At 65.5% G+C, this 55,493-nt stretch carries 58 protein-coding genes, 4 tRNA genes and 1 pseudogene (2 of these 63 only partly in view); 12 read left to right on the forward strand and 51 right to left on the reverse strand.

Annotated elements, in window-relative coordinates:
* Both PDM28_RS12910 and PDM28_RS12915 read right to left on the reverse strand, forming a co-directional pair.
* Positions 1-136: the beginning of a sensor histidine kinase gene (locus PDM28_RS12910; RefSeq protein WP_311182339.1), read on the reverse strand. 1,202 nt of this gene lie to the left of the window's left edge; 136 of the gene's 1,338 nt are visible here — the first part of the coding sequence; its start codon is at positions 134-136; its stop codon lies beyond the left edge, outside the window.
* Positions 133-807 carry a response regulator transcription factor gene (locus tag PDM28_RS12915; protein ID WP_311182340.1) on the reverse strand — a complete coding sequence of 225 codons (675 nt, stop codon included), beginning with the start codon at positions 805-807 and terminating at the stop codon, positions 133-135. The genes PDM28_RS12910 and PDM28_RS12915 overlap by 4 nt, the downstream gene beginning before the upstream one ends.
* Before the next feature lie 114 nt (positions 808-921).
* Here PDM28_RS12915 and PDM28_RS12920 point away from each other — a divergent pair, with 114 nt between their 5' ends.
* The 6 genes from PDM28_RS12920 (at position 922) to PDM28_RS12940 (ending at position 3,925) form a co-directional block, all read left to right on the forward strand.
* Positions 922-1,698, forward strand: coding sequence for a MipA/OmpV family protein (locus PDM28_RS12920; RefSeq protein ID WP_311182342.1), 777 nt, complete (start codon positions 922-924; stop codon positions 1,696-1,698).
* Positions 1,699-1,700: 2 nt separating this feature from the next.
* Complete coding sequence (locus PDM28_RS12925; RefSeq protein WP_311182343.1) at positions 1,701-1,934, forward strand: hypothetical protein; 234 nt, start codon at positions 1,701-1,703, stop codon at positions 1,932-1,934.
* Positions 1,935-1,967: 33 nt separating this feature from the next.
* Positions 1,968-2,390 carry a hypothetical protein gene (locus PDM28_RS12930; RefSeq protein WP_311182344.1) on the forward strand — a complete coding sequence of 141 codons (423 nt, stop codon included), beginning with the start codon at positions 1,968-1,970 and terminating at the stop codon, positions 2,388-2,390.
* An 88-nt stretch (positions 2,391-2,478) separates the two neighbouring features.
* Positions 2,479-3,237, forward strand: a complete 759-nt coding sequence (locus tag PDM28_RS12935) for a transporter (protein ID WP_311182345.1) — start codon at positions 2,479-2,481, stop codon at positions 3,235-3,237.
* A 140-nt stretch (positions 3,238-3,377) separates the two neighbouring features.
* Positions 3,378-3,539 carry a type II toxin-antitoxin system HicA family toxin gene (locus PDM28_RS19310; protein WP_253256665.1) on the forward strand — a complete coding sequence of 54 codons (162 nt, stop codon included), beginning with the start codon at positions 3,378-3,380 and terminating at the stop codon, positions 3,537-3,539.
* Positions 3,539-3,925 carry a type II toxin-antitoxin system HicB family antitoxin gene (locus PDM28_RS12940; protein ID WP_102945002.1) on the forward strand — a complete coding sequence of 129 codons (387 nt, stop codon included), beginning with the start codon at positions 3,539-3,541 and terminating at the stop codon, positions 3,923-3,925. The genes PDM28_RS19310 and PDM28_RS12940 overlap by 1 nt, the downstream gene beginning before the upstream one ends.
* 78 nt (positions 3,926-4,003) lie before the next feature.
* Here the strand turns inward: PDM28_RS12940 and PDM28_RS12945 are convergent, their stop codons facing one another.
* The 4 genes and pseudogenes from PDM28_RS12945 to PDM28_RS12960 form a co-directional block, all read right to left on the reverse strand.
* Complete coding sequence (locus PDM28_RS12945; protein ID WP_070207834.1) at positions 4,004-4,177, reverse strand: DUF1328 domain-containing protein; 174 nt, start codon at positions 4,175-4,177, stop codon at positions 4,004-4,006.
* Between the two features lie 434 nt (positions 4,178-4,611).
* Positions 4,612-5,004 carry a response regulator gene (locus PDM28_RS12950; RefSeq protein WP_311182346.1) on the reverse strand — a complete coding sequence of 131 codons (393 nt, stop codon included), beginning with the start codon at positions 5,002-5,004 and terminating at the stop codon, positions 4,612-4,614.
* Positions 5,001-6,008, reverse strand: coding sequence for an HWE histidine kinase domain-containing protein (locus PDM28_RS12955; protein WP_102945001.1), 1,008 nt, complete (start codon positions 6,006-6,008; stop codon positions 5,001-5,003). Before PDM28_RS12955 ends, PDM28_RS12950 begins: the two co-directional genes overlap by 4 nt.
* Before the next feature lie 87 nt (positions 6,009-6,095).
* Positions 6,096-6,518: pseudogene (locus PDM28_RS12960) on the reverse strand (GNAT family N-acetyltransferase); the annotation flags it as partial.
* 248 nt (positions 6,519-6,766) lie between these two features.
* Here PDM28_RS12960 and PDM28_RS12965 point away from each other — a divergent pair.
* Entirely contained in the window at positions 6,767-7,249 is a 483-nt protein-coding gene (locus PDM28_RS12965; protein WP_311182347.1) for a hypothetical protein, read from the forward strand.
* Between the two features lie 75 nt (positions 7,250-7,324).
* Here the strand turns inward: PDM28_RS12965 and PDM28_RS12970 are convergent, their stop codons facing one another.
* The 12 genes from PDM28_RS12970 to thrS all read right to left on the reverse strand — a co-directional run bounded on the left by PDM28_RS12970 (position 7,325) and on the right by thrS (position 16,969).
* The gene (locus PDM28_RS12970; protein WP_311182348.1) at positions 7,325-7,771 is read right to left on the reverse strand and encodes a hypothetical protein; all 447 of its coding nucleotides are present in this window, start codon (positions 7,769-7,771) and stop codon (positions 7,325-7,327) included.
* The gene (locus PDM28_RS12975; protein WP_311182349.1) at positions 7,755-8,645 is read right to left on the reverse strand and encodes a tetratricopeptide repeat protein; all 891 of its coding nucleotides are present in this window, start codon (positions 8,643-8,645) and stop codon (positions 7,755-7,757) included. The genes PDM28_RS12970 and PDM28_RS12975 overlap by 17 nt, the downstream gene beginning before the upstream one ends.
* A 119-nt stretch (positions 8,646-8,764) precedes the next feature.
* Positions 8,765-9,202 carry an acetyltransferase gene (locus PDM28_RS12980; protein ID WP_311182350.1) on the reverse strand — a complete coding sequence of 146 codons (438 nt, stop codon included), beginning with the start codon at positions 9,200-9,202 and terminating at the stop codon, positions 8,765-8,767.
* A gap of 83 nt (positions 9,203-9,285) precedes the next feature.
* Positions 9,286-9,362: transfer RNA gene (locus tag PDM28_RS12985), tRNA-Pro, on the reverse strand.
* A 67-nt stretch (positions 9,363-9,429) separates the two neighbouring features.
* The gene (locus PDM28_RS12990) at positions 9,430-9,786 is read right to left on the reverse strand and encodes a MerR family transcriptional regulator (RefSeq protein WP_068853353.1); all 357 of its coding nucleotides are present in this window, start codon (positions 9,784-9,786) and stop codon (positions 9,430-9,432) included.
* Entirely contained in the window at positions 9,767-10,066 is a 300-nt protein-coding gene (locus tag PDM28_RS12995) for an integration host factor subunit alpha (RefSeq protein ID WP_005410432.1), read from the reverse strand. Before PDM28_RS12995 ends, PDM28_RS12990 begins: the two co-directional genes overlap by 20 nt.
* A 26-nt stretch (positions 10,067-10,092) precedes the next feature.
* Positions 10,093-12,471, reverse strand: coding sequence for a phenylalanine--tRNA ligase subunit beta (pheT, locus tag PDM28_RS13000; protein ID WP_311182351.1), 2,379 nt, complete (start codon positions 12,469-12,471; stop codon positions 10,093-10,095).
* Between the two features lie 40 nt (positions 12,472-12,511).
* Positions 12,512-13,507 (reverse strand): phenylalanine--tRNA ligase subunit alpha, encoded by a 996-nt coding sequence (gene pheS, locus PDM28_RS13005; protein WP_102944553.1) that lies wholly within the window; start codon positions 13,505-13,507, stop codon positions 12,512-12,514.
* 153 nt (positions 13,508-13,660) lie between these two features.
* A complete protein-coding gene (gene rplT / locus PDM28_RS13010; protein ID WP_003484828.1) occupies positions 13,661-14,020 on the reverse strand; it encodes a 50S ribosomal protein L20 in 360 nt (119 codons plus the stop codon).
* 10 nt (positions 14,021-14,030) lie between these two features.
* Positions 14,031-14,228: a 50S ribosomal protein L35 gene (rpmI, locus tag PDM28_RS13015; protein ID WP_102944552.1), complete on the reverse strand. Its 198-nt coding sequence runs from the start codon at positions 14,226-14,228 to the stop codon at positions 14,031-14,033.
* Between the two features lie 248 nt (positions 14,229-14,476).
* Positions 14,477-15,016 (reverse strand): translation initiation factor IF-3, encoded by a 540-nt coding sequence (gene infC / locus PDM28_RS13020; protein ID WP_172448083.1) that lies wholly within the window; start codon positions 15,014-15,016, stop codon positions 14,477-14,479.
* Positions 15,017-15,064: 48 nt separating this feature from the next.
* On the reverse strand, positions 15,065-16,969 hold the full coding sequence (gene thrS, locus PDM28_RS13025) for a threonine--tRNA ligase (RefSeq protein ID WP_311182352.1): 1,905 nt from the start codon (positions 16,967-16,969) through the stop codon (positions 15,065-15,067).
* Positions 16,970-17,347: 378 nt separating this feature from the next.
* Between thrS and PDM28_RS13030 the strand changes: the two genes are divergently transcribed.
* Genes PDM28_RS13030 through PDM28_RS13040 form a run of 3 tightly spaced genes read left to right on the forward strand, consistent with a single transcriptional unit; the run spans position 17,348 to position 19,480 of the window.
* Positions 17,348-17,641, forward strand: a complete 294-nt coding sequence (locus PDM28_RS13030; protein ID WP_311182353.1) for a hypothetical protein — start codon at positions 17,348-17,350, stop codon at positions 17,639-17,641.
* Positions 17,641-17,904, forward strand: coding sequence for a hypothetical protein (locus tag PDM28_RS13035; RefSeq protein WP_102944549.1), 264 nt, complete (start codon positions 17,641-17,643; stop codon positions 17,902-17,904). The genes PDM28_RS13030 and PDM28_RS13035 overlap by 1 nt, the downstream gene beginning before the upstream one ends.
* A gap of 10 nt (positions 17,905-17,914) precedes the next feature.
* Positions 17,915-19,480 carry a PepSY-associated TM helix domain-containing protein gene (locus PDM28_RS13040; protein WP_311182354.1) on the forward strand — a complete coding sequence of 522 codons (1,566 nt, stop codon included), beginning with the start codon at positions 17,915-17,917 and terminating at the stop codon, positions 19,478-19,480.
* Between the two features lie 57 nt (positions 19,481-19,537).
* Here the strand turns inward: PDM28_RS13040 and PDM28_RS13045 are convergent, their stop codons facing one another.
* From PDM28_RS13045 to PDM28_RS13180, 28 genes are all read right to left on the reverse strand, one after another.
* Positions 19,538-20,710: a glycoside hydrolase family 18 protein gene (locus PDM28_RS13045; RefSeq protein WP_311182356.1), complete on the reverse strand. Its 1,173-nt coding sequence runs from the start codon at positions 20,708-20,710 to the stop codon at positions 19,538-19,540.
* A 166-nt stretch (positions 20,711-20,876) separates the two neighbouring features.
* Positions 20,877-22,985: a polyribonucleotide nucleotidyltransferase gene (pnp, locus tag PDM28_RS13050; RefSeq protein WP_311182357.1), complete on the reverse strand. Its 2,109-nt coding sequence runs from the start codon at positions 22,983-22,985 to the stop codon at positions 20,877-20,879.
* Positions 22,986-23,135: 150 nt separating this feature from the next.
* Positions 23,136-23,396, reverse strand: coding sequence for a 30S ribosomal protein S15 (rpsO, locus tag PDM28_RS13055; protein ID WP_102944545.1), 261 nt, complete (start codon positions 23,394-23,396; stop codon positions 23,136-23,138).
* Between the two features lie 164 nt (positions 23,397-23,560).
* The gene (gene truB / locus PDM28_RS13060) at positions 23,561-24,469 is read right to left on the reverse strand and encodes a tRNA pseudouridine(55) synthase TruB (RefSeq protein ID WP_311182358.1); all 909 of its coding nucleotides are present in this window, start codon (positions 24,467-24,469) and stop codon (positions 23,561-23,563) included.
* 46 nt (positions 24,470-24,515) lie between these two features.
* Positions 24,516-24,926 (reverse strand): 30S ribosome-binding factor RbfA, encoded by a 411-nt coding sequence (rbfA, locus tag PDM28_RS13065; protein WP_172448063.1) that lies wholly within the window; start codon positions 24,924-24,926, stop codon positions 24,516-24,518.
* A gap of 89 nt (positions 24,927-25,015) precedes the next feature.
* A complete protein-coding gene (gene infB / locus PDM28_RS13070; protein ID WP_311182359.1) occupies positions 25,016-27,649 on the reverse strand; it encodes a translation initiation factor IF-2 in 2,634 nt (877 codons plus the stop codon).
* A gap of 95 nt (positions 27,650-27,744) precedes the next feature.
* Complete coding sequence (gene nusA, locus PDM28_RS13075) at positions 27,745-29,256, reverse strand: transcription termination factor NusA (RefSeq protein ID WP_311182360.1); 1,512 nt, start codon at positions 29,254-29,256, stop codon at positions 27,745-27,747.
* A gap of 4 nt (positions 29,257-29,260) precedes the next feature.
* A complete protein-coding gene (gene rimP / locus PDM28_RS13080) occupies positions 29,261-29,851 on the reverse strand; it encodes a ribosome maturation factor RimP (RefSeq protein ID WP_311182361.1) in 591 nt (196 codons plus the stop codon).
* 403 nt (positions 29,852-30,254) lie between these two features.
* A tRNA-Met gene (locus tag PDM28_RS13085) sits at positions 30,255-30,331 on the reverse strand.
* A gap of 193 nt (positions 30,332-30,524) precedes the next feature.
* Positions 30,525-30,601, reverse strand: a tRNA-Met gene (locus tag PDM28_RS13090).
* Positions 30,602-30,710: 109 nt separating this feature from the next.
* Positions 30,711-32,171, reverse strand: coding sequence for an NADH-quinone oxidoreductase subunit NuoN (gene nuoN, locus PDM28_RS13095; RefSeq protein WP_311182362.1), 1,461 nt, complete (start codon positions 32,169-32,171; stop codon positions 30,711-30,713).
* 15 nt (positions 32,172-32,186) lie between these two features.
* Positions 32,187-33,695 carry an NADH-quinone oxidoreductase subunit M gene (locus PDM28_RS13100; RefSeq protein WP_102944533.1) on the reverse strand — a complete coding sequence of 503 codons (1,509 nt, stop codon included), beginning with the start codon at positions 33,693-33,695 and terminating at the stop codon, positions 32,187-32,189.
* 23 nt (positions 33,696-33,718) lie between these two features.
* The gene (gene nuoL / locus PDM28_RS13105) at positions 33,719-35,911 is read right to left on the reverse strand and encodes an NADH-quinone oxidoreductase subunit L (RefSeq protein WP_311182363.1); all 2,193 of its coding nucleotides are present in this window, start codon (positions 35,909-35,911) and stop codon (positions 33,719-33,721) included.
* A gap of 7 nt (positions 35,912-35,918) precedes the next feature.
* Entirely contained in the window at positions 35,919-36,224 is a 306-nt protein-coding gene (gene nuoK, locus PDM28_RS13110) for an NADH-quinone oxidoreductase subunit NuoK (protein ID WP_068853402.1), read from the reverse strand.
* The gene (locus PDM28_RS13115; RefSeq protein WP_171966744.1) at positions 36,221-36,880 is read right to left on the reverse strand and encodes an NADH-quinone oxidoreductase subunit J; all 660 of its coding nucleotides are present in this window, start codon (positions 36,878-36,880) and stop codon (positions 36,221-36,223) included. The genes nuoK and PDM28_RS13115 overlap by 4 nt, the downstream gene beginning before the upstream one ends.
* 5 nt (positions 36,881-36,885) lie before the next feature.
* Positions 36,886-37,374, reverse strand: a complete 489-nt coding sequence (gene nuoI, locus PDM28_RS13120; RefSeq protein ID WP_070207230.1) for an NADH-quinone oxidoreductase subunit NuoI — start codon at positions 37,372-37,374, stop codon at positions 36,886-36,888.
* Between the two features lie 3 nt (positions 37,375-37,377).
* Positions 37,378-38,469: an NADH-quinone oxidoreductase subunit NuoH gene (nuoH, locus tag PDM28_RS13125; protein ID WP_102944531.1), complete on the reverse strand. Its 1,092-nt coding sequence runs from the start codon at positions 38,467-38,469 to the stop codon at positions 37,378-37,380.
* The gene (gene nuoG / locus PDM28_RS13130; protein ID WP_311182364.1) at positions 38,466-40,709 is read right to left on the reverse strand and encodes an NADH-quinone oxidoreductase subunit NuoG; all 2,244 of its coding nucleotides are present in this window, start codon (positions 40,707-40,709) and stop codon (positions 38,466-38,468) included. Before nuoG ends, nuoH begins: the two co-directional genes overlap by 4 nt.
* On the reverse strand, positions 40,706-42,046 hold the full coding sequence (gene nuoF, locus PDM28_RS13135; protein WP_311182365.1) for an NADH-quinone oxidoreductase subunit NuoF: 1,341 nt from the start codon (positions 42,044-42,046) through the stop codon (positions 40,706-40,708). Before nuoF ends, nuoG begins: the two co-directional genes overlap by 4 nt.
* Positions 42,047-42,049: 3 nt before the next feature.
* Positions 42,050-42,577 (reverse strand): NADH-quinone oxidoreductase subunit NuoE, encoded by a 528-nt coding sequence (gene nuoE / locus PDM28_RS13140; protein ID WP_070207226.1) that lies wholly within the window; start codon positions 42,575-42,577, stop codon positions 42,050-42,052.
* Between the two features lie 94 nt (positions 42,578-42,671).
* Entirely contained in the window at positions 42,672-43,979 is a 1,308-nt protein-coding gene (locus PDM28_RS13145) for an NADH-quinone oxidoreductase subunit D (RefSeq protein WP_070207225.1), read from the reverse strand.
* Positions 43,976-44,725 carry an NADH-quinone oxidoreductase subunit C gene (locus PDM28_RS13150; protein ID WP_102944529.1) on the reverse strand — a complete coding sequence of 250 codons (750 nt, stop codon included), beginning with the start codon at positions 44,723-44,725 and terminating at the stop codon, positions 43,976-43,978. Before PDM28_RS13150 ends, PDM28_RS13145 begins: the two co-directional genes overlap by 4 nt.
* 32 nt (positions 44,726-44,757) lie before the next feature.
* A complete protein-coding gene (locus PDM28_RS13155) occupies positions 44,758-45,312 on the reverse strand; it encodes a NuoB/complex I 20 kDa subunit family protein (protein WP_017354657.1) in 555 nt (184 codons plus the stop codon).
* Positions 45,303-45,659 carry an NADH-quinone oxidoreductase subunit A gene (locus PDM28_RS13160; protein ID WP_026069699.1) on the reverse strand — a complete coding sequence of 119 codons (357 nt, stop codon included), beginning with the start codon at positions 45,657-45,659 and terminating at the stop codon, positions 45,303-45,305. The genes PDM28_RS13155 and PDM28_RS13160 overlap by 10 nt, the downstream gene beginning before the upstream one ends.
* Before the next feature lie 112 nt (positions 45,660-45,771).
* Positions 45,772-45,856, reverse strand: a tRNA-Leu gene (locus tag PDM28_RS13165).
* 71 nt (positions 45,857-45,927) lie between these two features.
* Positions 45,928-46,371, reverse strand: a complete 444-nt coding sequence (gene secG / locus PDM28_RS13170; protein WP_070207238.1) for a preprotein translocase subunit SecG — start codon at positions 46,369-46,371, stop codon at positions 45,928-45,930.
* A 27-nt stretch (positions 46,372-46,398) separates the two neighbouring features.
* Positions 46,399-47,154: a triose-phosphate isomerase gene (gene tpiA, locus PDM28_RS13175; protein WP_311182366.1), complete on the reverse strand. Its 756-nt coding sequence runs from the start codon at positions 47,152-47,154 to the stop codon at positions 46,399-46,401.
* 148 nt (positions 47,155-47,302) lie between these two features.
* Complete coding sequence (locus PDM28_RS13180; protein ID WP_102944526.1) at positions 47,303-48,238, reverse strand: isopenicillin N synthase family dioxygenase; 936 nt, start codon at positions 48,236-48,238, stop codon at positions 47,303-47,305.
* 278 nt (positions 48,239-48,516) lie between these two features.
* Between PDM28_RS13180 and PDM28_RS13185 the strand changes: the two genes are divergently transcribed.
* Together PDM28_RS13185 and PDM28_RS13190 are read left to right on the forward strand one after the other, a co-directional pair.
* On the forward strand, positions 48,517-49,668 hold the full coding sequence (locus PDM28_RS13185) for a glycosyltransferase family 4 protein (RefSeq protein WP_311182367.1): 1,152 nt from the start codon (positions 48,517-48,519) through the stop codon (positions 49,666-49,668).
* Positions 49,655-50,509, forward strand: coding sequence for a polysaccharide deacetylase family protein (locus tag PDM28_RS13190; protein ID WP_311182368.1), 855 nt, complete (start codon positions 49,655-49,657; stop codon positions 50,507-50,509). The genes PDM28_RS13185 and PDM28_RS13190 overlap by 14 nt, the downstream gene beginning before the upstream one ends.
* Positions 50,510-50,564: 55 nt before the next feature.
* On the opposite strand, the gene glmM is transcribed toward PDM28_RS13190, so the two are convergent.
* The 5 genes from glmM to trpB form a co-directional block, all read right to left on the reverse strand.
* Complete coding sequence (gene glmM, locus PDM28_RS13195; protein ID WP_311182370.1) at positions 50,565-51,932, reverse strand: phosphoglucosamine mutase; 1,368 nt, start codon at positions 51,930-51,932, stop codon at positions 50,565-50,567.
* On the reverse strand, positions 51,932-52,810 hold the full coding sequence (gene accD / locus PDM28_RS13200; RefSeq protein WP_070207217.1) for an acetyl-CoA carboxylase, carboxyltransferase subunit beta: 879 nt from the start codon (positions 52,808-52,810) through the stop codon (positions 51,932-51,934). Before accD ends, glmM begins: the two co-directional genes overlap by 1 nt.
* A 220-nt stretch (positions 52,811-53,030) precedes the next feature.
* Entirely contained in the window at positions 53,031-53,843 is an 813-nt protein-coding gene (gene trpA, locus PDM28_RS13205; RefSeq protein WP_311182372.1) for a tryptophan synthase subunit alpha, read from the reverse strand.
* A gap of 1 nt (position 53,844) precedes the next feature.
* Positions 53,845-54,519, reverse strand: a complete 675-nt coding sequence (locus tag PDM28_RS13210; protein WP_311182373.1) for a hypothetical protein — start codon at positions 54,517-54,519, stop codon at positions 53,845-53,847.
* Positions 54,516-55,493, reverse strand: the 3' portion of a protein-coding gene (trpB, locus tag PDM28_RS13215; protein ID WP_102944520.1) for a tryptophan synthase subunit beta. Its footprint extends 249 nt past the window's final position; 978 of the gene's 1,227 nt are visible here — the last part of the coding sequence; the start codon falls outside the window, past its right edge; the stop codon is at positions 54,516-54,518. Before trpB ends, PDM28_RS13210 begins: the two co-directional genes overlap by 4 nt.

Genomic DNA, 55,493 nt, shown 5'->3' on the forward strand with positions numbered 1-55,493 from the left:
AGTCCACGTAGGCGGTGCTGCGGTCGCCATAGACCAGTGCAATGCCGGTCAGTGCGATCAGCACCATCGCCACCTGGATCAGGCAGATCTTCCACGCAAGGCTGAAAGACAGCGAGCCGGGTTTGAGGAACTTCATGCGGTTTCCTTCAGCAGGTAGCCGATGCCGCGCATCACATGGATCTCCACCTGCGCATCGGCATCGGCCAGCGCGCGGCGCAGCTTCGAGACGTGCGCGTCCAACGCGTTGGACTGGATGTCGTCGTCGAAGCCGTACACCGCTTCCTGCAGCGCCGCGCGCGCCACCGTGCGCCCCTGGCGAAGGGCCAGCGCTTCGAGCACCAGCAACTGCCTGCGCGGCAATGCCAGCAACGCACCGCCCACGCGCGCTTCGCGCGCCACGAAATCGAACTGCAACCGGCCCAGCGTGAGCATCGGCAGGGTGATCTGCGCTGGCCGCCGCGAGATCGCGCGGATCCGCGCCAGCAGCTCTTCCACTGCGAACGGCTTGGTCAGGTAATCGTCGGCGCCTACATCCAGACCGACCACGCGGTCGGCCACCGAATCGCGCGCGGTCAGCATGATCACCGGCAGGTTGGGCACGTGGCTGCGCGCCACCCGCACGAAATTGGCCCCGTCACCGTCGGGCAGCTGGCGGTCCAGCAGCAGCACCTGGTGCACCCCGGCCTTGAGCGCCTCGGACGCCTGCGCCATCGACACCACCAGGTCCACCACCATGCCGTGGCGGCCCAGGCTGGCCTGGATGGCACCGGCCAGTTCGGGGTCGTCTTCGAGCAACAGGATGCGCATGGGCGGTGCAGGCGGGGGCAGAGGCCGCCGATGGTACCGCGCCCGGCGGCGCAACGTTCCCACAATGTCCGGGGGACATCATGGCGGTTTGATCGTCGCCTAGGAGCGTTACCCATGCACAGCGGATCACGGAAGACAGCAGCGGCAGGCCTTGTCCTGGTCGGGTTGCTGGCCAGCGGCAGCGTACTCGCCCAGGCCGCTCCCGGGGCCAAGCCACGCAGCAGCGTGGGCCTTGCGGTGGTCGCGCAGAAGTCGCCCTACGCCGGCTACGACACCGACGTGCTGCCGGTGCCGGTGATCAACTGGGAAGGCGAGCGGTTCCACTTCCGTGGCGGCAGCTTGGGCTACAAACTGATCAGCACCGAACAGACCGAAGTCTCGCTGCTGGCCTCGCCCTACTTCATGCGCTTCAAGCGCAACGATACCAACGATCCGCAGATGCGCCAGCTCTCCAACCGAAGCATGTCGGCCATGGCCGGCGTCGCCGTGCGCCACACCGCACCGTGGGGCGTGCTGCAGGGCAATGTGCAGGCCGAGGTCAGCGGCCACGGCGGCGGATTTGCCGCCGACGCCAAGTACACCTACCCCATCCCCACCGGCCGCCTCGTGCTGGTGCCCGGCGTGGGCGCGCAGTACGCCAGCAGCGACCTCAATGACTACTACTTCGGCGTGAGCGCAGTGGAAGCACAGCGCAGTGGGCTGGCGGCCTACAGCGCCGGCAGCGGCGTTTCGCCGTACATGGACCTGAGCGCGGTAATGCCGCTGGGCCCGCATTGGACCGCAACGGCATCGCTGCGCCGCACCCTGCTGTCCGATGCGGTGAAGGACAGCCCGATGACCGTGGGCGACCACATGGACAGTGCGCTGCTGGCGCTGAGCTACGGGTTCTGAGCATGCGCACCGGCATCGTCCGTCGCGTCGCCACGCTCGCGCTGCAGATCGAACCCGACCGCAGCCGCGTGCTGCACTGGATCGTGCACACCCCGCTGGCAGCACTCGGCGGGCACACCACCTTCGAGCTCGCCTGCAATGGCCAGGGCGAGCGCGTGGTGGACCTGCTGCGCAGCCTGCTGGAACAGTCCGGGCCGCCGCCATCGCACCTTCCGCACGCAACGGTGGCGCGCTGATCGCCGCTAACCTGCCCCTCCCCCGGAGCCCGCATGAGCCGTCCCTTCCCCCTGATCAGCACCACCGAACCGGCCGATGTACCGGCGCTGGCCAGCTCACTGATCGAGTTCGACCGCGCGGTGCAGGCCCTGATTGCGCAGGATCCCGATGCCTACGGGCGTTTTTCCCGCGCGTACGTCACCGCGATGTTCCGCGCCTGCCTGTTGCCGCCGGACCCGGGCGCGGGCACGCCGCGCGGACGACCCGACCCTGAAGTGGCGCAGGCGCTGAAGCAATGGATCCACGCGCAGTTGCAGCTGCACCCGGGCGAAGGCGACGACCATCGCCTCACCGCTGCACGACGCGCAGCGCACGGGTTCTGGCTGCAGTCGATGGCATGTCCGATCGACGACGACGGGCAGCCGCGCGCGGCGCGCCTGCTGGAAGGCCTGCTGGCCCTGACCCGGCCGCTCTGACGCCTGCGATGCACCCTCACGGCGCGTTGCCACCGCATCGCTAGGCTGCTCCTGTTTCCTCAGCGTGGGTGTGGCAATGCGAGCATGGATGGGTCTGATGCTGGTGGCGTTTGCGGCGCCTGCATGGGCGCAGCAGGAAGACGACCAAACGCCGGCCTTCGACCGGCCGGGGCTGGGCTTTGCGGCGTCGGTGCTGCCCGCCGGTGGCGTCGCCCTTGAGCTGGGCCTGCCCGCTTACGAGCGCGACCGCGACGATGCCGGAACGCGCACCACGGAGTACGGCACTGATCTGCGGTTGCGCGTGGGATTGGGCGCGAACTTCGAACTGCAGGCCTTCGGCAGCCCCTGGAATCGCCTGCGCGAAGCGCCGCGCAACGCACCTTCGACCACCACGCGCGGCGCGGGCGACGCGGGCCTGGCGCTCAAGTTCGCCCTGCCGCTCGATTCCGAGCGCCATGCCGTCGCGCTGCTGGCCAGCAGCAGTTTCGATACTGGTTCGCGTGATTTCAGCGAAGGCGGCACCCAGTACCAGCTCGGCGCCAGCTACGAGTACACCTTCAACGACCGCTGGACCGGCGCGCTCTACGGCAACGCCACCCGTGGCGCCGGCGAAGACGCCTTCGAGTGGTCGCCCAGCCTCAGCCTGGCCGTAAGCGACAACGTCAGCGCCTACATCGAAGCCGGATTCACCCACACCGACGGCGAACCCTCCACCTCGGTGGCCGGCGCCGGCCTAACCTGGATGCCCGCCCGCCGCGTCCAGCTGGACGCCTCCTTCGACCTCGGCCTGGACCGCAACAGCGCGGATCTACAGGCCGGGCTGGGGGTGTCGTTCTATTTTGAGTGAGTGACGCGGCTCCCCCCATCCGCAGGGCCAAATACGACCCGATAGACAAAACTAATGGATTTGTCGAAATTGTTGTGTAAGATTGTGTAGACACATCGCCGTCCGCGTGCGTTCCTGTGCGGATGGACAGCAACGAACTCATGAAGCGATTGCGGGCGGATGGCTTCGAAGTCGTTTCGGTGCGCGGAAGCCACCACAAGCTGCGAAAGGGGGCGAGAACAGTGATTCTTCCGCATCCAAAGAAGGACCTGCCCCCAGGAACCGTCAACAGCATTCTGCGGCAAGCCGGATGGAGAACCTGATGCTTTACCCCGTCTATGTTCATCAGCAGGAGGACAGTGCCTACGGCGCAATTGTCCCGGACCTGCCCGGCGTCCACTCTGCTGCCGATGAGCTGGAGCAGCTGCCCCGCATGGTTCAAGAGGCGGTGGAACTGATGTACGACGGCGAGACGAAGGCGCCGCCGATGCCCTCGCCTCTCAGCGTTCATCTCAACCAACCGCAGTATCAGGATGGATTCTGGATGCTCGTCGATGTAGACCTGTCCAAGGTCAACACTCGGGCCGTACGCCTCAACATCAGCCTTCCTGAGTATCTGGTTGGAAAGATCGACCAGGCCGCAGCGGCGAGGCGCATGTCGCGCTCTGCCTTCCTTGCACTGGCCGCCGAACACGAATTGAGCCATTAGCGCGCAGGCGTCACCACAACAAAAAGCCTGCGCATCGCTGCGCAGGCTTTTGCGGTTCTACACGCTGCGACCTTGCGGTCAGGTCACCTTCTTGGCGACCGTCATGCCCAGCAGGAACAGCACGACGGCGATGATGATGCCTGCCCAGAACAGGAACTTGGCCACGCCGATGGCGGCGCCGCCGATGCCGGCAAAGCCGAGCGCGCCGGCAATGAGGCCGATGATGGCGAAGATGATGGCCCACTTGATCATGATGTTCCTTTGCCCGGAGTGCGGGATGACTGACAGGCCTCCACGCTATCGATCCGCCTGTGCCGCATGGGTGAATGAGACGCGGGCAGCGTGTGAAGGCCCTACCGAGTCTGAACGGCCCTCGCTACGTATTCAGGAGCGCTTGTAGGAATTTTCCGACGAACGGTATCAGCCGGCTCCACGACTTAACACGCAAGTGGTTGATTTAAAAGCTCGCTCACGCAACCTCTCATCACAGCACTGAATGTGTGATCGTTGCCTCAATTTCACCGCATGGTCACAATGATGACGTCCCACAACGGCCAACACCGTCATGCGCGCATTCGTCACCAAGCAGCACCCGGCATTGCTCAAGGTCTACTTCGCGGCCTGTTACGTCGTGCTGATTGAAGAAGTGATCCGCGCGGTCAGCTGATCGCGCAACCGCCGCTGCCTCAGCGCAGCGACGTACCGTCGGCGCCGGGCGCTGTCCCGCCGGGTGGATTTGTCACCCTCTCGATTTCCCTGCGCAGCTCGCGCATCTTGAACGGCTTCTGCAGGCCGTAGCGTCCTTTAAGGCGCTCCGGAAGACTGTCCGGCCCATAGCCGGTTAGGAACATGTAGGGAATGCCACGTGCTTCGAGCAGGTCGGCAACCGGGAATGACGGCGTACCTGCCAGGTTCACGTCCAGCAAGGCCACATCGAAGCTGCACTGCTCAGCCGCGCTCAACGCATCGTCCAGCGTGCCAGCCAAGGCCACCACCTCGTAGCCCTCGTCGACCAGATAGTCCTGGACCATCATCGCGACCATCGACTCGTCTTCGACCACCAGCACGCGCCCGTTCAAGGGTGTACCCGCATGTCGTCGTCCAACGGTGGGAACAGCACCCGGTAGCGCAGGCCATCCGGATCGAAGTCCAGTTCCACCTTGCCGCCCAGGTCGTGCTTGAGGCCCTGTTCAAGCAGCCGCGAACCGAAGCCCCGCTGGCTCGGCGATTGCACCGGCGGTCCTCCGCTCTCCTGCCAGACCAGCTCGATCATGTCGCGGCCGGCAACCTTGTGCTTGTCCCATTGCAGCGACACCCGTCCTTCCGCCCCGGACAGCGCTCCGTACTTCACCGCGTTGGTGCCAAGCTCATGCAGCGCCATCGCCAAAGCCAGCGCGCGACGCGGTTCCAGCCTGCAGGGTTCGCCCTTGATATCAAAGCGCTGGTCGCGGTCGTCGGCGTGCACCGTCGCGGTAGCCTGTATCAGCTCCACGATGTCGGCGCTGTGCCAGTTTTCGCGGGTCAGCACATCATGCGCCGCGGCCAGCGCCATCAGACGCTGCTCAACCTTCTCGCTGGCCTCGGCCACGTCCTGCGCGTTGCGGAAGGTCTGCCGTGCGATGGACTGCACCATCGCCAGCGAATTCTTTACCCGGTGATTGAGCTCGTTGATGAGCAGCTGCAGGTGCTGCTCGTGACGCTTGCGCTCGGTTACGTCACGGGTACTGCCTGCAATCGCCTCCACCTCCCCGTCCGGCCCGATCACCGGAGTGAAAATGTAGTCGTAGATCCGCACGCCCTCGGTAGCGTGCGGAAACGGCACATCACCGCGGATGGGCTGCTTCGTCGCGATCACCCGGTCGATTTCGGCATCATGCATGGCCGCATGCCAGGGCTCGTATCCGATCTCCAGGCAGGTCTTGCCCATCGCCTCATCCCAGGTCATGCCCCACATGCTGAGCAGCGCCTTGTTGGCGTAGATGAAGCGGTGATCCAGATCGAATACGTATGAAAGATCGGGCGTAGCCTGCAGCAGGGCCTCATAGATGCGCCACTTGGGGGTGTCTTCTTCCTGCTCCTGCAACACGGCTTGAACCCTGTGAATTTCGGCCGAGCATAGGGCCGCCGCCGTGAAGCCCGGATCACGCCCAGATAATGGTTTCTGCATGGGCTGGTAAACCAGACCGGCGTACTCGCCGACCGGTCCGGACACGACAAAACCGTAACGCTGATAGGCGGCCACGGCGGTCAGCGACGCCCGCACCGTAACCACTTCCGCCCGCGCGCAATCCAGCAGCGCGTCCATAAGCGCCCGGCCAATCCCCTGCCCCTGCCAGCCCGGGGCCACGAACAAGGTGGCCACGTGCTGTCCGCCCATCAGCTCGGCCACGCCGACCACTTGGCCGTCGGCCTCGTACACGAACATGTCGTTCTCATCGGACAGCCGCCCGGCAAACCCGTCGACCGAGACGATCCCGGCAAAGGTGGCGATACCCTCCGGGCCCAGCGACGGCGCAACTGCCTCCATGAAGGAGGCCATGCACACCGCACTGGCCTGCTCCAGATCGACAGCCCGCACTCTCCTTGTCGCCATCCGCCTGCGCCTGATCCTTGGGTTCCGGTCTGGAACCGACAGGGAAATGGTAACGGGGTGGCGGGCGGTAGGCGCCGGTTACCAGCGGTGCATGGCCTTCGGTACCTGAAACAGTGCCTTTCAAGACAGGCTTGATTGACAGCCAGTTAATCGGCGACCGGGATTGGCGTCCCGAATCAAAGGAGCAGCAGCGCCTATCCAAGTACATGGGGAGGCGCCCGAACTTACTTCTATTGAGGACGTCTTTCATGCACATCGATCCCTTCGCCGCGCCGTCGCGCGTCACCGTTGACCTCACCTACTACTTCAATGCCATTGCCGAGACCTTGGACTGGGGCAGCCCCGCCTGGGTCACGCTCGAGTCCAAGCTCCGAACCGATATCCGTACATCAGATCAGCTGACGATGGGCGAGATACTGAAGGCGATCTCATCGACGCGCTGCGATGCCACGGCGAAGCCGGGAACGCAGGTGCACCGCCTGATCGGTGCCAACGACCCTTCAAGGCACGAGGTGTTCCGCGCAATCCGCAAACTGCTGCGCATCTACGACCTGCGCATTGTCGAGCTGCTTGCACTCATCGATGTAATCGAGCGATGCCCTGGCAACGTCGAAGACATGAGCATCAAGAACCTGCTTGCGCTGATCTCGCTCGTGGATCTGGAAGAGGTGCCGATAGCACCGCTTGCACCGCCGCCGTCAGGATCGGGCGCACCCGCTCCCGCCCATTAGCAACTCCCCCGTGAGTACGCACCTATGAAGAAGGCCCCTAATGGGGCCTTCAGTCGATGACCGGGCCAACCTGCGTCAGCGCGGCCCCACGCGCCTCAGGCGGCCGGCCTCGTTGTTGATCTTGATAGCCGCATCAATGATCTTCCGGACACGATCGATCTGGTGCGAGACTTCCTGCAGTCCGACCTCGGCGCCCATGTTGTAGTCCGCGCGCACCCTATCGGTCCTGGCAGTAGCCAATGCGGTCAACATCTTCTTCTTCAACGGAACAAGAGCGCTTAGATCCACCCCATTGCTTTCGGTGCGCCACTCGCTCAGACGTTCGAAAAGTTCGGTGTGCGATACGTGCGTTACCCCGGCTGGGCATTTGCGTGACCTTGGAAGCTGGGCGGCGAATGAATGCAGGACATGAAATGCCGCATAGTACGACCGACTGGACGCTGCCCGGAGCGTGACCTCGTCGGAATGCTCGCTGGCATGCCTCTTCGCAAAATCACGAAGATGCTCAGGCGATATCGCCATTTCTCACCTCCGCCAGCGTCGGAACGAAGGCGACACTGACGGCCCAGGAGCTCGCAGCCGGGTAGTCGGCAGCTACCAGATCATCCAGAAAATCCCACTCCGCGGCGCTGCTGACACTGGGGGGAGCATGGATCAACACCTGGAAGTGCAGCGTAGCCGGACCGGACTCGTTGGGAACGAAGGAAGACTTTACTGCAATGACCTTCAGACGCCGCTGCCGCAGGTATCTGATCGCACACCCTATGGGCTCGGACCAGGCGTCGTCTGCCAACCCGTAAGCCGTCTGCAGCACCTTCGCGTCCTCCGCAGTAGCCGTGTAGGAACTGCAGGGCAACGGGTCATCCGCTCCATCGCCTTCAACGTTTGCCCCCGCCTGTCGCACTTCGACGGAGGCCATAGCAACGTCGGCTTCCGGAGCGTCGCTTCGGAGCAAACCACCGGAGGACGCCAACTTCTCACGAACCTGGTAGGCGTCGAGTAGAAGTCCGACGTAACCCAACAAACTTGCAGTTGCGCGCAGTGCAGAAGCGTGACCCTCCAGCTGGCCGCGAAGCGCCAGGAATGTCGCTTTCACCTTGGTTACCTGCCCTGTCACGCACAGCATCGCCAACCAGCGCACAACAAGGTTGGGGTTGTTTGGCGAAAGTCGAAGCGCTCGAGCAAAGTGCTCGTCTGCGGCGTCGAACGCATCGGTGACGGCACAGGCATAGGCACGCAGGTCCCATGCACTTGAGGCGTCGCCCGACGCAAGCTCGTCACTGCGCTTCTGCAGCCTGCGCACGGTAACGGAGTCGTTGGCGCCGGTCTTCAAAGCCTCGAACGCATCGCCCAAGGTCTCATTGAAGATCGTGTCGTAAGCGGCATTAATAGCCATGATCGTACGGCCAGTTAACGGGGGCGCCACCCTACTACTGCATGAAGGTCAAAACAGTGCGCATCGTTACAACTATGGATTGTGGCGTGCAGCCGACATTCGAACCGGAGGCTCTCGAATCAGTCCAAATACTTCAGGTGGATCAGCGGGTACGGCCTACCCTGCCCGTCTACTTCGGAGCGCCCGGTCCTCCGAAATCCCATCCGCTCGTAGAATCCCACTGCCTGTGCGTTCTGCTCGTTTACGTCAGTCGTCAGTGTCGGATGCAGCGCGATTGCATGGCGCACCAGCGCTGCTCCTACGCCGGTTCCGCGATGGGCTGGATCTACGAACAGCGCCTCCATGTGGCCTTCATCGAGCAGCATGAACGCTACTGGATAGTCGCTGTCATCCGCTGCGATCCACAGCGGTGCATTGGGCAGGAACCCACACACCATGGCGTCGATGGCCTGACGATCTTCGGGCGTCAGGAAGTCATGGGTCGCATCAACGGCGGCACGCCAGATCTCGATGACACGTGCGCCCTCGTCGGGTCGGGAAGGTCGAATGGTGGTCATGGTTGCCCTCTGCAGAATCTGGTCGTGCTGAAACAAAAAAGGGCCCGCACCGATGTGCGAACCCTTGATCGTGTCACCAACAATGGTCGGGACGGCCGGATTTGAACCGACGACCCTCTGCCCCCCAGGCAGATGCGCTACCAGGCTGCGCTACGCCCCGATGTTGCTGGTGTTGTTCCCGCCTTGCAGCGGGCCGACGAGTATAACCGGTTTGGCTTGAAAAAGGTTCAGCGGCGCAGCAGCTGAAGCACTTCTTCCAGTTCCATCCGCGTCTGTTTGATGATCTGGTTGCTCAGTGCCGATTCGTCGCGTGCGCCGGCACCTTCCAGGCGCAGGCGGGCACCGCCGATGGTGTAGCCCTGCTCGTAGAGCAGGCCGCGGATCTGGCGCACCATGAGCACGTCGTGGCGCTGGTAGTAGCGACGGTTGCCACGGCGCTTGGCCGGCTCCAGGCTGGGAAATTCGGTTTCCCAGTAGCGCAGCACGTGCGGCTTTACGTCGCACAGCTCGCTGACTTCACCAATGGTGAAGTAGCGCTTGGCCGGTATCGGCGGGAGTTCGCGGTTACTGCCCGGATCCAGCATATGCCTCTACCCTTTCCTTGAGCTTCTGGCCCGGACGGAAGGTGACCACCGTACGGGCGGAAATCGGAATCTCTTCACCGGTTTTCGGATTGCGGCCCGGGCGCTGGTTCTTGCGCCGCAGGTCGAAATTGCCGAAGCCGGAAAGCTTCACCTGCCGTCCCTGTTCCAATGCTTCACGCAGCACATCGAAGAACGCGTCGACAAATTCCTTGGCCTCGCGCTTGTTCAGACCGACTTCGTCGAACAGCTTTTCGGCCATCTCCGCCTTGGTCAATGCCATTGCCTGCTACCCCCCATGCTGCCCGCTCAACCGCGGATCCGGGCGTGGTGTTCACGCTCCATCGCGGCCACCGCCTCGGTGACCACCGCATCCACGTCGCGGTCCGTCAGAGTGCGCGACTTGTCCTGCAAAATCAAGCCCATAGCGAGACTCTTGAAGCCCGGCTCTACCCCCTGCCCGACGTAACGGTCGAACAGGGTCACCTGCTGCTGCAGCGGGCCGGCCGCCCGGCGCAGGGTGGCTTCCAGGTCGGCCCAGGCCGCAGCCTCCGGGACCAGGAAGGCCAGATCGCGGCGGACCGAGGGGAACCGGGACAGGTCGCTGGCGCGCGGCAGGGCGCGGGCGGCCAGGGCGGCCAGGTCCAGCTCGAAGCCGAACACGTCGGCGTCGATGTCCATGGCCTTGGCCAGGCGCGGGTGGATCTGGCCGATCCAGCCCAGGCTGACCCCGTCACGCAGCACCTCGGCCGAGCGGGCCGGGTGGCCGTACGGGCGGGTCGAGGGCACGAAGCTGAGCACGGCGCCGGAGGCGGCGGCCAGCGATTCCAGGTCGCCCTTGAGGTCATGGAAGTCGACCTTGCGGGTGGCCAGGCCCCACTGTTCCGGGGTGGCGTCGCCGCACACGGCCACGGCCACGCGCTGGGTTTCCAGCGGGGCGGCGCCCTGCCCGGCCTGCGGGTGGAACACGCGGCCCAGTTCGAACAGGCGCACGGTGGGCTGCTGGCGCGCAGCGTTGCGGCCCAGGGTGGCGACCAGGCCCGGCAGCAGCGCCGGGCGCATCACCGCCAGCTCGGCCGACAGCGGGTTGGCCAGGGCCACCACGTTGTCCTGCAGCTGCCAGCTGGCCAGCAGGCCGGCGTCGACGAAGGCGTAATTGATGGTTTCCTGCAGGTCGCGGGCGACCAGCTGGCGACGGGTGCTCAGATCGTCCAGCCGGGTTTCGCTGGGCATGGCGATGCGCGCCGCGCCACCTGGCAGGGTGGTCGGAATGCGCTCGTAGCCGTGGATGCGGGCCAGCTCTTCGATGAGGTCTTCTTCAATGGCGATGTCGAAGCGGCGGCTGGGCGCGGTGACCTGCCAGCCGTCGGCGGCGGCGGCCACGTCCATGCCCAGCGCGCGCAGGATGCGCTCCACGTCGGCGTCGGCGATCTGGATGCCCAGCACCCGGGCGATGCGCGCGCGGCGCAGGCCGATGGTCGCGGTGGCCGGCAGGTCGTCCTGGCGCACGGCCTCGGTGACCGGGGCCGGGGTGCCGCCGGCCAGGTCCAGGACCAGGCGGGTAGCGTATTCGATGGCGGTGCGCGGCAGCGCCGGGTCGACGCCACGCTCGAAGCGGTGGCCGGCGTCGGTGTGCAGGCCCAGCTTGCGGCCGCGGCCCATGATGGCAGCCGGGGCGAAGTGCGCGGCTTCCAGGAACACGGCGGTGGTGTCGTCGGTGACGCGGGTGTCGAAGCCGCCCATCAGGCCGGCCAGGCCGACCGGACGGTCGGCGTCGGTGACCACCAGGAAGCTGTCGTCCAGCGCGGCGTCGCGGCCGTCCAGCAGCTTCAGGGTTTCGCCGGCGCGCGAGCGGCGCACGCCGATGCTGCCCTGCAGGGTGCCCAGGTCATAGGCGTGCATCGGCTGGCCCAGTTCGAGCATCACGTACTGGGTGATGTCGACCAGCAGCGACACCGGGCGCACGCCGCTGCGGCGCAGGCGCTCGGCCATCCACAGCGGGGTGGCGGCGCGCGGGTTCACGCCCTCGATGACGCGGCCCAGGTAACGCGGCGCTTCGGCACCGGCGTTGAGCGCGATATCCAGTTCACGATTGCCGACGGCGGCCACCGGGGCGGCGTTGAACGGCACCACTTCGCTGGCGCACGCGGCGGCCACGTCGAAGGCGATGCCGCGCACGCTGAAGCAGTCGGCGCGGTTGGGGGTCAGCTTGATCTCGACGCTGGCGTCGGGCAGGCCGAGGTATTCGACCAGGGTCTGGCCAACCGGGGCGTCGTCAGGCAGTTCGAACAGGCCGGAAGCATCGCTGTCCAGGCCCAGTTCCTTGGCCGAGCACAGCATGCCGTTGGAATCCACGCCACGCAGCTTGGCGGCCTTGATGGTCATGTCACCAAACTTCGCACCGACCATCGCCAGTGGCGCAACCAGCCCGGCGCGCGCGTTGGGCGCGCCGCACACGATCTGCAGGTGCTCGCCCTGCCCGGCGTCGACCTGGCAGATCTGCAGGCGGTCGGCTTCGGGGTGGCGCTCGGCGGAGATGATGCGCGCGACCACCACGTGGTCGAGGTTCGCACCGAGGTCGGTGACCTCTTCCACTTCCAGCCCGATCGCGGTCAGCACCGCGCTCAGCTCGGCGCGCGAGGCGGTGGTGGGAACGTGGCTGCGCAGCCAGTTTTCAGAGAATTTCATGGTGTCACCCTGGTGGGCCGGCGCAAGCGCCAGGCCGTGATTACGCGAATTGCTTGAGGAACCGCACGTCGTTTTCGAAGAACGCGCGCAGGTCGTTCACGCCGTAACGCAGCATGGCGAAACGCTCCACGCCCAGGCCGAAGGCGAAGCCGGTGTAGCGTTCCGGATCGATGCCGACGTTGCGCAGCACGTTCGGGTGCACCATGCCGCAGCCAAGCACTTCCAGCCAGCGGGTGCTGCCGTCGGGCTGCTGCCAGGCGATGTCAACTTCCGCGCCGGGTTCCACGAACGGGAAGTAGCTGGGGCGGAAGCGCATTTCGAAGTCGCGCTCGAAGAACGCGCGCACGAACTCGGACAAGGTGCCCTTGAGGTCGGCGAAGGTCGAATGTTCGTCCACCAGCAGGCCTTCCACCTGGTGGAACATCGGCGAATGGGTCTGGTCGCTGTCGCTGCGATAGACCTTGCCGGCGGCGATCATGCGCAGCGGCGGCGCGTGGTCGCCCATGTAGCGCACCTGCACACCGGAGGTATGCGTGCGCAGCAGGCGGCCGTCGCCGAAATAGAAGGTGTCGTGCATCGCGCGCGCCGGGTGGTGCGGCGGGAAATTCAGCGCTTCGAAGTTGTGCCAGTCGTCTTCGATTTCCGGGCCCTCGGACAGCTCGTAGCCGAGGCGGCCGAAGATCTCGGTGATGCGTTCCAGGGTACGGGTCACCGGGTGCAGGCCACCGCGCTCGGCGGCACGGCCCGGCAGGGTGATGTCGATCGCTTCGGCGGCCAGGCGCGCGTCGAGCGCAGCGTCTTCCAGCACGGCCTTGCGCTCGCCCAACGCGGTGGTCAGCGCGTCGCGCGCCTGGTTGATGGCTTCGCCGGCGGCCTTGCGCGCGTCGGCAGGCAGCGCACCGAGCTGCTTGAGCTGGGCGGTGATGCTGCCGCTCTTGCCGAGCAGGGCCACGCGCAGCGCTTCAAGCGCATCGGGGCTCTGTGCGGCGGCCACGTCGGCCAGCGCCTGGGTGGTCAGGGATTGGATGTCACTCATGGATAGCCAGGACCTCGCGTCGGTCTGCCTTCGCGATGCGCGCCGGGCCGACTCCCGGCGGCACAAAAAAGAATGGGGAAGGACTTGCGCCCTTCCCCATGCATTGCCTTACCCGCAGCCGTTGCGTTTGCACGGCAACGGCGGGGAATGGACTTATGCCGCCAGCGCGCCCTTGGCCTTTTCGGCCAGTGCAGCAAAACCGGCTGCGTCGTGCACGGCGATATCGGCCAGGACCTTACGGTCCAGGGTGATACCTGCCTTCAGCAGGCCGTTCATGAAACGGCTGTAGCTCAGACCGTTGATGCGGGCAGCCGCGTTGATGCGGGTGATCCACAGCGAGCGGAAATTACGCTTCTTCTGCTTACGACCGATGTAGGCGTACTGCTGTGCCTTGATGACGGCCTGCTTGGCAACGCGGAAGACCTTGCGGCGTGCGTTGTAGTAACCCTTGGCAAGGGTCAGGATTTTCTTGTGGCGGCGACGCGCCTGTACACCACGCTTTACTCGAGCCATGGTTCAGTCCTCAGAGGTAGGGAAGCATACGAGTCAAACGGCCTGCGTCTTCTGCACGAACATGGTTCGTCTGACGCAGATTGCGCTTCCGCTTGGTCGACTTCTTGGTGAGGATGTGGCTGCGGTTGGCGTGGCCAGCCTTGAACTTGCCGGAGGCGGTCTTGCGGAAACGCTTGGCCGCCGCCCGGTTGGTCTTGATCTTGGGCATTGCAATGTCCTTGATGATGTTTTTTTTACTGACCAGGGCGGTGGCGATGCCACACTTTCCGTCCGTGCCCTTGCCTGCTTTTAAGCCCGGATTCCCCTCTGGGAACCGGGCGGGTCCTTCACCCCGCAATACGGGGCCGCCCATTATGCCAGCGACCGGAGCCGGTTGCAAATGGTTGATTGGGCGGGGGTAAATCGGTCGTTTTGCCTGAACGGCAGCCGGGCAGAGCCCGGCTCTACGTCCGCAGGTTATTTCTTTTTCGGCGCGATCATCATGACCATCTGCCGGCCTTCCAGGCGCGGACGGGACTCGATCACGATGTCCTCGCCCAGATCGGCTTCGATCCGGTTGGCCATTTCGCGACCCAGTTCCTGATGGCTCATTTCACGGCCACGGAAGCGGATGTTCACCTTGATCTTGTCACCGTCTTCCAGGAACCCGCGCATCTTGCGCAGCTTGATCTGGTAGTCGCCTTCGTCGGTGACCGGGCGGAACTTCACTTCCTTGATTTCGACCTGCTTGGTCTTCTTCTTGGCCTCATTGGCCTTTTTCTGCGCTTCGAACTTGAACTTGCCGAAGTCCATGATCTTGCAGACCGGCGGATCGGCCTGCGGCTGGATCTCGACCAGGTCCAGGCCTTCGTCTTCGGCCATCGACAGCGCTTCGTCGCGCGACAACACGCCAATCATTTCACCGTCGCTGCCGATCACGCGTACGCGCGGCACCCGGATTTCCTGATTCTTGCGGTTCTGTTTGTTGTCAGGGGTACTGATATTGCAATCTCCCAGAGGAATCAAACCGGCCCATGACGGATCATCCGCGGGGCCGGGACTGTCTTACACGTACTGTTCTGCCTGCAACCGCTCGATGAAGGCCTGGACGGACATGCTGCCCAGATCCTCGCCCGAGCGCGTACGCACGGCTACGGCGCCATTTTCCTTCTCACGGTCGCCCACCACCAGCAGATACGGGACCCGCTGCAGCGTATGCTCGCGAATCTTATAACCGATCTTCTCGTTGCGCAAATCGGCCGTTACCCGGAGGCCTTGATCTGCAAGGGTTTTCCTGACCCCTTCAACGTATTCAGCCTGGGCGTCGGTGATATTGGCCACCACCGCCTGGACCGGGGCCAGCCAGGCCGGGAAGTGGCCGGCATGGTGCTCGATCAGGATGCCCAGGAAGCGCTCCATGGAGCCCACGATGGCCCGGTGCAGCATGACCGGGTGCTTCTTCTGGCTGGCTTCGTCCACGTACTCGGCGCCGAGGCGGCCGGGCATCATGAAGTCGACCTGCATGGTGCCCAGCTGCCAGGTGCGGCCGATGGCGTCCTTCAGGTGGTACTCGATCTTCGGGCCGTAGAAGGCGCCCTCGCCCGGCAGCTCCTGCCACTCCACGCCGCAGCTGGACAGCGCCGAGCGCAGCGCGGTTTCGGCCTTGTCCCAGGTGGCGTCGTCGCCCAGGCGCGATTCGGGGCGCAGCGCGATCTTGATCTGGATTTCCTCGAAGCCGAAGTGCTGGTACACCGCCAGCGCCTGCTGGTGGAAGGCGGTCACTTCCGATTCGATCTGCGCCTCGGTGCAGAACACGTGGCCGTCGTCCTGGGTGAAGCCGCGCACGCGCAGGATGCCGTGCAGCGCGCCCGAGGGCTCGTTGCGGTGGCAGGAACCGAACTCACCGTAGCGGATCGGCAGGTCGCGGTAGCTGTGCAGGCCCTGGTTGAACACCTGCACGTGGCCCGGGCAGTTCATCGGCTTGACCGCGTAGGTGCGCTTCTCCGACTCGGTGAAGAACATGTTGTCCTGGTAGTTGTCCCAGTGGCCGGACTTCTTCCACAGGCTCACGTCCAGGATCTGCGGGCAGCGCACTTCGCCGTAGCCGCTCTTCTGGTAGACCTTGCGCATGTACTGCTCGACCACCTGCCACAGCGCCCAGCCCTTGGGGTGCCAGAACACCAGGCCGGGAGCCTCTTCCTGCAGGTGGAACAGGTCCTGCTGCTTGCCGATGCGGCGGTGGTCGCGCATTTCGGCTTCTTCGACGCGCTTGATATACGCCTCGAGCTGCTTCTTGTCGGCCCAGGCGGTGCCGTAGACGCGCTGCAGCTGCTCGTTCTGCGCGTCGCCGCGCCAGTAGGCGCCGGAGATGCGGGTCAGCTTGAAGGCCTTCAGGAAGCGCGTGTTGGGCACGTGCGGGCCGCGGCACATGTCCACGTATTCCTGGTGGTAGTACATGCCCATGGCCTGGATCTCAGGCGACATGTCTTCGATCAGGCGCAGTTTGTAGTCTTCGCCACGGCTCTTGAAGATCTCCACCACCTCGGCACGCGGGGTCAGCTTCTTGACCACGTCGTAGTCCTGCGCGATCAGCTCGGCCATGCGCTTTTCGATGGCGGCCATGTCGTCCGGGGTGAACGGGCGCTCGGAGAAGATGTCGTAGTAGAAGCCTTCGGCGATGACCGGGCCGATCACCATCTTCACGTCCGGGTACAGCTGCTTGACCGCATGGCCGAGCAGGTGGGCGCAGGAGTGGCGGATGATTTCCACGCCCTCCTCGTCCTTGGCGGTGATGATGCGCAGGCTGGCGTCGTGGTCGATCACGTCGCTGGCATCGACCAGGGTGCCGTCGACGGCACCGGCGATGGTGGCCTTGGCCAGGCCGGCGCCGATCGACTGGGCGACGTCCATGACACTGACAGGGTTTTCGAACTCACGGCGGCTGCCGTCGGGAAGCGTGATCGCGATCATGGCTGGGTTTCGTGCTTGATTCGGATAAAAGAAAAGCGCCACGAGGGCGCCTGGGCAAGGAGCCGTCGGGAGCGTCAGCAGTGGGCGGTGGTAGTGCTCATGTCGCACGCTGGGCCGGCGCTGGGCGCGGGTCACCTTGGTACCAGGAGAAATGGATGGGGTCGATCTTAAACCAAAGCAGGGTCCCCCGGTAGCGCCGGCCGTTGGCCGGCCCATGGAGTGTGTCCGGCGCTCATGCGGGCCAACGGCCGGCGCTACCGGGGAGGACGGGATTGCGGGGAGCCGGCCGGCGGCCGGCACTACCGGTTGCGAACGGCAATGATTACCATGCGCACTTTGCAGCGCAACGGATGCGCGCCCCTCGCACTCGGCTTCCGCATGCCCTTCACGCTTGCCACCCTTTATTGCCTCCTGGCCGGTACCGCCTCGGCGTTCTCTGCGCTGGCCTTCTACGCAGCCTCGCCACACTGCCGCTGGCCGCGCCTGCGTCGTGCCGCGCGACTGGGCCGCCAGCTCGGCCTGGTCGCGGCAGCCACCTCGCTGTGGCTCTGGATGGGCCAGCTCGGCCTGGCCACCGGCCTGTGCGTCACGCTGGGGATCTGGATGCTGACCGCGCTGGTGCTGCCCTACCTGGCGGCGTGGACGCGCCCCGACGCGGAGGCGCGACGCTGATGTGGGCTCGTGCGCTTGCCGGCCTGCTGGCCGGCTTCTTCGTGGCGGCCGCGGCTGCCGGGCTGATCACCTGGCTGCCGCCGGGTCCGTGGCAGTCGGTGATCGTGCCCAGCATGGTCGCCTTCATTCCGTTGTGGATGCTGGCCGCGCTGTGGGCATTCGCGTTCCGCACCGGGCTGCGCGCGTGGCTGTGGCTCGGTGCCAGCGCCGCGTTCGGCTTCGGCCTGCTGTGGCTGCTGCGCCACTTCGATTGGGTGCAGTGAGGTCTATTCGATGAAATTCAGTTCGCTCACCCTGCGCACCTTCACCACGCTGCACACCTGGGTCGGCCTGGTGGCCGGCTTTGCGCTGTTCGTGGCGTTCTATGCCGGTGCGATCACGGTGTTCCACCACGACCTGCCGCTATGGCAGTCGCCGCAGGGCATGGACCAGCCGGCGCAGACCCTGGACGACGCCCAGCGCCTGCTCGATGGTGTGCTGGCCAGGCATCCGGACGCGCGCAAGCACATCGGCATGACCTTCCCGGGCGCGGAGACGCCGCAGTCCATCGCGTACTGGCAGGACGCCAAGGGCACCTGGCTGTTCGCCTGGGCCGACCACGTGGACGGCAGCCCTACCCCGCCGCAGGCCGGGTTGGCCGAGCTGGTCAATGAACTCCACTACACGCTGGGCCTGCCGGTGGCGGGCATCTACCTGATGGGCGTGGTCAGCCTGCTGTACGGGCTGGCGCTGCTGTCCGGTCTGGTGATCCACCTGCCCAAGCTGGTCGGCGACCTGTTCGCGCTGCGGCCGGGCCGCAACCTGAAACAGATGTGGCAGGACGCGCACAACGTGATCGGCGTGCTGAGCCTGCCGTTCCACCTGCTGTTCGCGGTGACCGGTGCGCTGCTGTGCCTGATGTTCCTGCAGATGGCCGCGCTCAACCCGCTGATCTACGACGGCAAGCTGCTGGCGGCGATTCCCGGTGCGACCGATACCGCACCGATCCGCGCGCCGGCCAACGAGCCGGTGCGTGCCGGCAGCCTGGCGATGCTGCATGCGCGCTCGATCGCGGTGGCCAACGAGATGGGCCAGCAGCGCTTCGAGCCGGCCTACCTGAAACTGGCCAATGCCGGCGATGCCAACGCGGTGATCGAGATCACCGGCGACGGTGGCGTGTCGCTGGGCCCGCTGGGCGCGGTGGCGATGGACGCCAACACCGGCGAGGTGCTGCACACCCAGCTGCCGGGCCAGCGCGACGCCAACCATGCGACGCTGGCGGCAGCCTATGCGCTGCACTTCGGCGAGTTCGGCAACGGACTGGTGCCGTGGCTGTACTTCGTGCTCGGGCTGGGCGGTGCGTTCCTGTTCTATTCTGGCAACCTGCTGTGGATCGAGTCGCGCCGCAAGCGCCGCCAGGTCGAGCAGGGCCGCGCGCAGGTGAACATGGCGCGGGCTACGGTGGGGGTGTGCATCGGGCTGTGCGTGGCGGTGTCGGCCGCGTTCGTGAGCGTGCAGCTGCTGGAGCACCTGGCACCCGCGCATGCCGACGCTGGCATGCGCTGGACCTGTTTCCTGGTCTGGGGCGGTTGCGCCCTGTGGGCGGCGCTGCGTGCGCCGTCCAAGGCCGCTGTGGAGCTGCTGTGGGCGGCGGCGGTGGTCACCGCATTGATCCCGGTGGTGCACGGGGCAATGAGCGGGCTGTGGCTGTGGACCAGTGCCGCGCACGGCTATTGGCCGTTGTTCTGGGTGGATGGTGTGGCGCTGGCGATGGCGATTGGATTCGCCGCGATGGCACGCGCCTCGCAACGCCGTGCGATGCACGGCGACCCGAACAGCGTGTGGGCCCACGCGCGGTAGAGCCACGCCTTGCGTGGCTGAACCTCCCGCCGAAAAGCAGCCACGCAGGGCGTGGCTCTACCGGAAAGGAGCCACCATTGCGTTGAGCAGGCTGGCCTGGTCGTCGTCACCGGTCAGCTCCCAGGTCAACACACCGCGCAGCTTCTGCTCCTTGGCGAAATCGGCGCGGATGCCGATCGACTGCGGGTCTTCGTAACTGATGAACACCTTCTGCGCCGGGTTGTACAACCACGGGGTCTGCGCGACCGGGTGCCAGTGCCGCTGCCAGCCGGGCTTGCCGAGGAATTCGGCCTTGATGCGGCGCCAGTCGCCTGCGTCGAACGGTGCGCTATAGGGCTGGTACAAGCCGTCGGCGCTTTCGCCGGTCACGTTGAAACCACGCCCATAGAACGGCACGCCCAGCACCAGCTTGTCGGCCGGCACGCCGTGGTCGCGGTAGAACTGCACCGCGCCTTCCACGTTGTTCCAGCGGCGCTGTTCCTTCGCCAGCGGGTCCTGCGGCACTTCGCGCAGCGGCGCGTTGAAGGTGGAGACCTTCGAGAAGCCGGTACCCATGTCGTAGCTCATCAGGTTGATGAAATCGAGCTGCGCGCCCAGCGCCTTCAACTCATAGCTCAGCGCCGGGTCGTAGGGCCCGTCGGTCTGCACGCGGCCGGCCGGGAGTGCGGCGGTCAGCAGGCGGTGCGGGCCCTTGCCGCCGTCCAACGCGTCCAGCTGGCGGCGGAACTCCTGCACCAGCAGGGTCATGTTGTGGCGGTCTTCGGGACGGTCGGTGATTTCCAACGGGCCGCCGGAGACCGGGAACTCCCAGTCGATATCCACGCCGTCGAAACTGCCGCGATGCTGCTCGAAGAACATCGCCACGCACGAGCGCACGAAACGCTCGCGGCTTTCCGGGGTGAGCGCCGCATCGGAGAAACCGCCGGCGTTCCAGCCGCCGATGGAGATCATGCTGTGCAGCTGCGGGTGCGCGCGCTTGAGCTCGGCCAGCGCCTTGAAGTGTTCCGGTGCGGCGGCGTCCACCACGCACCGACCGTCTTCGATGCGGGCGAAGGCGTAGAACAGATGGGTGAGCGTATCGGCCGGGATGCTGGCCACCGGGTAACGTTCGGCCGAACCGCCCGGATAGTAGGCGCCGATCACGGCGTTCGATGCGGGCGCGGCGTGGCTCGAAAGCGGCAGTGCGGCGACGATGGCCGCGCCGAGCAGGGAGACGATGAAACGGGACATGGCAACTCCGTGGACCTGGATGAGGCCAACGGTAGCAAGCCGCGCGGGCGTGTGGCGGGATGTCCTGCGAATCTGTCCGACGGACACGCGTGGGTGCCCTACGGGGGTCCGCGCGGACAAAAAAAACGGGCCGAAGCCCGTTTTTTTCCGAACACGCGGCAGCCGATTATTCGGCCGAAGCGCCTTCGCCTTCTTCGACGGCCTTCATCGACAGGCGGATACGGCCCTGCTTGTCGACTTCCAGCACCTTGACCTTGACCACGTCGCCTTCCTTCAGCTTGTCGCCGACCTTCTCGACGCGCTCGCTGGAGATCTGCGAGACGTGCACCAGGCCGTCCTTGCCCGGCAGGATGGTCACGAACGCACCGAAGTCCATGATCTTGGCGACCTTGCCTTCGTAGATGCGACCCGGCTCGACGTCCGAGGTGATCTGCTCGATGCGGGCCTTGGCAGCCTGCGCGGCAATGGCGTTGACCGAAGCGATGACGATGGTGCCGTCGTCCTGGATGTCGATCTGGGTGCCGGTTTCCTTGGTGATGGCCTGGATGGTGGAACCACCCTTGCCGATCACTTCGCGGATCTTGTCCGGGTGGATCTTGATGGTCAGCAGGCGCGGCGCGTAGTCCGACAGCTCTTCGCGCGGGGCGGTCAGGCCGTGGGCCATTTCACCCAGGATGTGCAGACGGCCAGCCTTGGCCTGCTGCAGTGCCTGCTTCATGATCTCTTCGGTGATGCCTTCGATCTTGATGTCCATCTGCAGGGCGGAGATGCCCTCAGCGGTACCGGCCACCTTGAAGTCCATGTCGCCCAGGTGGTCTTCGTCACCCAGGATGTCGGACAGGACGACGAAGCGATCGCCTTCCTTGACCAGGCCCATGGCGATACCGGCGACCGGCGACTTGACCGGCACGCCGGCGTCCATCAGGGCCAGCGAGGAACCGCAGACCGAGGCCATCGACGAGGAACCGTTCGACTCGGTGATTTCCGAGACCACGCGGATGGTGTACGGGAAGGCTTCCAGCGACGGCATCACTGCCAGCACGCCGCGCTTGGCGAGGCGGCCGTGGCCGATTTCGCGACGCTTCGGGCCCATCATGCGGCCGGTCTCACCGACCGAGTACGGCGGGAAGTTGTAATGGAACAGGAAGTTGTCCTTGTACTCGCCCGAGACGGCGTCGATCACCTGGCCGTCGCGTGCGGTGCCCAGGGTGATGGTGACGATGGCCTGGGTTTCACCGCGGGTGAACAGCGAGGAACCGTGGACGCGCGGCAGGATGCCGGTCTTCACGGCGATCGGGCGGACGGTGTCCAGCGCACGGCCGTCGATGCGGACCTTGGTGTCCAGCACCGAGTTACGCATGGTGCTGTATTCCAGCTCGCCGAATTCCTTCGACAGTTCGGCCGGGTTCCAGCCGTCGGCGGCAACGCGGCCGGCCAGCGACTCGGTCACGTCCTTCTTGATCGCCGAGATGGCGTCACGGCGCTGCAGCTTGTCGCGCACCTGGAAGGCTTCGCCCAGGCGCGGGCCGATGGCTTCCTGCAGGGCGCTGATCAGGGCGTCGTTCTTGGCCGGGGCAACCCAGGTCGACGGCTTGGTGCCGGCTTCCACGGTCAGCTCGTTGATGGCGTTGATGACCTTCTGCATTTCGCGGTGACCGAAGGTCACGGCGCCCAGCATCACGTCTTCGGACAGCAGCGCGGCTTCGGATTCGACCATCAGCACGGCGTTGGCGGTACCGGCCACGACCAGTTCCAGCTCCGAATCCTTCAGTTCGGTCACGGTCGGGTTGAGGATGTACTCACCGTTCTTGTAACCGACCTTGGCGGCGGCGATCGGGCCCTTGAACGGGGTGCCGGCCAGCGACAGGGCGGCCGAAGCACCGATCAGCGCCGGGATGTCGCCGTCGATGTCCGGGTTCAGCGACATCACCGTGGCGATGATCTGAACTTCGTTCTTGTAGTCTTCCGGGAACAGCGGACGGATCGGGCGATCGATCAGGCGCGAAATCAGCGTCTCTTTTTCGGTCGCGCGGCCTTCGCGCTTGAAGAAGCCACCCGGGATGCGGCCACCGGCGTAGAACTTCTCCTGATAGTCACAGGTCAGCGGGAAGAAGTCCTGGCCCTCACGCGCGCTCTTGGCAGCCACGGCGGAGACCAGCAGCACGGTGTCGTCGAACTTGACGATGACGGCGCCACCGGCCTGACGGGCGATTTCGCCGGTTTCAAGCGTGACGGTGTGCTTGCCGTACTGGAAGGTTTTGGTGATTTTTGCCACGGGGGATGTCCTTGGGATGATGCTGTCTTCGAATGGACCGCAGGCGACCCTTGCCGCCGACGGGTGACCGGTAGTCCGGTCCAAGCGATGTATTCGGTACTGCCAAAACAAAACCGCGGCGCATTCCTGCGCCGCGGTCGGGATTCTTGCTTAGCGACGCAGGCCGAGCTTTTCGATCAGGGCCTTGTAACGCGCGCCGTCCTTCTTCTTCAGGTAGTCCAGCAGGCTGCGGCGGCGGTTGACCATCTGCAGCAGGCCACGACGGCTGTGGTGGTCCTTCTTGTGGGCCTTGAAGTGGCCGGTCAGCAGCTCGATGCGGGCGGTCAGCAGGGCGACCTGCACTTCCGGGGAGCCGGTGTCGGCGGCGCTGCGCTTGTTGTCTTCAATGACCTTCTGGGTGTCGATCGACATTGCTTTCTTCTCTTTTAGATGCGTGGCCCGCAGAAACGTCCCATTGACGTACCGCGCGACTCGCCGTTAACGAAATGATGAACCCGCAGATGCGGGCAAGCCTGAAAAGGCCGCGAAATTGTAACGGTCGCGGCCTCCCGGGACAAGCGCCGGGCCGGTCCGGGTCAGAGGTTGAAGCAGCGCTGCGGGGACAGCCGGCCGGTCTCGTCGACCTCGCCAAGCCCCAGGATCGGGCCGTTTGGGCCGTATACGGCGACCGTTCCCGCGCCCCAGGCCGGGTTGCGCAGGCGCTGGCCCACCGAGAACCGGGGCGCCTGTTCAGCATCCAGGTCGACTCGCGGATAGTCCGCCAGGCCGGCCGCCAGCGGCAGCAGCAGGGCTTCCAGGGCGGTTTCGTCGCCCTGCCCGGCCAGCTCGCGCAGCGTGTCCAGGGTCACCATGGGCGCCTCGCGGAACGGGTCCACCCACAGGCGGCGCAGGCCGGCGATGTGGGCGCCGCAGCCCAGGGTTTCGCCCAGGTCGCGGGCCAGGCTGCGGATGTAGGTGCCTGAACCGCAGGTCACCCGCAGCGACAAGCGGGTCGGCTGCTGGTCCAGCACCTCGATGGCGTGGACCTCCACGTCGCGCTCCGGCGCTTCGATGGTCTCGCCCCGGCGCGCCTTCATGTACAGCGGTTCGCCACCTTGCTTGAGGGCGGAATAGATCGGTGCGCGCTGTCGTATCCGGCCCTTCAGGGGCGCCAGTGCGGCCTCGAGCTGCTCACGGCTGATGGCAGGCACGGGGCGTTCCAGCAGCACGCTGCCGTCGGAATCGTCGGTATCGGTGGTCTGGCCCAGCACCACTTCGGCGTCGTAGGCCTTGGCCGAGCCCAGCAGCAGGCCGGCAATCTTGGTGGCCTCGCCGAAGCACAGCGGCAGCAGGCCGGTGGCGAGCGGGTCGAGGCTGCCGGTGTGGCCGCCCTTGTCGGCACGGAACAGGCGGCGTGCCACCTGCAGCGCGGCGTTGGAACTCATGCCGGCGGGCTTGTCGAGCAGCAGGATGCCGTCGAGGCGACGGAAGGTGATTCGGGTCATGGTGGTTCGAATGTGACAACAGCCCTTTCGGGCTGTCGTGGTTGGATCACTTGGCTTCGGTGTCGTTGTCGTCGTCGCCGTCTTCGGCTTCGCGGCTCTTTTCCGCCGCCAACGTATCGGGCAGGTCACGCAGCAGGTTGTCGATGCGCTCGCCACGGTCGACCGAGTCGTCGTAGTGGAAGTGCAGCTCCGGCACGTGGCGCAGTTTCATGGCCTTGGCCAGTTCCATGCGCAGCCCCCAGGCGATTTCCTTCAGCCCCTTCATCGCCTCTTCCGAACGTTCCGGCATGAGGGCGGTGACGAAGATCTTGGCGTGCGCCATGTCGCGCGTGATTTCCACGTCGGACACACTCACCGAAGGCAGGCCGTGTTCACGCACCGCGTTGTGCACGAGCGTACCCAGCTCACGGCGGATCTGGGCGGAAACACGGTCGGTTCGATGGAAGGTTTTGGGCACAGGTTGTCTCTTGGTTCGTGGAGCGCCCGGCCAGCGGCCGGACCTACGGTATCTGTTCGCGGCCCGACCGGGGTCGGGCCGCGCGGGTATTACAGGGTACGCGGCACTTCGATACGCTCGAAGCATTCGATCTGGTCGCCGGCCTTCACGTCGTTGTAAGCCTTCACGCCGATACCGCATTCGGTACCGTTGCGGACTTCTTCCACGTTCTCCTTGAAGCGACGCAGCGATTCCAGCTCGCCTTCGAACACCACCACGCTGTCGCGCAGGACGCGGATCGGCTTGCTGCGCTTGACCGTGCCTTCGATGACCATACAACCGGCCACCGCACCGAACTTGGAGCTGCGGAACACGTCGCGGACCTGGGCGATACCGATGATCTCTTCGCGGATTTCCACGCCGAGCAGACCGGAAGCCACCTGCTTCACCTGGTCGATCACGTCATAGATGATCGAGAAGTAACGCAGGTCCACGCCATTGGATTCGATGATGCGACGCGCCGAAGCGTCCGCACGTACGTTGAAGCCGATGACGGTGGCCTTGGAGGCGACGGCCGAGTTGGCATCCGACTCGGTGATGCCGCCCACGCCGGAGTGGATCACGTTGATGCGGATGTCGTCGTTGGACAGGCCCACCAGGGCCTGGCTCAGCGCCTGCACCGAACCCTGCACGTCGGCCTTGATCACCAGGTTCAGCACCTGCTGGCCATTGCCCTTGCCCAGGGTCGCCATGATGTCTTCCATGCGGCTGCCGGCGGACTGCACCATGCGCGATTCACGGCGCTTGGTTTCGCGCTGCTGCGCGACGTCCTTGGCCAGGCGCTCGTCCTCGACCACGACGAAGTCGTCGCCTGCGTCCGGCACGCCGGACAGGCCCAGCACCTGCACCGGAATCGACGGACCGGCGTGGTCCGGCTGCTTGCCGGTTTCGTCGAACAGCGCGCGCACGCGGCCGTACTGGATGCCGCACACCAGGTAGTCGCCCTTCTTCAGCGAACCCTGCTGCACCAGCACGGTGGCGATCGGGCCACGGCCCTTGTCCAGCGAGGACTCGATGACCACGCCGCTGGCGCGGCCTTCGGCCACGGCCTTCAGTTCCAGCAGTTCGGCCTGGATCGAGATGGCGTCCAGCAGGTTGTCGACGCCCGTGCCCGCCTTGGCCGAGATCTCCACCATCTGGATGTCGCCACCGAAGTCTTCGGCCACGACCTGCTCGGTGAGCAGCTCGTTCTTGACCCGCATCGGGTCGGCGCCGGACTTGTCCATCTTGTTGATCGCCACGATCAGCGGCACACCGGCAGAACGGGCGTGCTGGATCGCTTCCTTGGTCTGCGGCATGACGCCGTCGTCGGCAGCCACCACCAGCACCACGATGTCGGTCAGCTTGGCACCGCGGGCACGCATCGAGGTGAACGCGGCGTGGCCCGGGGTATCCAGGAAGCTGATCACGCCCTTCGGCGTTTCAACGTGGTACGCACCGATGTGCTGGGTGATGCCGCCGGCTTCGCCGGTGGCGACCTTGGTGCGGCGGATGTAGTCCAGCAGCGAGGTCTTGCCGTGGTCGACGTGGCCCATGATGGTGACCACCGGCGGACGTGCAACGGCTACGCCCTGCTCGCCTTCGTTCAACGCCAGCAGCGCGTCTTCGGCGTCGTTGGTGTTGGCACGGGTCACGTTGTGGCCGAGTTCTTCGGTCACCAGCGCCGCGGTGTCATGGTCGATGGTCTGGGTGATGGTGGCCATCACGCCCATCTTGAACAGCGCCTTGACCACGTCGCCGCCCTTCAGGGCCAGCTTCTGGGCCAGGTCGGCCACGGTGATGGTGTCGCCGATGGTGACATCACGCACGATCGGAGCGACCGGACGTTCGAAACCATGGGCACCGCCGCCGCTGCGCGACTGGTTGCTGTCGCGACGACCCGGCTGCGCGCGCCCACCCGGACGACCACGCGTGTTGCTGTTGTTGCCACGGCGCGCACGGTCGGCGGCCGACAGGTGCATCTGGCCGGCGAAGCGGTTGCCACCGTCTTCGTCGCGCTTGGCGCCGGGGCGGTTGTTGTTCGAATTGCGGTCATCGGCACGGCCGGCCGTACGGGCCGGAGCCGGTGCCGACGGACGCGCGGCAGCACGTGCCGGCGCTTCGCTGACGGCCGGGCGCGGTGCAGCCACCGGTGCCGGCGGTGCGTTCTTCGCAGCTTCCGCAGCGGCTTCGGCAGCCTTGCGCTCGGCTTCGGCGCGGTCCTTGGCGTCCTGCTCTTCCTGGCGCTTGCGTGCGATCTCTTCGTCGCGCACGCGGTCCTTTTCGGCCAGCGAGCGCTGCTCGTCCAGATTGCGCTGGCGGGATTCCTCCAGCTTGCGCAGGATGTCGGCGCGCTCCTCATCCGGCGTCATCGCCTTGCCACTGGCGTCCTTGGTGTAGGTGCGCTTCTGGCGCACTTCCACGTTGACGGTGGCCTTGCTGCGGCCGGCGCTGACGGTCACTTCCTGCAACTTGCGACGGTTCAGGGTGATCTTCTTTGCAGCGTCGTCTGCGCTTTCGACGGGCTGCTCGGCCTTGCCATGCGAACGACGAAGGAAGCCCAGGAGCTTCACCTTCTCGGTGCTGGTCACGACCTGGTCGGGACCGCTGAACTTCATGCCGGCTTCGGCAAGCTGTACAAGCAGTTTTTCGACCGGCGTGTTGACCAGTTCGGCAAGCTTGCGGATGGTGGTTTGCTGCGACATTCGGATCCTATGATCTGGTTGGCGCTCCTTCGAAACGGGCGAAGGCAGCGCGGAGTCTAAGCCCTGATCGGGTCAGGGCACTGTTCATCGCTGGCTCATTCGCCGCGCTCCAGGCGGGCGATCTCCTCGGCTCGGGCGGCAAGGATCAGGGCGGCGGCGCGCTCCTGGTCCATGTCTTCGATGCCGAACTCGAGGATCTCGTCGGCGGCCAGGTCCGACAGGTCCTCACTCGTACGCACGCCATGGCCGGCCAGGGCGTAGGCGGTTGCCTCGTCCATGCCTTCCAGGGCGAGCAGGTCTTCAGACGGCGAACCTTCATCCAGACCTTCTTCCACCGCGAGCGCTTCGTTGAGCAGCGCGTCGCGGGCACGGGCACGCAGTTCCTCGACGATGTCTTCGTCGAAGCCTTCCACGGCCAGCAGTTCGCCAACCGGGACGTAGGCGATTTCTTCCACGGTGTTGAAGCCTTCGGTCACCAGGATGGCGGCGATTTCTTCATCCACTTCCAGCTTGTCCATGAACAGCTGGCGGGCAACGCCCTGCTCTGCCTCGGACTTGGCGGTCACCTGGTCCTGGGTCATCACATTCAGCTGCCAACCGGTCAGGCGGCTGGCCAGGCGCACGTTCTGGCCGCCCTTGCCGATCGCCTGGGCCAGGCGTTCTTCCGCCACGGCCAGGTCCATCGAGTGCTTGTCTTCATCGACGATGATCGACTGCACTTCCGCCGGCGCCATCGCATTGATGACGAAGTTGGCGGGGTTGTCGTTCCACAGCACGATGTCCACGCGCTCGCCATTGAGCTCGTTGGACACGGCCTGCACGCGCGAACCGCGCATGCCGATGCAGGCGCCGATCGGATCGGTGCGCGCGTCGTGGGCGAGCACGGCGATCTTGGCGCGGTCGCCCGGGTCGCGTGCACAGGCCTTGATCACGACCAGGCCCTGGCCCACTTCCGGCACTTCCAGCTTGAACAGCTCGATCATGAATTCCGGGGCGGCGCGGCTGATGAACAGCTGCGGACCACGCGGTTCCGAGCGCACTTCGGCCAGGTAACCGCGCACGCGGTCGCCGGCGCGCAGCACGTCGCGCGGAATGCCCTTGTCCTTCGGGATGAAGGCCTCGGCGTTGCCGCCCAGGTCCACATAGATGTTGCCGCGCTCGGCGCGCTTGACCACGCCGGTGACCAGTTCGCCCACGCGGTCCTTCCACGCATCGACCACCTGCTGGCGCTCGGCTTCGCGCACGCGCTGGACGATCACCTGCTTGGCGGCCTGCGCCGCGATGCGGCCGAAGTCCGGGTTTTCGATCTGCTCTTCGATGAAGTCGCCCACTTCCACGCCGTCGGCTTCGTCGATGGCGTCCATCAGGCGCACCTGGCGGTCCGGCGATTCCATGACCACGTCGTCGGCCACCACTTCCCAGCGGCGGAAGGTTTCGTAGGTGCCGTCCTTGTGGTCGATCGACACACGGGCCAGCACTTCCTCATCGGGGTAGCGCTTCTTGGCGGCCGAAGCCAGCGCGGCCTCGATCGCCTCGAAGATCACTTCACGCGGAACGCCCTTTTCATTGGCGACCGCATCCACTACCAGCAGAAGTTCCTTGCTCATTGGCTCACTCCGCGCGCGGCTTCTTGGCCGCGGGCTCGTTGGATGGTTTCTTGTTCGCCTTGCCACCCTGCTTGGGCGCCGGGCCAGTCGGTTTGGTCGGAGCCAGGCCGAGGGCGGCCCAGTCCGGCATGATGCGTGCCTTGTCGATATTCTCGACATCGGCGGTAAACGGGGAATTGTCGACCTTGAAGGTGACCGTATTCTGTTCGGCGTCCACGCCCAGGATTTCGCCCTGCAGGCGACGGCGGCCGTCCTGCGGCAGCTTCAGCACGACCTTGGCCGATTCGCCGATGGCTCGCTCGAACTGCTCGCGGGTGAACAGCGGGCGGTCGACGCCCGGCGAGGAGACTTCCAGCGTGTAATTGGCGCTGATCGGGTCTTCCACGTCCAGCTGGGCCGACACTTCGCGGCTGACCCGCTCGCAGTCGTCGATATTGACCATGCGCTCGGGCTGTTCGGCCAGCGGCACGTCGATATACAGGCGCAGCGTGGCGCCACCCGGGGCGGTCAGGTATTCCACACCCAGCAGCTCGAGACCCAGCGACTGAACGGTGGGGCCGAGCAGATTCGCGATTTCAGTTGCCTTGTCGCTCACAGTCTGCCTTGATTCGTTGAAAGAGGTGCTGCCCCGGCTTGCGCCCTGGGGCCCGGAAACAACAAAGGGCCCGCTGGGCCCCTTGTCCGGAACGACTCCGGTCATGCTGGATGGCCAGCCTTCCGGGGGGTCACGACTACCTGGTGGGAAGTCGCACGGCCCGGAAGCCGGTCGCGGGACGGTCCGCATTCCGGGGAATGGGTCCTGTCAGGTAGTCCGCTAAGCCGTGGATGATAGCGGCTGAACGACCATTTCGCAATGGCCAGGACAGTATCCAGCGCCGTATCTGAACAATCCAATCAGTTCGCGATCGGTAATGCGCAACCAGATTCCACAACGAAAAAAGCGACCTCGTTGCGGAGATCGCTTTTTCGTCTACTGCATCTGCACTGCAGATTTTCTGTGGTAGCGGGGGCAGGATTTGAACCTGCGACCTTCGGGTTATGAGCCCGACGAGCTGCCAGACTGCTCCACCCCGCAGCAGAAGCGGAATTGTAGGGGAGTTTGCCCATGCGTGCAACCCCACGTTGGCGGCGATCGGCTTGGCTGGGGTTGCCACGCAGGGCGTGGCACTACCGGGGGGCTTGCACAGCATGTCCCGGAACGAGAAAGGCGACCCCGTTGCCGGCGTCGCCTTTCTCGTTCCTGCCATCGGCTTGCACCGATGGCTATTTGGTAGCGGGGGCAGGATTTGAACCTGCGACCTTCGGGTTATGAGCCCGACGAGCTGCCAGACTGCTCCACCCCGCAGCAGAAGTGGTTGAGTTGATCTGTTACCGCAACGATGTTCTGGCGAAACCGCTGCATCAACAACTCAGGAAACGAATATTACACCATTCACGCAGTTTTGTATCGCTTTTTATGCGAGATGTGCAAAAGCCTGCTGGCACCAGACCATGATCGGGTTCCACGCGATGCCCAGGGCCAGCAGCGCCAGCGCGTTCACGCCCAGCACCACGCCCAGCACGCGGTCATTGTTGGCCGGCAGCGGCTCGCCCACCGGCTCGTCGAAGTACATGACCTTGATCACGCGCAGGTAGTAGAAGCAGCCGATCACTGCGCAGATCACGCCGAGGATGGCCAGCCACAGCATGCCGCCGTTGATCGCCGCGCTCAGCACCGCCAGCTTGGTCCAGAAGCCCAGGAACGGCGGAATGCCGGCCATCGAGGCCATGATGCACAGGACCAGGCCGGCCATCCACGGGTTGCGGGCGTTCAGGCCCTTCAGGTCGTCGATCTTCTCGGCCTCGAAGCCGTTGCGCGACAGCGCGATGATCGCGCCGAAACCGGCGGTGGACATGATCGCGTAGCTCAGCGCATAGAACAGCGCGGCGGCGTAACCGCGCTCGCCGCCACCGGCAATGCCGAGCAGCAGGAAGCCGATGTGCGAGACGGTCGAATAGGCCAGCATGCGCTTGAGGTTGCTCTGCGCGATCGCCATCAGGTTGCCGACCACCAGCGACAGCGCGGCCAGCCCACCGATCAGGTACTTCCACTCGTCCGACAGCGGGCCGATGCCCATTTCCAGCAGGCGATAGGCCATGCCGAACGCGGCCAGCTTCGGGGCCGAGCTGATGAACAGCGCGATCGGCGCCGGGGCGCCCTGGTACACGTCGGGCAGCCACATGTGGAACGGGGCCGCGCCGAGCTTGAAGGCGACGCCGGCGATCATGAACACCGCGCCGGTCAGCAGCAGCATCTTCTCGTCCGACTGCGGAATGGCCGCGTTGATCGCGTCCAGGTGCAGGGAGCCGGTGGCGCCGTAGATCAGCGACATGCCGTACAGCAGCAGGCCCGAGGCCAGCGAACCCAGCACGATGTACTTCATCGCCGCTTCGGTCGCCAGGCCGTTGTCTCGGTTGCTGGCCACCAGTGCGTAGGAGCACAGCGCCAGCAGTTCCAGGCCCAGGTACACCATCAGCAGGCTGCCGGCCGAAACCAGGATCATCATGCCGGCGGTGGCGAACATCACCAGCACCGGGATTTCGCCCTGGAACAGGTCGCGCTCGCGCAGGTAGCTCCAGCCGTAGATCAGGGTCAGGCCGCTGCACAGCACGACCACGACCTTCATCACATCGGCCGCGGTGTCGCGGACGAACATGCCGTGGAAGACCTCGCCCTGCCCGCCCACGCCCGTGGCGAGCATGAACAGCACGACTGCCAGCGCGGCAACCGAGAACAGGTGGGTCCAGATCTTGTTCTGCTTGCTGATGAACAGGTCGAGGATCATCAGGGCGAACGCACTGCCGATCAGCACCAGCTCCGGAGCGAGCGGCGGCAGGTCAGCGGCGGTCAATGGCAACAGCGGCGAGGTGGTCATCATCAAATCCTGGAATTACAGCAGCTTGCTGGATGCGATCTGCATCGCCAGCTTTGCGATCGAGGGCTCCATCAGGTCGGTCAGCGGCTTGGGGTACAGACCCAGCGCCAGCGTACCGACGGCGAACACGCCCAGCACCAGCCACTCACGGCCGTTGATGTCCTTCAGTTCGGCCACGTGCTTGTTGGCCACTTCACCGAAGAACACGCGCTTGTACAGCCACAGCGTGTAGGCGGCGGTGATCACCAGGGTGGTCGCGGCGCCCAGCGCCAGCCACGGGTTCCGCTGGAAGCTGGCCATGATGATCATGAACTCGCCGACGAAACCGCTGGTGCCCGGCAGGCCTGCATTGGCCATGAAGAACAGCATGGCGAAGGTGGCGAACCACGGCATCACGTTGACCACGCCGCCGTAATCGGCGATGCGGCGGCTGTGCATGCGGTCGTACAGCACGCCCACGCAGGAGAACATCGCGCCGGACACGAAGCCGTGCGAGACCATCTGCACCATGGCGCCCTGCAGGCCCAGGCGGGCCGCGTCGGCATTGCCGGCGTCACGCACCAGCCACAGGGCGATGAAGGTACCCAGGGTGACGAAGCCCATGTGCGCGATCGACGAATAGGCGATCAGCTTCTTCATGTCGTCCTGGACCAGCGCGACCAGGCCGACGTAGATCACCGCGATCAACGACAGCGCGATGACCAGCCAGGCCCAGTCGTGCGAGGCGTCCGGCACGATCGGCAGGTTGAAGCGCAGGAAGCCGTAACCGCCGATCTTCAGCGCGATCGCGGCCAGGATCACCGAACCGGCGGTCGGCGCTTCCACGTGCGCGTCCGGCAGCCAGGTGTGGACCGGGAACATCGGCACCTTGACCGCGAAGGCGATCAGGAAGGCGAAGAAGATCCAGGTCTGCTCCTGGCTGGACAACTGCAGCTGGTACAGGTCGGCGAGCTGGAAGCTGCCGCCCTTCAGGTACAGGTAGATCAGCGCCACCAGCATCAGCACCGAGCCTAGGAAGGTGTACAGGAAGAACTTCAGCGCGGCGTAGATGCGGCGCGGGCCGCCCCAGACACCGATGATCAGGAACATCGGGATCAGCATCGCTTCGAAGAACACGTAGAACAGCATCGCGTCCGTCGCGGCGAAGATGCCCACCGTGACGCCTTCCAGGATCAGGAAGGCCGCCACGTACTGGTTGACCCGCTTGTCGATGGCGCTCCAGGCGCCGATCAGCGCCAGCACCGAGACCAGCGTGGTCAGCAGGATCAGCGCGATGGCAATGCCGTCCACGCCCAGGTTGTAGCCGATGTCGTAGGCCGGGATCCAGGCGCGGGTCTCGACGAACTGCAACGCGTCGTTGGACACGTCGTAGCCGCTGAGCAGCGACAGGCTGATCACGAAGGTCAGCACCGCCACGCCCAGCGACGCCCAACGGGCGGTCTGCGCATCACGGATGGCAAGGATCAGGGCACCGCCGAGGATCGGCAGCCAGATGAGAACACTGAGTAGAGGCCAGTTCGACACGTCTTCTTATTCCGTACAGGTCATCAACGCAGGTAATGCATCAGGACGCCCAGAAGGGCAATCAGGCCGATGATCATCGCGAAGGCGTAGTGATAGAGGAAACCGGATTGGGTGCGACGCAGCAGGTTGGCGGCCAGGTCGATCAGGCGCGCCGAACCATTGACCACCACGCCATCGACGATGTTCGTGTCGATCGCGCGCGAAACCTTGCCCAGCTTGACGCCGCCACCGGCGAAACCGCCGATCCACAGCTTGTCGAACCCGTACTTGTTCTCCAGCACCGAGACCACCGGCGCAAAGGTCCTGCGCGCACGGGTCGCCAGTTCCGGCTTCCACAGGTAGAACAGCACCGCCAGCAGGAAACCGGCCACGGTCAGGAAGAACGCCGGCGCCATCATGCCGTGCAGGGCGAACGCGACCGGACCGTGGAACTCTTCGGCCAGGGCGCCAATGGTGTTGCGCGCCGGGTCGTAGAAGTCGACCACGCCGGTGAAGAACGAATGCACCTGGCCCGGAATGGCGTGCTCGGCGTGGTGGCCGGCCCAGTCGGTGCCGTACAGCATCGGACCGATGCTGAAGAAGCCCACGAGGATCGACGGGATCGCCAGCAGGATCAGCGGCAGGGTCACCACCCACGGGGTTTCGTGCGGCTCATGCGGACCGTGGCCATGGCCGTGGTCGTCATGGTGCGCGTCGCCGTGGTGGGCGTCTGCATGGTGTGCATCGGCAGCATGGTGATCGTCATGGCCGTGGCCATGGTCATCATGCGCATCACGGAAGCGCTCCTTGCCGTGGAAGGTCAGGAACAGCAGGCGGAAGCTGTAGAAGCTGGTGACGATCACGCCGCCCAGCACCGCCCAGTACCCGTAGGTCGCCACCCAGCTCGAAGAAACGTGCGCGTGGTGCTGCGCCGCTTCGATGATGGTGTCCTTGGAGTAGAAGCCGGAGAAGAACGGGGTACCGACCAGGGCCAACGTACCGATCCACATGGTGATGAAGGTGATCGGCATGTACTTGCGCAGGCCGCCCATCTTGCGCATGTCCTGCTCGTGGTGCATGGCGATGATCACCGAGCCCGCGCCGAGGAACAGCAGCGCCTTGAAGAAGGCGTGGGTCATCAGGTGGAACACGGCCGCCGAGTAGGCCGACACGCCCAGCGCCACGGTCATGTAGCCCAGCTGCGACAGCGTGGAGTACGCGACGACCCGCTTGATGTCGTTCTGCACGATGCCGATCAGGCCGGTGAAGAACGCGGTGGTGGCACCGATGAACAGCACGAAGTTCAGCGCGGTCTGCGACAGCTCGAACAGCGGCGACATGCGGGTGACCATGAAGATGCCCGCGGTGACCATGGTCGCGGCATGGATCAGTGCCGAGATCGGGGTCGGGCCTTCCATCGAGTCCGGCAGCCAGACGTGCAGCGGCACCTGGGCCGACTTGCCCATCGCGCCGATGAACAGGCAGATGCAGATGATGGTGGCGATCGACCAGATCACCGGCTCGCTCATCAGCTGGACGTTCTGGCCGAACAGGGTCAGCGAACCCGACCAGACCTGCAGCTGCGCTTCCGGGTGGGCCAGGATCGAAGCATTGGCGAACACGGTGGCGTAGTCCAGGGTGCCGAACACCCACAGCACGCCGGCGATGCCGAGGATGAAGCCGAAGTCGCCGACGCGGTTGACCAGGAACGCCTTCATGTTGGCGAAGATCGCGGTCGGACGCTTGAACCAGAAACCGATCAGCAGGTACGACACGAGGCCCACCGCTTCCCAGCCGAAGAACAGCTGCAGGAAGTTGTTGCTCATCACCAGGGTGAGCATCGAGAAGGTGAACAGCGAGATGTAGCTGAAGAAGCGCTGGTAGCCCGGGTCATCCTGCATGTACCCGATGGTGTACACGTGGACCAGGAACGACACGAAGGTCACCACCACCATCATCATGGCGGTGAGCTTGTCGATCATGAAACCGACATGCGCCGAGTAACGGCCGACCTCAAAGAAGGTGTAGACGTTTTCGTTGAACGGCTGCGCGCCGCCCCACAGCAGCTGGTAGAACACATAGCTGGACAGCACGCAGCTGACCGCGACACCGAGGATGGTGACGGTCTGGGCGCCAAGGCGACCCACCTGGCGACCGAACAGGCCGGCGATGATGCTGCCGAGCAGTGGTGCAAGCACCACGGCGATCAACAGACTCTTGGAGAGAGTAATTTCCATCTACGGATCAGCCCTTCAGCGAATCGACTTCGCCGACATTGATGGTGCGGCGGGTACGGAACAGGGTTACCAGGATCGCGAGGCCGATCGCGGCCTCGGCCGCGGCCACGGTCAGGATGAAGAACACGAACAGCTGGCCGGCCGTGTCGCCCATCTCACGCGAGAACCCGACGAAGTTGATGTTCACCGAGAGCAGCATCAGTTCGATGGACATCAACAGCACGATGATGTTCTTGCGGTTGAGGAAGATGCCGGCAAGGCTGATGCAGAACAGCAGCGCGCCAAGGGCCAGGATATGACCAAGGGTGATCACGGGGCGGCCTCCTCGTTGCTGGACGGCTTGGTAAGGGTGTGGACCACCGGCTTTTCGGCATCCATCTTGACCACGCGCAGGCGGTCATGGCCCTTGACCATGGTCTGCTCGGACGGGTTCTGGGTCTTCAGGCCGGTACGGCGACGCAGGGTCAGCATGACGGCGGCAACCACGGCCACGGTCAGGATGACGGCGGCGAACTCGAACGGCAGCAGGTATTCGGTGAACAGGCTGCGCGCCAGCCAGGTGATGTTGGAGCTGTCGGCGGCGAGCGCGGCGGCGTTGTCGGCCGGCAGCGGGTTGACCGCCCTGCCCTTCACGCCGATCAGGATCAGCATCTGCACCAGCATGGTGACCGCGACCACCAGGCCGAGCGGCAGGTAACGCACCCAGCCTTCGCGCAGGTTGGAGGCGTCGATGTCCAGCATCATCACCACGAACAGGAACAGCACCATCACCGCGCCGACGTAGACCAGCACCAGCGCCACGCCGAGGAACTCAGCCCCGACCAGGATCCAGATGCAGGCCACGGAGAAGAAGGTCAGGATCAGGCACAGCACGGCATACACCGGATTGCGCACGCTGATCACCGCCGCGGCGGAAATGCCCGCCACGATGGAGAAGACCCAGAAGAAGATATTTACCCAATCCATCATGGACCTCAGCGGAAAGCGGCGTCGGCGGCGCGACGCTCGGCGATTTCGGCTTCAAGCCGATCACCGAGGGCCAGCAGCTGCGGCTTGGTAACGATGTTTTCGCCACGCTTCTCGAAGTGGTACTCGAGGATGTGCGTCTCGACGATCGAGTCCACCGGGCAGCTTTCTTCGCAGAAGCCGCAGAAGATGCACTTGAACAGGTCGATGTCGTAGCGGGTGGTACGGCGGGTGCCGTCTTCGCGCTTGGCCGAGTCGATGGTGATCGCCAGCGCCGGGCACACCGCTTCGCACAGCTTGCAGGCGATGCAACGCTCTTCGCCGTTGGGATACCGGCGCAGCGCGTGCAGGCCACGGAAGCGCGGCGACTGCGGGAACTTCTCCATCGGGTACATCAGCGTGTACTTCGGCTTGAAGGTGTACTTGAGGGTCAGCCACAGGCCCCCGAGCAGCTCGAGCAGCAGCAGGCTTTTGAAGTAATGGGTAATTCGATTCATCACTTAGACGCCCTTCTGGATCACGCCGTAGAACACCATCAACGCCGTCACAGCAATCCACGCGATGGTGAGCGGGATGAAGACCTTCCAGCCCAGACGCATGATCTGGTCATAACGGAAGCGCGGGAAGCTGGCACGGAACCAGATGTAGGCGCTGGCGAAGAAGAACACCTTCAGCAGCAGCCACGGTGCACCGCCCTTCCAGATCCAGTCGATCCACGGCGAGATGTCCGCCGTGATCCAGCCTTGGAACGGGCTCAGCCAGCCGCCGAGGAAGAAGATCGAGATCAGGAAGCTGATCAGGATCATGTTGGCGTATTCGGCCAGGAAGAACAGCGCGAACGCACCACCGGAGTATTCGACCATGTGGCCGGCGACGATTTCCGATTCGCCTTCCACCACGTCGAACGGCGCGCGGTTGGTTTCGGCCACGCCGGACACCCAGTACACGACGAACAGCGGGAACAGCGGGATCAGGAACCAGTCGAAGAAGCCGGAGTTGCCGGCCTGCGCCATCACGATGCTGCTCAGGTTCAGGCTGCCCGCCGCGATCATCACGCCGACCAGGGCAAAGCCCATGGCGATTTCGTAGCTGATCATCTGCGCCGAGGCGCGCATCGCACCCAGGAACGCATACTTGGAGTTGGATGCCCAACCGGCCAGGATGATGCCGTACACGCCCAGCGAGGTCATCGCCAGCAGGTACAGCAGGCCGGCGTTGGCATTGGACAGCACCACCTGCGCGTCGAACGGCACCACCGACCAGGCCGCGAACGCCGGTGCCAGGGTGATCAGCGGCGCCAGCACGAACATCGCCTTGTGCGAGCTCGCCGGCTGGATGATCTCCTTGAACAGCAGCTTGAAGACGTCGGCGAAGGCCTGGAAGATCCCCATGCCCACGTACATCGGACCGTGGCGGACGTGCATCCAGCCGATCAGCTTGCGTTCCCAGACCACGAAGAAGGCCACCGCGATGATCACCGGCATGGCGATCACCAGGATCTTCAGCACGATCCACAGCAGCGCGCCGATTTCACCCAGGCCCAGCAGCCACTGGTGAAGCGGGTCGACCGCGTTAATCAGCAACTCGTTCATGCAGCCACCACCGTTACGCGTGCGGCGCCCAGCGGTGCGGTTGCACCGTGGCCCGATTCAATCCAGACCGAACCCGCGGCGACGCGGGCGTCGACCACCACCGGCAGGGTGGCCTTGCCGGCATCGGTGCCGACCTTGGCCATCTGCCCTTCGACCAGCTGCAGGCGGGCGGCGTCATCGCTGTTGAGCACGATGCGCGGCGCGGCGTTGAGCGGGTGCGACTGCAGCGCCAGGGCGCGACGGACCACCGCGTCGGTGCGGTAGATCGCAGCGGTGGACGCCACTTCCAGGCCTTCGCCGGCCACCGGCGTTGCCGCCGAGGTGGAGACGTTGACGGTCACCGGGGCTAGGCTTGCACGCAGGCCGGCCAGGTCGGTGAATTCGAAACCGGACAGGGCCAGCTCGCCGCCGAGCGCACGCAGCACGCGCCAGCCTTCACGGGCTTCGCCCGGCAGCTTGCCGCCGGCACGCGCCGACTGCTCGCGACCGTCGAGGTTGGTCAGGGTGGCGTCGATTTCCGGCAGCGCACCGATCGGCAGGATCACGTCGGCCACGTCGCGGGTCGAGGCGCAGGCGAACTGGCTGAAGGCCACCACCTGCGCGCCGGCCAGCGCCTTGCGGGCGGCGGCGGTGTCGGCGAAGTCCAGGCCCGGCTCGATGCCGTACAGGGCATAGGCCTTGCGCGGCTGGGCCAGCATGGCGTTGACGTCCTTGCCGGCCGGCAGCACGCCGGCGCGGGACAGGCCCACGGCATTGGCGCCCTGCGGGATGCGGCACAGCTTGGCACCGGTTGCAGCGGCGAAATCACGCGCGGCGGCGCGGATCGCGGCGGCCTGCGGGTGGTTTTCGGCGATGCCACCGACGATCAGCACGGCGTTGCCGGTGACCGCCTGGCGCAGATCGGCGTTGCCGAGTGCGTCGACGAACTTCGACGGTGCCACGATCTGCTTGCCGGCCAGCTTGAACGCGAAGTCGAAGTCGACCGGGTTGATCGCGTGGATCTTCGCGTTGCGGGTGGTCTGCGCCTTGCGCAGGCGGGCGTGCAGCAGCGGCAGTTCGTGCCGGATGTTGCTGCCCAGCACCACGATGGTGTCGGCGGCTTCGATTTCGGCCAGCGACAGGCCGAACACTTCGGCCGTAGCGGCGTCGGAGAAATCGCGGTTCTGGATGCGATGGTCGATGTTGCCGGTGCCCAGGCCGGACGCGAGACGGGCCAGCAGTGCGCCCTCCTCGTTCGAGGCCGACGGGTGCACCAGCACGCCGAGATCATCACCATTGTTGGCAGCCAGGATGTCCTTGGCCGCGGCCAGTCCTTCGGCCCAGCTCACTTCCTGCCATTCGCCATTGACCTTGCGCAGCGGCTTGACCGCGCGGTCGGCGCTGTACAGGCCCTGGTGCGAATAACGGTCGCGGTCGGACAGCCAGCATTCGTTGACCAGCTCGTTGTCGCGCGGCACCGAGCGCAGCACTTCGCCGCGACGCACGTGCAGGAACAGGTTCGAGCCCATCGCGTCGTGGTAACCCAGCGACTCGCGTGCGGTCAGTTCCCACGGGCGGGCGCGGAACTGGAACACCTTGTTGGTCAGCGCGCCGACCGGGCACACGTCAACCACGTTGCCCGAGAGCTCGGTGGTCAGCGGCTTGCCGTCGTAGGTGCCGATCTGCAGGTTCTCACCGCGGTACATGCCACCCAGTTCATAGGTACCGGCGACGTCGGCGGTGAAGCGGACGCAGCGGGTGCACTGGATGCAGCGGGTCATTTCGGTGGCCACCAGCGGACCGATGTCCTCGTCGGGCACCACGCGCTTGCGCTCGTTGAAGCGGCTCACCGAACGGCCGTAGCCGAGCGAGACGTCCTGCAGTTCGCATTCGCCGCCCTGGTCGCAGACCGGGCAGTCCAGCGGGTGGTTGATGAGCAGGAACTCCATCACCGAACGCTGGAACTTGAGTGCCTTCTCGCTGCGGGTGGCGACCTTCATGCCGTCCATCACCGGGGTGGCGCAGGCTGGCGCCGGCTTGGGCGACTTTTCAACGTCGACCAGGCACATGCGGCAGTTGGCGGCGATCGGCAGCTTCTCGTGGTAGCAGAAGCGCGGGATCGGAATGCCGGCCTTGTCGGCGGCCTGGATGATCATCGAGCCCTTGGGCACGACCAGGGACTGGCCGTCGATCTCGACGGTCACATGCCCTTCCGGCACGATCGCCGGGGTGCCACCAGGGTTGTTGGGTTGCGCGCTCATGCGGCGGCTGCCTCCACCTTCGTGCCGTCGACCATCGAATGACCGTTGACGATGTAGTACTCGAATTCGTCCCAGAACTGGCGCAGGAAGCCCTGGATGGGCCATGCCGCCGCTTCACCGAACGCACAGATGGTGTGGCCTTCGATCTGGCCGGCCACCGCCTTCAACTGGTGCAGGTCTTCCATGGTCGCCTTGCCGGCGACGATGCGCTCGAGCACGCGGTGCATCCAGCCGGTGCCTTCACGGCACGGGGTGCACTGGCCACAGGATTCCTTGTGGAAGAACTGAGAGATGCGGCAGGCGAACTTGACGCAGCAGACGCTGTCGTCCAGCACCACGATGGCACCCGAGCCCAGGCCGGTGCCCAGGGCACGCAGGGTGTCGTAGTCCATCTGCAGGCCCTTGAGTTCCTCGGCCTTCAGCACCGGCATCGACACGCCGCCCGGCACCGCGCCCTTCAGGGTGCGACCCGGCTTCAGGCCGCCGGCCATTTCCAGCAGCTCGTCGAAGGTGGTGCCCAGCGGCACTTCGAAGTTGCCGCCCTGCTGCACGCAGCCGGAGACCGAGAAGATCTTCGGACCGCCGTTCTTGGTCAGGCTCAGGCCCTGGAACCATTCCGGGCCGTTGCGGATGATCGCCGGCACCGAGGCATAGGTCTCGGTGTTGTTGATCGTCGACGGCTTGCCGTACAGGCCGAAGTTGGCCGGGAATGGCGGCTTGTAGCGCGGCTGGCCCTTCTTGCCTTCCAGCGATTCCATCAGCGCGGTTTCTTCGCCGCAGATGTAAGCGCCGGCGCCGAGCGCACCGTAGATGTCGATGTCCACGCCGCTGCCAAGGATGTCCTTGCCCAGCCAGCCGTTCGCGTACGCGTCGGCCAGGGCCTGTTCGAAGTTCTCGAACGGCTCGTGGTGGAACTCACCGCGCAGGTAGTTGTAGCCCACGGTGCTGCCGGTGGCGTAGCAGGCGATCGCCATGCCTTCCACCACCGAATGCGGGTTGTAACGCAGGATGTCGCGGTCCTTGCAGGTCCCCGGCTCGGACTCGTCCGAGTTGCACAGGATGTACTTCTGCATGGTGCCCTTGGGCATGAAGGACCACTTCAGGCCGGTCGGGAAGCCCGCGCCACCGCGGCCGCGCAGGTTCGACTGCTTGACCATCTCGATGACCTGCTCCGGCGAGATCTTCTCTTCGAGGATCTTGCGCAGGGCGGCGTAGCCACCGGTCTTGAGGTAGTTTTCGTACGACCACGGGGTGTCGTAATGCAGGGTGGTGTAGACCACCTGGTGCGGCAGCGGTGCGGGACCGACGGGACCGGACGGTGCGTGATGATGTGCCATGTCTTACTCCAACCCGTCCAGCAGCTCGTCGACCTTCTCGACGGTCAGGCGCTCGTGGTAATGGCCATTGATGACCATCATCGGCGCACCGGCGCAACCGGCCAGGCATTCTTCTTCACGCTTGAGGTAGATGCGGCCGTCGGCGGTGGACTGGCCGGTCTTGCAGCCGAGCTTCTTCTCGGCATGCGCGACCAGGTCCTCGGCGCCGTTCAACCAGCAGCTGATGTTGGTGCAGAAGGCAACGTTGTGGCGGCCGACCTTCTCCAGCTCGAACATCGAGTAGAAGCTGGCAACCTCGTAGGCCCACACCGGCGGCAGGTCCAGGTACTTGGCGACGCCGGCGATCAGCTCGTCGGTCAGCCAGCCGGCATTCTGCTCCTGGGCAGCGTGCAGGCCCTGCAGCACCGCCGAACGCTTGCGGTCCGGCGGAAACTTGGACAGCCAGTGATCGATGTGCGCGCGCGTCTTGTCGCTCAACACCACCATCGGGTCGACGTCACGCGCCGCCTCGAAATTACCCGTCGCCTTCATCGGCCGACCCCTGCAAATACCAGAATAGTGGGAACCAGAACCTGCAGCGCCGGCATCGGCCGGCGGGTGTCAGGCATCGTGCATGCGCGTGCCATTACCGGTCCACCTCACCGAACACCAGGTCGTAGGTGCCGATCATGGCCACCACGTCGGCGAGCATGTGCCCGCGCACGACCGAGTCGATCGAGGACAGATGGGCAAAGCCCGGCGCGCGCAGGTGCACGCGGAACGGCTTGTTGGCGCCATCGGACATCAGGTAGCAGCCGAACTCGCCCTTGGGCGCTTCGACCGCGGCGTAGGTTTCGCCGGCCGGGACGCAGTAGCCTTCACTGAACAGCTTGAAGTGATGGATCAGCGCTTCCATGTCGTCCTTCATGTCCTCGCGGCTGGGCGGCGCGACCTTGAAGTTCTTGACCATGACCGGACCCGGATTGGCACGCAGCCAGTCCACGCATTGCTTGATGATGCGGTTGGATTCGCGCATCTCGGCCACGCGGACCAGGTAACGGTCGTAGCAGTCGCCTTCCTTGCCGAGCGGGATGTCGAAGTCGACCGCATCGTACTTGGCGTACGGCTGCTTCTTGCGCAGGTCCCAGGCAATGCCCGAGCCGCGCAGCATCACGCCGGTCATGCCCCAGGCATGCGCCAGTTCCGGGCTGACCACGCCGATGCCGACCGTACGCTGCTTCCAGATACGGTTGTCGGTGAGCAGGGTTTCGTATTCGTCGACGCGCGACGGGAACTCCTTGGTGAAGTTCTCCAGGAAGTCGAGCAGCGAACCTTCGCGCGAGGCGTTGAGGTTCTTCAGGGCCTTGCCCTTGTGCCAGCGCGATTCCTTGTACTTCGGCATCTGGTCCGGCAGGTCGCGGTACACGCCGCCCGGACGGTAGTACGCCGCATGCATGCGCGCGCCGCTGACCGCTTCGTAGCAGTCCATCAGCTCTTCGCGCTCGCGGAAGGCGTACAGCATCACCGCCATCGCGCCCAGGTCGAGCGCGTTGGAGCCCAGCCACATCAGGTGGTTCAGGATGCGGGTGATTTCGTCGAACATGGTGCGGATGTACTGGGCACGCTCGGGCGCTTCGATCCCCATCAGGGTTTCGATGGCGCGCACGTAGGCGTGCTCGTTGCACATCATGGACACGTAATCCAGGCGATCCATGTACCCGATGGACTGGTTGAACGGCTTGGATTCGGCCAGCTTTTCGGTGCCACGGTGCAGCAACCCGACGTGCGGGTCGGCACGCATGATGGTTTCGCCGTCCATTTCCAGGATCAGGCGCAGCACACCGTGCGCGGCCGGATGCTGGGGACCGAAGTTCATCGTGTAGTTGCGGATTTCCTGGCGCAGTTCGGCCGGGTTGCTCGCAAAGGCCTGGTGGGCTTGCTTGAACTCACTCACTTGCTTGCCTCCGACTGCGCGGTTTCGCCGGCAGCGGTCTGGAAACGGGCGTCGTCACGGATCACGCGCGGCACGCCGACACGCGGCTCCACCGAGGTGACCGGTTCGTACACGACGCGCTTCTTTTCTTCGTCGTAGCGGACTTCGACATTGCCGATCAGCGGGAAGTCCTTGCGGAACGGATGCCCCACGAAGCCGTAGTCGGTCAGGATGCGGCGCAGGTCCGGGTGGCCTTCGAAGATCACGCCGAACAGGTCGAACGCTTCGCGCTCGAACCAGTTCAGGCCCGGCCACACGCTGGTCAGCGAGGCGACCACCGGCAGTTCCTCGTTCGGCGCGAAGCAGCGGATGCGCATGGTGAGGTTGTGCTGGTAGGACCGCAGCTGCGCGACCACGGCATAACGCTGCAGCGGCACCGGCTGCGGCTGGGCGCCTTCCGGGGTTTCGCGGGTGGGGAACTCGCCCCACGCGAAACGGCCGGCGCCCTTGCCTTCCACGCCACGGCTGAAGCCGTGCGAAGAGACGTCGGCGGTGTCCCACTCGTCGCTGCCATAGCCGAGGTAGTCAACGCCGCACAGGTCGACGGACTGCTCGAAACCGAATTCGTCGCGCAGCGCCAGAGCAGTGGCATGCCAGTCGGCAGCGGGCACTTCCAGCGTCACTTCGCCGCGGGGTTCGACCACGAAGACCTGCGCACCTGCGAAACGTGCGGAGAGTCGGTCGATGAAGGATGCTTGCTCTGCCATGGGGGCTTGGCGCGCTCTTGTCAGGAGGAATGTCAGCGGGCGATGGTCTGCGTACGCCAGATCTTCTTCTGCAGCTGCAGGATCCCGTACACCAACGCTTCGGCGGTAGGCGGACAACCGGGGACGTACACGTCCACCGGCACCACGCGGTCGCAACCACGCACCACTGCATAGGAGTAGTGGTAGTAGCCGCCACCGTTGGCGCAGCTGCCCATGGAGATGACCCACTTCGGGTCCGGCATCTGGTCGTAGACCTTGCGCAGCGCCGGGGCCATCTTGTTGACCAGGGTGCCGGCCACGATCATCACGTCGGACTGGCGCGGCGACGGGCGGAACACCACGCCGTAGCGGTCAAGGTCCAGGCGCGCGGCACCGGCATGCATCATTTCAACCGCGCAGCAGGCCAGACCGAAGGTCATGGGCCACATCGAGCCGGTACGTGCCCAGTTCAACAGCGCGTCGACGCTGGTGGTCACATAGCCCTTTTCGAGCAGCGGGTTGTCGCCTTCGGGGCGCAGGATGTCGTCGACCCGCCCTTCCGGGACCGGGTTGTTCATCAGGCCATCGAGAGTCTGAATTACTCCCATTCCAGCGCTCCCTTCTTCCAGACGTAAATGAAACCGAGGAAAAGCATGCCCACGAACAGGCCCATCGTGACCAGCGAACGTGCGCCCAGCTCCATGAAGACCTGGGTCCACGGCACGATGAAGATGATTTCCAAGTCAAATACGATGAACTGGATGGCGATCAGGTAGTAGCGCACATCGAACTTCATGCGCGCGTCCTCGAAAGCCTCGAAGCCGCATTCGTACGGCGAGAGCTTTTTCAGATCTGGACGCCGGGGACCGAGGAACCGACCGACCAGCATCAGCGCAACGCCGATACCGGTGGCAACAATCAGAAACAGCAGAGACGGCAAATATTCGGCCAGCACAGCGATTCTCTCTTGCCTCTGCCGCCACGCCTGCAGGCGTCTTGGCATGGGGGAGTGGACGGAAAACGTTGCTGGCGCTTTGCGCGCCAGACGAACCCGCTTACAAACAAAATGGTGCCCAAGAGGGGACTCGAACCCCTACGACCTAAGTCGCTACCACCTCAAGGTAGTGCGTCTACCAATTCCGCCACCTGGGCATTGCATTACGTATCGCGCTGGGCGTGATTCCTGGTGGACTCCCCCAACGCGCCGCATATTGTAACCGTCTTCAGGGAGTCTGGGAGCCTTCCGAAGGCTTTTCTTCACCCGATTTCGGCGTTTCGGCCTGAGCCGGCACAGTCGCCTGCGGAACCGGCTGCGGCGCAGCGGCTTCCGGGGCCTTCGGCACGGCCGGCAGCTCACCGGCGGGGACCGCCGGCGCGGCAGGCGCGACCGGGGCAGACATCACGCCGAGGTCCTGCTGGACCGCCGGTCGCGCACCATGGCTGGCGTACCAGGCCATGAAGAGGCTGATGCCGAAGAACACCACGGCCAGCCACTTGGTCGACTTGGACAGGAAGTTGGACGCGCCGCGCGCGCCGAACACCGTGCCCGAGGCACCGGCGCCGAACCCCGACCCTGCGGCCGCACCGGAACCACGCTGCATCAGGATGAGCGCGATCATGGCCACTGCCACCAGCACGTAGACCACATTGAGGATCAACATCAGCATTTCGAATCCGTCCTCGGACAATTCTTGTTAGTGCCCGGCCGCCGCATGGGCGATGGCCAGGAAATCCGCGGCCACCAACGAGGCGCCGCCTACCAGCCCACCATCGACATCGGGCTGTGCGAACAGCTCTGCGGCGTTGTCGGGCTTCACGCTGCCGCCGTACAGGATTGGCAACGAATCGGCGATTCTAGCATCCCGCTTGGCCACTTCGCCACGGATGAACGCATGGACCTGCTGGGCCTGCTCTTTGGTGGCGGTGCGGCCGGTCCCGATCGCCCAGACCGGCTCATAGGCGACCACGGCGTGCTGGAAGCCCTCCGGCCCGACCTGGTCGAGCACCGGGGTCAGCTGGCTGGCGATGACCTGCTCGGTCTGGCCGCCTTCACGCTGCTCCAGGGTTTCGCCCACGCACAGCACCGGGACCAGCCCGGCATGCAGGGCGGCGGCGAACTTGCGCGCGACCAGCTCGCTGGTCTCGTTGTGGTACTGGCGGCGCTCGGAATGGCCGACCAGGCCGTAGCGGGCGCCGACGTCGGCCAGCATGGCCGCGCAGACCTCGCCGGTGTAGGCGCCCTTTTCATTGGAGCTGACGTCCTGCGAGCCGAAAGCGACAGCACGACCCTCGAAGGCCTCCACCAGCTCGCCCAGGTACGGCAGCGGCGGCAGGATCACCACGTCCACGCCCTCCTTGGGCAGGTCGGCGACGATGTCGCTGACCAGGTCGGTGGCGAAGTGGCGGCTGCCGTGCAGCTTCCAGTTACCGGCGACGATCTTGCGGCGCATGGGCGGGCTCCATTTGGGTATCAGCCGGTGATGATACCGGATGTAACGAATCCGCGTTTCAGGAAAACGCTTACATTTCAAATGGATAATGAAAAAGGCCGCCCGGAGGCGGCCTTTGAGGCGTACCGACTGACAGTCGGTACCCACGTCATTTGAGTTTGATCTCGCGCAGGCGCTCTTCGAGGAAGCCGTGGGCGGTGATCGGCTCCGGGTAGCGGCTGGGATTGTCCGCGCTGATGCAGGTCGGCAGCACGTCGATCAGGAAGTCCGGGTTCGGGTGCAGGAAGAACGGCACCGAGTAACGCGGCTGGCGGGCCTGCTCGCCCGGGGGGTTGACCACGCGGTGGATGGTGGACGGGTACACGTGGTTGGTCAGGCGCTGCAGCATGTCGCCGATGTTGACCACGATGGTGTCCGCGTCGGAGGTGAACGGCACCCACTTGCCTTCGTGCGACTGCACTTCCAGGCCGGCGGCGCTGGCACCGACCAGCAGCGTGATGAAGTTGATGTCGCCGTGCGCGCCGGCGCGGACGTTGGGGATGTCGTCGGCGGTGATCGGCGGGTAGTGGATCGGGCGCAGGATTGAGTTGCCGTTGTTGGTCTTGTCGGCGAAGAAGTCGATCGGCAGGCCGATGTGCAGCGCCAGCGCCGACAGCACGCGCGACCCCAGCTGGTCCAGCGCCTGGAACAGGCCGTAGCCCTTCTCGCGGAAGCCCGGTACTTCGGTCGGCCACAGGTTCGGCGCCATCACGTCACGGTACTTGGAGTCATCCGGGATCTCGCGGCCGATGTGCCAGAACTCCTTCAGGTCGAAGTGCTTGGAGCCCTTCGCGGTTTCCACGCCGAACGGGGTGTAGCCGCGCGCGCCGCCGGTGCCCGGCAGGTGGTACTGCAGCTTGGTCGCTTCGGGCAGCGCGAAGAACGCCTTGAAGACCTCGTACGCACCGTCGATGTCCGCCTGCGGGATGCCGTGGTTGCGGATGCCCGCAAAACCCCATTCACGGTAGGCCGCCCCCAGCTCGGCGACGAACGCGTCGCGGTCACTGTCGAAACGGGTGATGTCGAGGGTGGGGATCTGGCTCACTGCGGTTCCTGGCTGGTTCGGGGGTGGAGATGGGCCACGGCTGTGGCCCGGCTGAACATTGTGCCAGATCGGAGGATCTGCACTGACGATACATTGATACAAACCGATACAATGCGCGCGACATCGCCGCCGCCACGTCAATCGCCCCTCCCTGTCTGCCCTGACACCGCAAGGACGCCCGCGCGTCCCCTGCCCCCTTGGCCGTGCGCGCGCACCGGGGCAGTGACCCTCCCGCGCCCGCAATGACGTTGAATGACTGGACACCTGGAACGTTCACGATGGACAAGCCACTGAAGATCCTGCACACGGAAGCCGCCAAGGGATTCGGCGGGCAGGAGATCTACATCTATCGCCACATGCTGGCCATGCGCGAGCGCGGCCACGACGTGTCGCTGCTGTGCCAGCCGGGCGCCCGCCTGGGTGAAATGGCCCGCGAGGCCGGCTTCACCGTGCATGCATTGAAGATGGGCGGCCTGCTGCGGATGCTGCGCGGCATCTGGTCGGTATCCCGCCTGGTGCGGCGGCACACCTATGACGTGGTCAATACCACCAGCCGCCGCGATGCCCTGATCGCCGCCGCCGGCGCCCGCCTGGGCGGTGCACCGCTGGTGGTCCGATCGCGCCACCTGATGAGCCCGGTCAATTCGCTGCTCACCTACACCGGGCTGCCGCACCGGGTGCTGACCGTCAGCAGCTTCGTCAAGCAGCTGCTGGTCCATCGCGGCATCGCCGACGACCGGATCGGCATCGTGCCGCCGATCGCGGTTCCGCCGCAGTGGTCGCAGGCCACCAGCGACGACGCCTGGCAGTGCCTGCAGGACACCCGCGCCGAGGTCCGCCGCGAACTGGGCTTCAGCGACGATCAGGTCGTGGTCGGTTGCGTGGCCGTACTGCGCGAGGCCAAGGGCCATGCCGACCTGCTGCGCGCGATCGCGCCGCTCTGCCGCCAGCACCCGAACCTGCAGCTGGTGATCGTGGGCGACGGCGCGCCGGTGATGGAACGCCTGACCGCGCTGCGCGCCGAGCTGGGCATTGCCGGCCAGGTGCACCTGCTGGGCTACCGGCTGGGGGCCTGCCGGCTGATGACCGCGTTCGACATCTTCGCGCTGGCCAGCCACAAGGAAGCGGCCGGCACGGTGTTCCTGGAGGCGGCCTACGTGGGCGTGCCGATCGTCGCCACCCGCGTGGGCGGCGTGCCGGAAATGCTGGTGGAAGGCAGCAACGCCCTGCTCGCCCCGCTCGGCGACCAGGCCGCGCTGACCGCGGCATTGCAGACCCTGGTGGAGCAGCCCGAACGCCGCCGGCAGATGGGCCAGGCCGGCTGGGACTGGATGCGCAGCGCGCACCGTTTCACCCCGACCGGGCACACCGAGGCCACCGAGTACTATTACCACCAGTGGTTGAAGGAACTGGGCCATGGCAAACGCTAGAACCGTACCGGTGCTGATGCACCACCATGTTTCGCCCTCGCCGGGCATGATCACGGTGTCGCCGGAAAATTTCGAGAGCCAGATCGCGTGGCTGGCCGCCAACGGCTGGACCTCGCTGACCCTGGCCCAGTACGCCGACTTCCTGGCCGGTAGGCCGGTACCGCGCAAATCCATCGTCATCACCTTCGACGACGGCTACCTGGACAACTGGGTGTATGCGCACCCGATCCTGCAGAAGTACGGCATGCATGCGGTGGTGTTCGTGGTCACCGGCTGGATGGGCCAAGGCCCGGTGCGCCCGCACGCTGGCCAGCCCGGTGCGACGCTGCCGGCGACCCCGGACCACCGTGGCTGCGAAGACGCGATCCTGCGCGAGAACCGCCACGACGACGTGATGATGCGCTGGAGCGAAGCGCGCGCGATGATCGAGGCCGGTACGTTCGAGGTGCATTGCCATACCCATACCCACACGCGCTGGATGAAGCAGGACATCAGCCGTACGCAGAAGCGCGACGGCATCACCCGCGACCTGGAAATGGCACGCGCGGTGCTGCAGGAACAGCTGGGCGAGGTGTCAGACACGCTGTGCTGGCCGTACGGCGATTTCGACGAGGATTACCTGCCGATCGCGCGTGCGCAGGGCTTCCGTTACCTGCACACCACGCACCCGTTCGGGCGCAACGTGGTAGGTGGCGATCCGGAACACATCTATCGGTTTGCCATCCGCAACCGACCCGCCAGCTGGCTGCGCAAGCGCATCGCGTGGAGTTACCACCCGTTGATCGCACCGGTGTTCAACCGGTTCAAGGCGAAGCAGAAGAAGATGGCACCGGGGCCGTAACGCACATGAAAAACCCGGCCTTGGCCGGGTTTTTCATGTCAGCGTCGGCTACGCATCATGCCGCAGCCGCTGCCTTCACTGCAGCGGACAGACTGTCCAGCGTGCCCTGCATCAACTCGGCCGTATCGGCCTCCACCGTGACCCGCACTACCGGCTCGGTGCCGGAGGGACGCAGGAATGCGCGGCCGCGGCCCTTGACCGCTTGCTGCGCATGGACCAGCGCCGACTGCACGCCTTCGGACTGCACGATGACCTTGGCCGAGACACCGGCCAGGCGCACGTTGACGGTCTTCTGCGGCACCTTGGTCACGTCGCTCAATGCAGCACGCAGCGAGATACCGCCACGACGCAGCACTTCCAACACCTGCAGCGCACTGACGATGGCATCGCCGGTGGTCGCACGGTCCAGGCACAGCAGGTGGCCCGAAGCCTCGCCACCGAGCACGCCGCCGCCTTCCACCAGCGCCTGGTGCACGTAGCGGTCGCCCACGTTGCTGCGCACGAACGGCAGGCCGAGGCGTTCCAGCGCCTGCTCCAGCCCGAAGTTGGTCATCAGCGTGCCCACCACCGGTCCGCGCAGGCGGCCCGACGTCTGCCACGCCGCCGCCAGTACATACAGCAGGTCATCGCCGTCGACCGGGTTGCCCTGGTCGTCGGCCATCAGCACGCGGTCGCCGTCGCCGTCGAAGGCGATGCCCAGGTCCGCACCGACCTCGCGCACCTTGGCGGCGAGGTTGTCGATGTGCATCGACCCGACGCCATCATTGATGTTCACGCCATTGGGCTCGGCGCCGATGGCCACGACCTCCGCACCCAGCTCGCGGAACAGCAGCGGCGCGATGTGATACGTGGCGCCATGCGCGCAGTCCAGCACGATCTTCAGGCCGCGCAGGTCGAACCCACGCGGCACGCTGGCCTTGCAGAACTCGATGTAACGGCCGACCGCGTCGCGCGCACGCGCCGCCTTGCCGAGCCGGTCCGAATCGACCGTGGTGAACTCGGTGTCCAGCGCCGCTTCCAGCGCCAGCTCGGTATCGTCGTCGAGCTTCTCGCCGTCGGCCGAGAAGAACTTGATGCCGTTGTCGTAATGCGGGTTATGCGAGGCGCTGATCACGATGCCGGCGTCCGCACCCAGGGTGCGGGTCAGGAATGCGACCGCCGGGGTCGGCATCGGGCCCAGCAGCTGCACATCCGCACCGGCGGCAACCAGGCCGGCTTCCAGCGCAGCTTCGAACATGTAACCCGAGATCCGGGTGTCCTTGCCGATCACGACCACCGGGCGCACGCCGGGGGCATGCTTGCTGCGCTCGATCAGTACCCGGCCCAGCGCATTGCCCAGGCGCAGCACGAAATCGGCGGAGATCACGCCCTGCCCGACCCGACCGCGGATGCCGTCGGTCCCGAAGTATTTACGCGCGGCCATCAGGCGGCAGCGTCCGGCGCGGACTGGCGGCCCAGCATGGCGAGCAGTTCGGCCAGGCGGTCGCGCATTTCACGACGGTCGCAGATCTGGTCGATGGCACCGTGCTCGAGCAGGAACTCGGAGCGCTGGAAGCCTTCCGGCAGCTTTTCGCGCACGGTCTGCTCGATCACGCGCGGGCCGGCGAAGCCGATCAACGCCTGCGGTTCGGCGATGTTGATGTCGCCCAGCATCGCGAAGGATGCCGACACGCCACCGGTAGTCGGATGGGTCAGCACCGAGATGTACGGCAGGCCGGCGTCGCGCAGGCGACCCAGCGCGGCCGAGGTCTTGGCCATCTGCATCAGCGAGAACAGGCCTTCCTGCATGCGCGCGCCGCCGCTCGCGGAGAAGCACACGTACGGCGCACCGATTTCCAGCGCCTTTTCGGCCGCCAGCGAGAAGCGCTCACCGACCACAGAGCCCATCGAACCGCCCATGAAGGCGAAGTCGAAGGCCGAGGCCACCAGCGGCCGGCCCTTGAGCAGGCCCTGCATGGCGATCAGCGCGTCGTACTCGCCGGTGTTCTTCTGCGAGGCCTTGATGCGCTCGCTGTACTTCTTCTGGTCCTTGAACTTGAGCAGGTCGGTCGGTCCCAGGCGCGCGGCGATTTCGGTGGTGCTGTCGGCGTCGAACAGCGAGGCCAGGCGTGCGCGTGCGCGGATCGCCATGTGGTGGCCGCACTTTGGGCAGACTTCCAGGTTTTCTTCCAGCTCAGGACCGTAAAGCGCGCTGCCGCAGCTGCTGCACTTTTCCCACAGGCCCTCGGGGACGCTGCGCTTCTTGCTGGGGACGTTGTCGGTGCGGATGCCCGACGGCATCAACTTGCTGAGCCAACTCATGCGGGATGACACTTCCGTTCAGGGCGGCCCGAAAGCCGCAAAGGCGGACAGTCTAGCTCACCGGCTGTGGAGCCGGGATCCCTACGGGGGCGTGTGGATGCGGCGTGAATGGTGCCACGTGAAAACGGGATGCCGTTCGAATCCCGGTAGCGCCGGCCGTTGGCCGGCCCTCATGGCGCCGGATGGACCCCTTGGGTCGGCCAACGGCCGACGCTACCGATCAATGGCTATCCAGAGCGTCGCGCAGAGGCCGTAGGAACGCCTTGGCGGTGCGCGCCGCAGCCTCGGCGCCGTCCGCCTCGGCCAACGCCGCCACCAGTGCGCTGCCCACCACCACGCCGTCCGCCTCGGCGGCCATCGCCGCCGCGCTGGCGGCGTCCTTGATCCCGAAACCGGCCACTACCGGTGCGGTGGAACGGCTGCGCAGGTCGCGCAGGCGGGCGCCGGCGGCGCTGCTGTCGAGGCGCTCGGAGGCGCCGGTGACGCCGGCGAAACTCACGTAGTACAGGTAGCCCCGGGCCATGCCCGCGAGCAGGTCCAGGCGGCTGTCGGCGGTGGTCGGCGAGGCCAGCAGGATCAGCGCCAGCCCGGCCGCGTTGAAGATCGCCAGGGTCTCCTCGGCCTCTTCCGGCGGCAGGTCGACCAGCAGCACCCCGTCCACGCCCGCGGCAATGGCCGCCTCGGCGAACTTCGCGGTGCCGTGGATCTCCACCGGGTTCAGGTAGCCCATCAGCACCACTGGGGTGGTGCTGTCGTCGCGGCGGAACGCGGTGACGGTTTCCAGTACGTAGCGCAGGCCCGCACCTCGGGCCAGCGCGCGCTCGGAACTGCGCTGGATGGTCGGGCCGTCGGCCATCGGGTCGGAGAACGGCACGCCGAGTTCGATCACGTCGGCGCCTGCGGCGGCCAGGGCGTGCATGACCGGAACGGTCGCTTCCAGGCCGGGGTCGCCGGCGGTAATGAATGGAATCAGCGCCTTGCGGCGGCTGGCGCGCAGGCGCGCGAAACAGGCATCGATACGGTCGACAGGCATTTCAGGCACATCCTTCTTTCAGTTCAACGGCGCCACTGGCGCCCCAATACATCGTAGAAATCATCCCTTCGAAGATCTCCAGGCGGATTGCCAGATCCGACCCCGGGTCCTGCCAGGTAAGGTAGTGACCCGTTTCCGGGTCGTAGGCATGCGGCGCGCGGGTGCTGCCCGGCGGCAGGCGCTTGAGCGCCTCCGCTTCGGACATGCCCAGGCGCAGCCCGAACGGACCGGGCTGTGCAATCGCCTCGGTCGAGCCGTCGATGCTGGCCAGGTCGAAACGCTGCACGTGGTCGTCCTCGACCATCATTGCCACGCCTTCGGGCAGGCTGCCGCGTTCGTAGTACTCGCACGCACCAGCGGCCTCGCCGTCGCTCAGCCCTGCCGAGTGCCATTCGCCCTCGGCCTCGACTTCGCTGAAGCGCTGGCCTATCAGCACATCGCCGGCATGGTCGAGTGCAACCGAGACCACCGACGGCGCCGCAGCATCGTCGTCGCTGTCGGAGGCAACGTCGGACGCACTGTCAGACGGTCGCTTGGCTACCTCAGCATTTCCCGGTGGCGCCGGGGCGGTTACCTTCGGCGACGGCGTCGCCAGCACCGGCGGCTCCGGCGCGGTGCAGCCGGCCAGGCCGGCCGCGATCAGCAGCGCACTTCCCTGGCGCAGCATCGGATTCACAGGATCAGACCCTCGCGCGCGGCGATGGTGTGCACGTCCTTGTCGCCACGCCCGGACAGGTTGCACAGCACCAGCTTGTCCTTCGGGAGGTCGCGCGCCAGCTTGATCGCCTGGGCCACCGCATGGCTGGACTCCAGCGCCGCCAGGATGCCTTCGCTGTGCGCCAGCTGGTGGAACGCGGCCAGCGCTTCGTCGTCGGTGATGCCCAGGTATTCGGCACGGCCGCTGTCGGCCAGGAACGCATGTTCGGGGCCCACGCCGGGGTAGTCCAGGCCGGCCGACACCGAATGGGTTTCGATGATCTGGCCGTCGTCGTCGCAGATCACATAGGTCCGGTTGCCGTGCAGCACGCCGGGGCGGCCAGCGGCGATGGAGGCGGCGTGGCGGCCGGTTTCAATGCCGTCACCGGCGGCTTCGGCACCGACGATGCGGACCGCGCGATCGTTGAGGAAGGCATGGAACAGGCCGATGGCATTGCTGCCGCCGCCGACGCAGGCGGTGATCGCATCGGGCAGGCGGCCGTAGTCGGTGAGCATCTGCGCGCGCGCTTCGCGGCCGACGATGGCATTGAAGTCACGCACCATGCGCGGGTACGGATCAGGGCCGGCCACGGTGCCGATGATGTAGAAGGTGTCGCGCACGTTGGTGACCCAGTCGCGCATCGCTTCGTTCAGCGCGTCCTTCAGGGTGGCCGAGCCGGAGGTCACCGGCACCACCGTCGCGCCCAGCAGCTTCATGCGGTAGACGTTGATCTTCTGCCGCTCGATGTCGGTGGCACCCATGTACACCACGCACTCCAGGCCCAGCCGTGCGGCCACCGTGGCACTGGCCACGCCGTGCTGGCCGGCGCCGGTCTCGGCGATGATGCGCTTCTTGCCCATCCGCGCGGCCAGCAGCGCCTGGCCGATTGTGTTGTTGATCTTGTGCGCGCCGGTGTGGTTCAGGTCTTCGCGCTTGAGCAGGATCTGCGCGCC

The sequence above is a fragment of the Stenotrophomonas aracearum genome (genome assembly GCF_031834615.1).
Taxonomy (GTDB): domain Bacteria; phylum Pseudomonadota; class Gammaproteobacteria; order Xanthomonadales; family Xanthomonadaceae; genus Stenotrophomonas; species Stenotrophomonas aracearum.

What these genes read in the sequence shown, in the direction of transcription:
- PDM28_RS12915 (WP_311182340.1), bottom strand. Translation starts at nt 807, where the DNA reads ATGCGCATCCTGTTGCTCGAAGACGACCCCGAACTGGCCGGTGCCATC.
- PDM28_RS12920 (WP_311182342.1), top strand. Translation starts at nt 922, where the DNA reads ATGCACAGCGGATCACGGAAGACAGCAGCGGCAGGCCTTGTCCTGGTC.
- PDM28_RS12925 (WP_311182343.1), top strand. Translation starts at nt 1,701, where the DNA reads ATGCGCACCGGCATCGTCCGTCGCGTCGCCACGCTCGCGCTGCAGATC.
- PDM28_RS12930 (WP_311182344.1), top strand. Translation starts at nt 1,968, where the DNA reads ATGAGCCGTCCCTTCCCCCTGATCAGCACCACCGAACCGGCCGATGTA.
- PDM28_RS12935 (WP_311182345.1), top strand. Translation starts at nt 2,479, where the DNA reads ATGGGTCTGATGCTGGTGGCGTTTGCGGCGCCTGCATGGGCGCAGCAG.
- PDM28_RS19310 (WP_253256665.1), top strand. Translation starts at nt 3,378, where the DNA reads ATGAAGCGATTGCGGGCGGATGGCTTCGAAGTCGTTTCGGTGCGCGGA.
- PDM28_RS12940 (WP_102945002.1), top strand. Translation starts at nt 3,539, where the DNA reads ATGCTTTACCCCGTCTATGTTCATCAGCAGGAGGACAGTGCCTACGGC.
- PDM28_RS12945 (WP_070207834.1), bottom strand. Translation starts at nt 4,177, where the DNA reads ATGATCAAGTGGGCCATCATCTTCGCCATCATCGGCCTCATTGCCGGC.
- PDM28_RS12965 (WP_311182347.1), top strand. Translation starts at nt 6,767, where the DNA reads ATGCACATCGATCCCTTCGCCGCGCCGTCGCGCGTCACCGTTGACCTC.
- PDM28_RS12970 (WP_311182348.1), bottom strand. Translation starts at nt 7,771, where the DNA reads ATGGCGATATCGCCTGAGCATCTTCGTGATTTTGCGAAGAGGCATGCC.
- PDM28_RS12975 (WP_311182349.1), bottom strand. Translation starts at nt 8,645, where the DNA reads ATGGCTATTAATGCCGCTTACGACACGATCTTCAATGAGACCTTGGGC.
- PDM28_RS12980 (WP_311182350.1), bottom strand. Translation starts at nt 9,202, where the DNA reads ATGACCACCATTCGACCTTCCCGACCCGACGAGGGCGCACGTGTCATC.
- PDM28_RS12990 (WP_068853353.1), bottom strand. Translation starts at nt 9,786, where the DNA reads ATGCTGGATCCGGGCAGTAACCGCGAACTCCCGCCGATACCGGCCAAG.
- PDM28_RS12995 (WP_005410432.1), bottom strand. Translation starts at nt 10,066, where the DNA reads ATGGCATTGACCAAGGCGGAGATGGCCGAAAAGCTGTTCGACGAAGTC.
- pheT (WP_311182351.1), bottom strand. Translation starts at nt 12,471, where the DNA reads ATGAAATTCTCTGAAAACTGGCTGCGCAGCCACGTTCCCACCACCGCC.
- pheS (WP_102944553.1), bottom strand. Translation starts at nt 13,507, where the DNA reads ATGAGTGACATCCAATCCCTGACCACCCAGGCGCTGGCCGACGTGGCC.
- rplT (WP_003484828.1), bottom strand. Translation starts at nt 14,020, where the DNA reads ATGGCTCGAGTAAAGCGTGGTGTACAGGCGCGTCGCCGCCACAAGAAA.
- rpmI (WP_102944552.1), bottom strand. Translation starts at nt 14,228, where the DNA reads ATGCCCAAGATCAAGACCAACCGGGCGGCGGCCAAGCGTTTCCGCAAG.
- thrS (WP_311182352.1), bottom strand. Translation starts at nt 16,969, where the DNA reads ATGATCGCGATCACGCTTCCCGACGGCAGCCGCCGTGAGTTCGAAAAC.
- PDM28_RS13030 (WP_311182353.1), top strand. Translation starts at nt 17,348, where the DNA reads ATGCCCTTCACGCTTGCCACCCTTTATTGCCTCCTGGCCGGTACCGCC.
- PDM28_RS13035 (WP_102944549.1), top strand. Translation starts at nt 17,641, where the DNA reads ATGTGGGCTCGTGCGCTTGCCGGCCTGCTGGCCGGCTTCTTCGTGGCG.
- PDM28_RS13040 (WP_311182354.1), top strand. Translation starts at nt 17,915, where the DNA reads ATGAAATTCAGTTCGCTCACCCTGCGCACCTTCACCACGCTGCACACC.
- PDM28_RS13045 (WP_311182356.1), bottom strand. Translation starts at nt 20,710, where the DNA reads ATGTCCCGTTTCATCGTCTCCCTGCTCGGCGCGGCCATCGTCGCCGCA.
- rpsO (WP_102944545.1), bottom strand. Translation starts at nt 23,396, where the DNA reads ATGTCGATCGACACCCAGAAGGTCATTGAAGACAACAAGCGCAGCGCC.
- truB (WP_311182358.1), bottom strand. Translation starts at nt 24,469, where the DNA reads ATGACCCGAATCACCTTCCGTCGCCTCGACGGCATCCTGCTGCTCGAC.
- infB (WP_311182359.1), bottom strand. Translation starts at nt 27,649, where the DNA reads ATGTCGCAGCAAACCACCATCCGCAAGCTTGCCGAACTGGTCAACACG.
- nusA (WP_311182360.1), bottom strand. Translation starts at nt 29,256, where the DNA reads ATGAGCAAGGAACTTCTGCTGGTAGTGGATGCGGTCGCCAATGAAAAG.
- nuoN (WP_311182362.1), bottom strand. Translation starts at nt 32,171, where the DNA reads ATGACCACCTCGCCGCTGTTGCCATTGACCGCCGCTGACCTGCCGCCG.
- nuoL (WP_311182363.1), bottom strand. Translation starts at nt 35,911, where the DNA reads ATGGAAATTACTCTCTCCAAGAGTCTGTTGATCGCCGTGGTGCTTGCA.
- PDM28_RS13115 (WP_171966744.1), bottom strand. Translation starts at nt 36,880, where the DNA reads ATGATGGATTGGGTAAATATCTTCTTCTGGGTCTTCTCCATCGTGGCG.
- nuoI (WP_070207230.1), bottom strand. Translation starts at nt 37,374, where the DNA reads ATGAATCGAATTACCCATTACTTCAAAAGCCTGCTGCTGCTCGAGCTG.
- nuoH (WP_102944531.1), bottom strand. Translation starts at nt 38,469, where the DNA reads ATGAACGAGTTGCTGATTAACGCGGTCGACCCGCTTCACCAGTGGCTG.
- nuoG (WP_311182364.1), bottom strand. Translation starts at nt 40,709, where the DNA reads ATGAGCGCGCAACCCAACAACCCTGGTGGCACCCCGGCGATCGTGCCG.
- nuoF (WP_311182365.1), bottom strand. Translation starts at nt 42,046, where the DNA reads ATGGCACATCATCACGCACCGTCCGGTCCCGTCGGTCCCGCACCGCTG.
- nuoE (WP_070207226.1), bottom strand. Translation starts at nt 42,577, where the DNA reads ATGAAGGCGACGGGTAATTTCGAGGCGGCGCGTGACGTCGACCCGATG.
- PDM28_RS13150 (WP_102944529.1), bottom strand. Translation starts at nt 44,725, where the DNA reads ATGGCAGAGCAAGCATCCTTCATCGACCGACTCTCCGCACGTTTCGCA.
- PDM28_RS13155 (WP_017354657.1), bottom strand. Translation starts at nt 45,312, where the DNA reads ATGGGAGTAATTCAGACTCTCGATGGCCTGATGAACAACCCGGTCCCG.
- secG (WP_070207238.1), bottom strand. Translation starts at nt 46,371, where the DNA reads ATGCTGATGTTGATCCTCAATGTGGTCTACGTGCTGGTGGCAGTGGCC.
- tpiA (WP_311182366.1), bottom strand. Translation starts at nt 47,154, where the DNA reads ATGCGCCGCAAGATCGTCGCCGGTAACTGGAAGCTGCACGGCAGCCGC.
- PDM28_RS13185 (WP_311182367.1), top strand. Translation starts at nt 48,517, where the DNA reads ATGGACAAGCCACTGAAGATCCTGCACACGGAAGCCGCCAAGGGATTC.
- PDM28_RS13190 (WP_311182368.1), top strand. Translation starts at nt 49,655, where the DNA reads ATGGCAAACGCTAGAACCGTACCGGTGCTGATGCACCACCATGTTTCG.
- glmM (WP_311182370.1), bottom strand. Translation starts at nt 51,932, where the DNA reads ATGGCCGCGCGTAAATACTTCGGGACCGACGGCATCCGCGGTCGGGTC.
- accD (WP_070207217.1), bottom strand. Translation starts at nt 52,810, where the DNA reads ATGAGTTGGCTCAGCAAGTTGATGCCGTCGGGCATCCGCACCGACAAC.
- trpA (WP_311182372.1), bottom strand. Translation starts at nt 53,843, where the DNA reads ATGCCTGTCGACCGTATCGATGCCTGTTTCGCGCGCCTGCGCGCCAGC.